The organism is Fructilactobacillus sp. X2R1C3, assembly GCF_059901425.1.
Genome location: NZ_JBWXUW010000002.1, coordinates 1 through 57,671, shown reverse-complemented (window position 1 = coordinate 57,671; position 57,671 = coordinate 1). Strand labels below are relative to the sequence as shown.

Sequence of the window (57,671 nt, the reverse complement as noted above, 5' to 3'; positions counted from 1 at the left end):
ATGTAAAAACCAAAAAATTCTTTTTAATTATTTATCGACGGATAAGAATGACTCAAACGGTAGATTATTAACATCATTTTGATTAACATCAACTTTTTCTAAAGAAACATGTTTCATGTCCAATAACTTTTTAGCATACTCACTGTTATGATAATTCCTTAAATATTTGATTTTAACGATCCCGGCCTGAAGTAACATCTTTGTACACTGCAAACAAGGTACATCAGTGACGTATAACTCAGCATTATCAGTTGACTCACCAAACTTAGCACATTGTAAAATGGCATTCATCTCGGCGTGGATTGTTCTTTGACAATGACCATCTACTAAATAACACCCTTCGTCAATACAATGGACATCTCCTGATACCGAACCGTTATATCCACAAGCAATTACTCGCTTATTTCGCACCAATACCGCACCGACAGATCGTCGATTGCACGTACTTCTGGACGCAACTAACATTGCTTGCAACATAAAATATTGGTCCCACGGAATCCTTTTCTTTTTCATAAATGTCATCACCTTCACTAGAATAGATAAATCTAGTATACCAATATTTATCTATCACAGTTGCTTCAAACAGTAATCGAACTTTTCAAATTTGCAACGGTTTTGTCACCAAATCCAGGAACGTTTTTCAAGTCCTCAGGCTTTTTAAACGGTCCACTTTGTTTCCGATAAGCAATTATTTTATCAGCTTTCTTATCACCAATCCCATTTAGCTGTTGAAGTTTAGCTTTATCTGCTTCATTAATATTAATCTTTCCGCTATCAGAGCCTTTATCACCTCCAGCCGGATGTCCTGATGAATCACTAGCAACTTGATTAGTCTTAGGTAATCCATTAATTTCTCCACGAATTGGAACATAAACAACCTGTTGATCAGACAATCTTTGCGCTAAATTAATGTGCTTGGCATCCGCTGAACGATTAAAACCACCTGCTAATTCAACTGCATCAGAAACACGCATGTTTTTACCAACCTGATAAACTCCTGGTTTATTAACTGCTCCTTTTACATCAACATATACTTGTTGATGGTTGTCATCCCCATTACCTGATGAATTCTCCGCGGTTGATTTAGTAACGTTTCTTCTGCGATTTGCTTTGGCTGCTGTTTGCAAATTGGTATGTGGCGCCTGCCCGTTACTATTTTGAGATGCAAAAACACAATATCCCAGTAACCCCACTACAGTAATTATCAATCCTCCAATAATTCTGTATTTGTATTCCTCAATAAATTCGTATAACTTATCCATCTTTCTCTCCTTTCACATTTAAATACGAAAAAAAACACAGCTTTTAGCTGTGTTTTTGATTTAAATAATTTAAAGCGTCATCAAAAGATGTGACCGGAACAATTTTCATTTTAGGGGCATACTTTTTGGCAGTTGCTTTAGCCACTTGGTAATTAGTCTTATGACCCTGCTCCATTCTCAAAATTGGCTCAGTCGGTTTAACGTATGGACAAAAGAAAACCTGTGCGCCACTCTTATTAGCAGCAATTATTTTCTTATCCACTCCACCAATTTCACCCACTTGACCATTGGCGGCAATCGTCCCAGTTCCTGCAATTCGTTTGTAATCATAATTCGTATGTTTTAATTCACTATATACTTGCAGGGCAAACATCAGGCCGCCAGAGGGTCCGCCAATTTTGCCCGGGTTAATATTAGCCTTAGGATCAGTTTTAACACTCATATCGTCAATCATTCCGATCCCAATTCCATAAAATCCCTTGACCAGCTGTTTCTTTGTGCCAATCGCCTGTTTATCTTTTCCATTCCGTTTAAAAGTAATTTTAAGTCGCGCATGCTTGGGTAAGCTCTGAATGTACTTTACATATTCTGGGCCCTTATATAATTTTTTCCCATTTATTGATTCAACCAAGTCACCAGGCTTCAATTTATTAGCGAAATCAGATTGTGGATAAACGTTTAATACATACACACCATGATAACTTTGCTTAACTTTACCATGAGCTTTGTGATAGCCAACATAAATTGCATTATTGATAGCCGTCTTCATATAAATATCTTGTACGTTATCATACTCTTGATTACTTTGATTTCCCATCACATCTGACGTTTTCTCAATTGAAACATGGGGATTCACTTTTGAATACAAGTAAGTGATCGGTCTTGCCTGCGACATTGAAACTGCAGTGATCATAAACTTATTCTTCTTATTTGGTTTGATTCCTTGAATTTTAACCATTGGTTGAATATTAACGGCCTCACCGGGCGCTTCAATCAAAGCATTAAGCGGCCAAAAAAGGAACCACAATATAAAAATAATGATCCCTAGGAAAATCAAAAAATATCGGTTATGTTTAATCCATTTCCAGACTTTCTTCACTGGTTTCTCTTCTCCTTTAGTGCCTCACGCACAACGTCAGGAACAAATTTTGATACATCCCCACCAAAATGATTAATCTCTTTAACCATTGAAGAAGAAATCAACTCATAATCATGGTTAGCAAACAACAACACGGTCTCAATTTGTGAATCCAACATTTGGTTTAAACTAGCAATTTCCTGTTCGTTTTCAAAATCTTTAGTATCCCGAATCCCCCGGATCAGGATATTGGCATGTTCTGCTTTCAAGAAATCAACCGTCAAATTAGAATAGACCTTAACCGTAACGTTTGAATAGCCGGCCACACACGATTCAACCATTTCTTTTCGTTCATTAGGAGTAAACAACCCCACTTTACTCGAATTGTCGCCAATGGCAACGACAACTTCGTCAAATAGTTGTGTTGCCCGCTTAATAATATTCAAATGTCCATTGGTAATAGGGTCAAAGCTACCCGGATAAATGGCTTTTCTCATAATTTTTCCCTTTATTTTAAAATTTGATAGATTGAGATTACCGTTAAACCATAATCTTTTTGTTTAATGAGGCGATAATTTTTAACATCATCAGGCATATCAGTTTGATTGTCAGTCTCACAGATTACCATCCCACTATGATTTAATAAACCACTATCGCTAATCTCTTCTAGTTGTTTAACCATCTGTTGTTTCTTATATGGTGGATCTAAAAAAATATAGTCAAAGAAATGACCTTCTTTTTTCAATTTAACCAGCGCTGATTCGGCATTCATCTTCCACACAGAAAAATCAGCAGCATTCGGATCAATTGCAACGTTCTGTTTAATAGTTTTATACGCAGCATACTGTTTATCAACTAAAACAGCATGATCCATTCCCCTAGAAATGGCCTCAAGGGAGACGGCTCCTGATCCGGCATACAAATCCAGAAAACTACCGCCGTCAAAGTATGGTCCAATCATGTTAAATAACGCTTCTCGTACTTTGTCAGTTGTTGGGCGTGTCTGATTTCCAGGGACTGGTTTAATTTTACGTCCCCCAAATTTGCCTGAAATTATTCTCATTTTTGTTTCCTACTCTTCAACGTTATTTTCAGCATTAATCTCACCAAAAGCAAGTGCCAAGTCAACGGTTGGAGAGACCCCAACCTTTTTAACAAACCTAAGCTTACTAATTTCTTGGATAGTCGTATCTAAATCAGAACTATCAACAAAAATAATAACATAGTGCATCTTTTTCGATACAAATCGAATATCACCAAATCTCTTTAGGTTTTTAATTTGACGAATCGAGTACGTCGAAACAATCAATTCCGTTCGGTCAGTTAATTTGGCCATGATTTCACCTTACTTCACTTTTTTATTACTACGTTCTCTTTTTTCTACTCTACTGATATAAAGGACCAGTCCAAGACAAATGGAAAGTGCCGTTATACTCGAACCTCCGTAACTGATAAATGGAAGTGCAACCCCAGTTAAAGGAATCATACCAACGGCACCACCAGCATTAAATAAGGTCTGAATAAAAATGTAAGCAGCGGTTCCATAACAAATCGTACTATAAAAAGTATCATTAGTTCGACTGCCAACTGCGATGATTCTTAAAACGAGATACAACAAGAGTCCCAAAACGACTAAAATACCGACAACCCCAAGTTCCTCGCCAATAACTGCAATTATAAAATCAGTATTTGGCTCTGACAAGTAACCCATCTTTTGAATGCCGTTACCAATCCCAACACCAAATAATCCTCCGTTACTAATTGCATAATAAGAATTAACCAATTGATGCCCAGTAGTCTGAATGTACTTAAAGGGGTCAGAAAAACTAATTAATCTTTGAATTTGATAAGCGTGAATGTTACTTAAAATTCCATCAAAAGGCTTAATCCAGATCCTAAAACCTAAAATAAAGATTCCAATTGCAACAATCCAAATTCTTGAAGCTTTAAAGTTACTTCCAGCTGCCAGAATCATCATTAAAATAATGAATAAGTTAATTGCAAAACCACCAGTATCAGGTTGGAGGAAAATTAAAACGAGCATGATGATTGGAAGTACACTCGGCTTAGCAACAGTTCTAAACTCTTTAAATAATCCAACGTTCTCAAAGGATGGTCTTTCATGTGCTAAAACATTTGCGTAATACAAGATGAATAACGGCTTACAAAATTCAGCCGGTTGAATACTAACTGGTCCAATTCTGATCCATCCGGCTGCCCCATTCGTACTAGTACCAAAAAATTTCAAAAACACTAAAACAACGGCCATAAAAACCATTGCTAACACATAAAATTTTAAGTTCCCTTCAAGCGCCTTGCTCCTTAACCTTGAAAAAAACAACAGAACAATAAAGCCAACAAACACAAATATTGATTGCAGAATCAGATAACGAAACGCAATATTAGTATGAGCGCTTAACCCTTCACTAGATGAAAAGACCATGACGATCCCAATCAAACTCAGTAATAGGTACGGCACCATAATGTACCAGTCTAGTTGTTTTAAGTATTTAATCATATTAATCTCCAACTGAATATGTAAAATTCATGAATTAATACCTTTCATTATACTAGTATCACCAAATAAAAAAAGACTATTTAACAATGGTTAAATAGTCTTAATTATTTTAATTAATTGTGACGGCGCTTCTTAGCTGCCTTTTCACGTTCATTAGTATTTAAAATTCTCTTTCTTAATCTGATATGATCTGGAGTAACCTCACAAAGTTCATCCTCATTTAAGAATTCAAGTGATTCTTCAAGGGTCATATGAACTGGTTCTTTAACCTTCGCAATATCTTCGGATCCGGCTGCACGAACGTTGGTTTGATTACGACCACGAGTAATATTAACTGAAATATCATTATCTCGTGCGTTTTCACCAACAATCATACCCTCATAAACATCGGTACCAGGATCAGTGAAGATCTTACCACGGTCTTGAACGGCCATGATGGCGTAAGTAGTCACCTTGCCTGAATTAATTGAAACTAAGGTTCCATTACGACGACCAGGATTCCAATTTTTGATGGCTGGAAGATATTGACTGAATGAATGGTTCATGATTCCGTATCCACGAGTCAATGATAAAAATTGAGTGCTGTACCCAATCAAACCACGTGATGGAACTAAGAAAGTCATCCGAACCTGACCATTTCCAACGTTTTCCATGTTTTTCATTTCACCCTTACGTTGTGACAAGGTATCAATGATTGAACCAGAATATCCTTCTGGGGTATCAATCTGAACGGATTCAAATGGTTCACACTTAACTCCGTCAACATCCTTGTAGATAACTTCAGGACGAGAAACTTGAAGTTCGTAACCTTCACGACGCAAAGTTTCAATCAAGATTGAAAGGTGAAGTTCACCACGTCCAGAAACAACCCATGCACCTGGATCATCAGTGTCTTCAACTCGAAGAGAAACATCAGTATGAAGTTCCTTCTTCAAACGATCACCAAGTTGACGAGCAGTGAGATACTTACCGTCTTGACCAACAAATGGTGAAGTATTGGTTCCAAAGGTCATTCGAAGGGTTGGTTCGTCAATTCTCAAAACAGGAAGTGGTTCCTGCTTATCAGGACTAACAACGGTTTCACCAACGTTAATGTCTTCCATTCCAGAGACAGCAATTAAATCTCCGGCCTTAGCCTCATTGATCTCAACTTTTTGAAGACCAATGAATCCCATCAATTTAGTAACACGGAACTTCTGAGTGCTCCCATCAAGTTTCATGAGAACAACATTATCCCCAACTTTGATCTTACCTCTGAAGACACGGCCAATACCAATTCGACCAACGAAATCGTTATAATCAAGCATTGCAACTTGGAATTGTAACGGATCGTCTGAATTATCGATTGGTGATGGGATGTTTTTGATAATGGTATCAAAAACCGGCTTCATAGTGTGTTCTTGCTTTGAAACGTCAGGATCATAACTTGAAGTTCCGTTCATAGCAGATGCGTAAACAACGGGGAATTCCAGTTGCTCTTCGTCAGCACCTAATTCAATGAATAAATCAAGGACTTCATCGACAACTGCTTCAGGTCTTGCACCAGGCTTGTCAACTTTGTTGATTACAACAATTGGAGTCAAATGTTGTTCCAAAGCTTTCTTTAAAACAAAACGGGTCTGTGGCATTGTTCCTTCAGCTGCATCAACAACCAACAGGACACCATCAACCATTCGCATGATACGCTCAACTTCTCCACCAAAGTCAGCATGTCCTGGGGTATCCAGAATGTTAATTTGCTTGTCGCCATACTTAACGGCAGTATTTTTTGACAGAATGGTAATTCCACGCTCACGTTCAATCGCGTTAGAATCTAACGCACGATCTTGAATCTCAGTGTGATCATTCAAAGTGTCAGATTGCTTTAATAATTCATTAACCAAGGTCGTCTTACCGTGATCGACATGGGCAATGATGGCAATGTTTCTAATATCGTCTCTTGTTTTCAAAAATGTTTCCTCCTCAAAAAAGCAATTCAAAAATTTGCAATTTGATAAGTTAATAACCCAACTTCGATAAAAAAGCTGTGAGTCCATCACAGCTTTTGATTAACGCTTCGTCGAAATTTTCAGAATATCTTTTTGCGCCTTTTTTGTCGCTAACAAAACTGTGTTTGATGATAGCATATTTATGGGCTTGCCGTCAATAGTAGAAACGGTCATCCCAAGCGTTTCAGCAAGAACACGACCAGCAGCAATATCCCAAGGCCTTAAATGCGAAATATAACCGATTGTCTCCCCACAAAGAGCAGCAACGATTTCGATCCCAGCACTACCGTAAATTCGGTAACCAGAACTAGCCTCTGCAATTTCTTGCATATGATAAACATCCCTAATAACAAGTGGACCACTCATTCCAATTAACCCATCTTCAAGAGAACCGTTAACTGGAGGATTCATTGTCTCAGAATTAACATAGATGCCAATATCAGGACCACCATGATATAACTTGTCATTTATAACATCATAAATGAACCCAAGGGTTGGTACGCCATCGACATAATAGGCAATCATCATTGCGAAGTGATTACGTTGCTTTACAAAATTCATTGTTCCATCGATTGGATCTACAATCCAAACCCGTCCGTTTAAATTGTCAATTTTGTCCCCTAAGCCTTCTTCGCCAAGAACTTTACTGTCAGGTTTAAGTGCTTTTAGCTGTTTTACAAAAAACTTTTCGTTGTCTTTATCAATATTTGTAACTAAATCTTTCCTTCCAGTTTTTTCATCTACGTCTAAATGACCATTTAATCTTTCCATGACAAACGCACGTGCGGTTTTTAAGATTTGGCAAACATCTTGATCAATTTTATTTAAATCATCTACTGTTGTGATGGAAATCATTCCTTTCGCTTAATGGTCCTTAAATCCGGGTTTTCTTTTGCTAATTTAACAACATGGTACACGTCTAAGCCAGACTGCTTTTCAAAATCTCTTTGTAAGTTATTTTGTTCGACTCTTGCCGGATTAATCTCGCAGAAGCGTCGATAACTATCCATTAATTTCTTTCGACTAACTCCATTATTATATGCCATTTCAATATTTTCAAAGAAATGACAAACGTCAATTAATTCTTTTCGACTCCAATCATCGAAAATGGGATAAGAATAACTATCATTAGTTTTTTGAGGCATTTTTTCCTCCATTAATCACGGCTGCAATAATACCGTCGGCCCACTCAACATCTGAATTTAACTTTTTTTGTTCATCTTCTGAAAGCTGAAGTCGAATCGATTGAGCTGCTCCATTTCGATTAATCAGTTTTGGGCTAACGTCTAGCTTTAATTCATCTTTTTCTTTATCAACATTTACAACTGAACAAATTAACGATTGACCCTCATACATTGAAACAAGTAATCGAACAATAGCCTTACTTTGGATCATTTCATTAATAACGACCCCCTGATCATCGATCACTTCCTGAACTTGAGTAATGATATCACTACTATAGTTGTTACTATCATCAGCCAGGTATGAAAGCAAGGTTGCAGGACCAATGTAAACCCTACTCCAGGCGACTAAATTATTAGTATTTAATCCTAAGACATTGACATTAATATCATCAGCACTAACGTCAAAATTCCTCTGGAGTTCATTCTTTAGCAACATTTCTTGGGGAAGAGTTCCAACGCCAATGATATTTTGATTATCAAGTCCAGAAAAACTTGCTGCAAAATACGTGAATACTTCATCATGGGGAGCATCAATCACTATTTTACCGCGAAATCCATTTGAGACACAGTCATTGATTAAATTCCTTAGTTTATCAATTTCTGGTCTCATATCTTCTGCAATCTGAGTAGCATCCGTCAACTTGGGATTATAGAAATCAACGTTTGGCAAATACAATAACGCATCGAAATTATTTAATTCTGGCTTACTTGCAATCTGGATTGACAAGTTATGACACATCTTACTAGAAAAGACGGTTGATCGAACTTGCTCACTGTCATCTACTTGGATAGTAACGGGAAAGTCTAAAACAATTAAAGCGTTCAAAAGTGATAAGATCCTGGTTATGCTTCCTTTAATTAAAATTTTTGGTTGCATTCTAATTCCTCCATTCTTTGTTTTTAAAGAATTTATTAATTTTTTGCTTGTTAATAAAATACCATTTCAAATTTCTTTTTGCACATAAGAATAAATTAAAATGCCGAAATACCATGAAATTAACTGGTTTTGAGATTTATGATAAAATAAATTGGTAGAAGTTGACATGAATTAGGAGGTAAACCGTTATGTACTTAATGAAAGACATAACTCGAGAGGGAAATCCTGTGTTACGGGAACAAAGTCAACCCGTTAAATTTCCACTTAGCGATGAAGATCGTAAATTAGGCGAAAAAATGATGAATTACTTGGAAGTTAGTCAGGATCCTGAACAATGTAAAAAATACCATTTGCGAGCCGGAGTTGGTTTGGCCGCTCCACAAGTTGGACAATCTAAATCAATGGCTGCTGTTTTAACACCACCAGAAGGTGAAGACCAAAAATCACCGTTCAAGGCAATTATGATAAATCCAGTTATTATCTCAAACTCCGTTCAACGTGGTGCATTAACTGAAGGTGAAGGATGCTTATCGGTTGATCGTGATGTCCCTGGTTTTGTTCCGAGAGCAGACCGTGTTACGATTAAATATCAAGATTTGAGCGGTAAAGTTCATCAAGTCAGGTTAAAACACTATCCAGCCATCATTGCTCAACATGAAATTGATCATCTTCACGGAACTTTGTTTTACGATCATATCGACAAAGATGATCCATTTTCCAAAACCGAAGATGAAGTGTTTTTTGATTAATAATGTTTTTTTGTGGGAGACGTTACTGCGTCTCCCTTTCTTTTTCATTTAACTTATCCAAATCACTTAAATATTCATGAGTTGCAGGATTAATGACATTTGCTACATCAAAAACCATTACACTTTTGTTCAGCCAACAGTCAGTCACAATCAACGTTTTTTTATGATTGGAATCAACAAAACCATCTGACATGGAGTATTCGGATAGTTTTTGATTGAAAAGGTCCCGTAAAAGATCCGCATCATCATAGCCCTCTTTTACAACGCAACGATATTCAAAAACCATCACTCCTCTTCCCCAGAAGTCAGACAGGACTTGTGACCCAACGTAACTTTGTACAATTTCACGTTTATCTTCAACCTCAAAGTATTTGACCACTTTATAAATCTCGCCATCAACGCTATGCTTCATTTTTAACTGATACCTTTTGGTCGGTAGAGTGACAAAAAAATAGTGCAAACAGTTATAAATTAAAAAAGCAACGACAATTGCAACGACCCATTCTAAAAATATTTTCACTGTTCTTCTCCCATTATTGATTATTAGGCAAATTTATAGGTCAATTCTAACATGAAACATGTTTGTCGATTCACATGATTCTATACTTATTTACCATAATATGCTAGAATATGGTTAATTGTTGCGTTCCTGCAACCTAATGTACGAAAAATAACATTAAATCAACAAAAAAGGAGTAATTATATTGATTTACAAGGTTTTATATCAAGATGAAAATAATTCTAACCCTAAACGTGAAGCAACTAAAACGATTTACTTAGAAGCTAAAACCGTTGCGGACGTTAGAACTAAACTTGAACAACACACAAAGCACAACATTGAATTCATTGAACCGCTCGAAGGGAAGCACCTTGAATTTGAAAAAAATGATCCCGGTTTTAAAATTACGGAGTTTAACTAGTTATGAAGAAATTAAACATCAAAAATAACGAAACTGCTATTTATGGTGTTGGTGGACTCGGAGAAATTGGTAAGAATACTTATGGTGTACAATTCCAGGATGAAATCATCTTAATTGATGCTGGAATTAAGTTCCCAGAAGATGATCAATTGGGAATTGACTATGTCATCCCAGATTATCAGTACTTAATTGATAATAAGGACAAAATTAAGGCACTTGTAATCACCCACGGTCATGAAGATCATATCGGTGGTGTGCCCTTTCTTTTAAAGGTTCTCAACGTTCCAATTTACGCTGGCCCGCTAGCATTAGCATTAATCAAAAACAAATTGGAAGAACACGGCTTGTTAAAACAGGCTGAACTTCACGAGATTAACGATAAGTCAGTTTTGAAATTCAAAAAGACGAGTGTTTCTTTTTTTAGAACCACTCATTCGATACCAGATACAATGGGAGTTGCTGTTCATACTCCCGACGGTGTCATCGTGGAAACGGGAGATTATAAGTTCGATCTCACGCCTGTCACTAATCAGCCGCCTGATTTACAAGCCATGGCCAAACTGGGTGAGGAAGGTGTACTCTGTTTGATGGCTGACAGTACCAATGCCGAAAAGCCAGTCTGGACTAAGTCAGAAAAATGGGTTGGAAAATCCGTTCGTCATATTTTTGATGAAGTCAAGGGTCGTATTATCTTTGCCACCTTTGCTTCCAACCTCTCAAGAATTAAAACTGCTATTGATACGGCACTAGCTCATGATCGTAAAATTGCTGTATTTGGTAGAAGTATGGAAGCAGCCATTGTCAATGGTAGAAAGCTTGGTTACCTAGACGTTCCTGACAGCGCCTTCGTTGATGCTCAAGAGTTAAAGCACTTACCGGCAGATAAGGTTATGATCCTGTGTACCGGCTCTCAAGGTGAACCAATGGCTGCTTTGGCTCGAATTGCTAACGGAACTCACCGGCAAATTTCGATCCAACCTGGTGATACCGTTGTCTTTTCAAGTAACCCAATCCCTGGTAACACATTAAGTGTTAACCGGGTCATTAATGAGCTTGAAGAAGACGGTGCTAAAGTCATTCACGGTAAGATTAATAACATTCATACCTCTGGACACGGTGGCCAAGAAGAAGAAAAACTAATGCTTCGTTTAATGAAGCCAAAGTTCTTTGTCCCGATCCATGGTGAGTACCGAATGTTAAAAATCCATACTAAACTCGCACAAGAATGTGGAGTCCCGGCTGATCACTGTTTTATTTTAAAAAATGGTGAGGTGCTTGCTTTAACAAAAGATAGTGCTCGTGTTGCTGGATACTTCAACGCTGGTGATGTTTACATCGATGGCAATGGGGTTGGAAATATTGGTGATAAAGTCCTAAGGGATCGTCAGCTTCTTTCTGAAGAAGGTTTAGTAGTGGTTGTTGCTACAATCAACTTAAAGAACCAAGAAATCCAATCTGGTCCTGACCTTCTCTCACGTGGATTCGTTTATATGCGCGAATCAGGTGAATTACTTGACGAAGGACGCAAGTTAGTCTTTAGAACCATCCGTCGTGCTATGAAGAATAAAAATGCAGACGAAAAATCAATTAGTAAGGCAATTGTCAATGATTTATCAAACTTCTTATATGAAAAAACACAAAGAAGTCCCCTAATCTTGCCAATGCTAATCATGAACAATTAACAAAAAGGATGCTTACAATAAGCATCCTTTTTTCAATTATTTATACTTAACGATTTTATCAATTTCATCTAATTCATCTTGAGTAAAGTCAAGGTTATCTAATGCCTTCAGGTTATCATCTAAATGATCAACTTTTGAAGCACCAGTAACCACACTGGCAACCGTTGGATCGTGTAATAGCCATGCTAATGACATTTGGGCAAGTGTTTGATTACGATTCTGTGCAATCTTATTTAGTTTATTTAGCTTATTAACAGCACTTTCATCACCATTAGCCAAAATAAATTTGTTGGTCTTATGCAATTTGATGTCACTTGGAATCCCCTTTAAGTACTTACTGGTTAAAAGACCCTCTGCTAAAGGACCGTAAGCAATAAAACCATCATGATTATCTGCTAACGTTTTAAGGGTTCCATCATCTTCAGGCTCTCGATTAAGCATATTATATGAACTCTGGTTAACTACAAATGGAGTCTTCAGTTCCTTAAATAATTTAATCATTTCTGCAGTCTGATGGCCATCATAATTAGAAATTCCAATGTAAAGTGCTTTACCTGCACGAACTAATCCATCAAGGGCTTCAGCAGTCTCTTCTAATCGAGTATTAGGATCAAATCGATGGGTATAATAAATATCCACATAATCAAGTCCCATTCTTTGAAGACTTTGATCTAGCGCAGTAACGAGTGTTTTCTTTGAAGAATAGTTACCATAAACACCTGGCCACATATGAAATCCAGCTTTAGTGGTGATAATTAATTCATCACGGTAAGGCTTTAAATCGCGTCGATAAACTTGGCCAAACATTCTTTCAGCAGCACCTGAACCGGGACCATAGTTATTAGCTAAATCAAAGCTAAAGATTCCCTTGTTGAAAGCATGGAGCATTACCCTTTCACTATCTTTAAAGTTGGCATCGTCACCGAAGCTATGCCACATTCCAAATGATAATGCGGGTAATTGCAGTCCCGTTGTTCCAGCACGTCTTACTTTCATATTATCGTAACGATCATCATTTGCTCTAAATACCATTAGAATCCCTCCAAATTTATATTACTTAAACAATTTACTTGTTGATTGTTCGTTCTCAATTAATTTTAAGGCATCACCAATCAGCTTGCCAACTGAAACGATCACCATTTTGTCAATTCTCTTATTCTGTGGAACGACAATGGAATCAGAAACAATCACCTGTTTAATGGCTGGATCGGAAAGATTTTGCTTTGCTTCTTCAGTAAGAACAGGATGAGTGGCAACTACGTAAACCGCTTTTGCTCCTGCATTCATAATCGCTTGCGCAGTGATTTTCATCTTCTCACCCGTCACAATCATATCATCAACAACAATTGCATTTTTACCCTTTATATCACCAATAATCGTACTAGGAACCTGACTCAGATCCTCAGGATTTCGATTATCAACAATTGCAATCGGAAGGTTCAAGTAGCCAGCCATTCCTCGTGCCTTTGCGACACTATTATAATCAGGTGAAACCACAACGGCGTCATTACTAATATCGTGTTCTTTTAGGTAATTACCCATTAACTCAAGTGACCGCAAGTGATCCACTGGAATATCAAAGAATCCCTGAATTTGTGCCGCATGTAAATCAAGAGTAATGACTCGATCTACCGCACTAGATTCAAGAAAGGTAGCAATTAATTTTGCAGTAATTGGTTCTCTGGAACGCGCTTTTCGGTCAGATCTTGAATATCCATAGTACGGGATTACCACGTTAATAGTATGGGGACTGGTTCTTCGAACTGCATCAATCATAATCATCAATTCCATCAAATTATCATTAACAGGATCAGAAAGCGATTGAACGATGTACACATCATCTCCACGAATACTCTCATCAATTGAAATTTGAATTTCACCATCACTAAAATGATTGATGGTTGCTTTACCAAGGTCCATTCCACTATATTCAGAAATCTTTTCTGCTAACGGACGATTCGAATTCAACGCAAATATCTTTGCCGACTTTTTTTCTTTTTTTGTTTTCACCATCAAGTTTCCCCTCATAACCAACTAATTACTACCTACATTATAATCGAATTTAATTCATTTATCATTATTAAAATTTTGGGGGGTAATTCCCTGCATCCCAATCATGGGATCAATTGTATTTTCAATAATCTGATCCTCCGATAAAATAAAATCTGAGGGAGTTTTCTTTTTAAAAGTCGGTCTACCCTTTTTTGAATTGCCAATTACCTTTGGAGTATACTCTTCGTCAATCACGTACTGTAACCGTTGCTTCAAAGTCGTTTTCCGATTAACCGATTCATTTTCAATACATTCTTCAAATGAATTTGGATCTCCAATCATGATCAACATTTTCGAAGCTCTAGTAACTGCAGTATACAATAAGTTCCTTTTAAGCATCCTCTTATATTGAGGAACAATCGGTAAGATGACCATTTCGAACTCACTACCCTGAGCTTTATGAATCGAGGTACAGTATGCAAGTGTTAACTGATTCCAGTCATTTCGAGTATAGGTAACCTCATTTTGATCAAACGCAATGACCAGTTTATCTAGATAATGCTTATTATCGCTATTAACTTCAATTCCAACGATTTTACCAATATCACCGTTAAAAATGTTATTCTCAGGGACATTTACAAGTTGAAGAACCTTATCGCCAATTCGATAAGTGGTTCCCCTAAAGTCAACTTCTTTCTGAGAGTCGGCCGTTTTAGGATTCATAATGTTTTGAATCTCAACGTTTAAACGATCAATCCCTGCAGTTCCTCGATACATTGGAGCTAGTACTTGTACATCCGTAGAACTAAATCCCTTCGTTTTGGCCTTATTAACAATCTGCTTAATTACCGAATCAACTTGTTGGGTATTACAATTAATAAAGCTACGATCCCTTTGATTTTTTAAAAGTGTTTTGGGCATCTCACCATTCTTGATATCATGGGCTAATTCTACAATGGTCGATCCGTCATTTTGACGATGAATTTGGTTTAATTCCACGCTTGGAATTGTATGAGAACGGAGTAAATCATAAAAAACCTGACCGGGACCAACCGAAGGTAACTGATCCTTATCACCAACAAAGATCACCTTCATACCATTTGGAACCGCCTGGCTTAAAATTTTAAACAAGTCTGTATCCACCATCGACATTTCATCAACGATTAACAAACCACCCTCCAAATCATTGGCAGCTTCTTCATCGCCATGACCAGTAAGACCTAGCAAGCGATGAATTGTACTGGCAGGAATTTTAGTTGATTCACTCATTTTTTTGGCAGCTCGCCCAGTAGGAGCTGCTAATAATACCGGATATGCTTGTTCTTTATAGTCATTAATATCTAAAGATAAATCATTAGCTTTAGCAAACGTTCTAACAATTCCGTTGATAATAGTCGTTTTCCCAGTTCCAGGACCACCCGTGAGCAAAAATGCAGGGTTTATCATTGCTTCGTTAATGGCTTTTTTCTGAGAATCGTCATACTCAATTCCGACCTCACTCTCAACTTTACCAATTATCTTAGAAAAATCATTAGTTTGATCCTCCACCTTTTTGCCACTCTGCTCAATTCGCTTGATGTTTTCAGCAATGCGTATCTCGTCATCGTACAGATTTTTTAAATAAATTTTATCTTCATCGACGACAATTTTTTGGTCTTTAGCTAAATCATACAATTCTTCACCTAGCTTCTTGTCGTCAATACTCTGCGTTCGATCGGTTTCAAGAATTCGAGTGCTTTCTTGCATTAATTCTCTAGTATCAGAATACGTATTACCACTTTTAATGGACAAAGAATCAAGAGCTGTCAGTAATCCGGCACGTAACCGTCCCTTATCGTTGTAATCTACTCCAACCTTATTTGCAATTCGATCAGCACGCTTAAAGCTAATTCCGGAAATATCTTCAACGAGTTGATAAGGATTATTCTTAATGACCTCTAAAGCCTGTTCTTTATACTTTTTAAAGATGGCGGAAGCTAAGCTACTACCGAAGCCATAACTATTCAGCCCAACGATGGTTTGTTCAACCCCATTATTTTCGTGGATTGCTTTTGTAATTACGTCCTTTTGCTTCTTGGTTAATCCAACCGAATTTAAAACCGCTGGGTTTTCTAAAACCTTCTCAATTAAATTCGTTCCCAATTTGTTAACAACTTTTTCGGCAGTCTTCGGTCCGATACCAGTAAATTCATCGCCTGATAAATAATTAACCAAACCCTTTTTGGAAGTTTGACCAACCCGCTCGTAGTTTTCAGCTTGAAATTGCTTTCCATATTTGGGATGGTCAACCAACTTCCCAATAAAACGATAGGTGACATCATCACTAATATCCGCAAAGTTACCAGTGATAACAATTTCATCTTCATGCCAGTCTATATTAGTTTCATTAACCTTTACCAGCAAAACTTTGTAGAAACTATCTGAACTTTCAAAAAAAGTTGTCTGAACTTGTCCCTTCACAAATGGCTGCTCACTTTGAGATGAATTATTCAATTTTTCGTTCGTTTGAAATAAATCCATGGATTCAGACAATTATTTTCTCCTATTTTTTGGAATCATTTGGTTTCGAGTCATCAGAGTGCTCTTCTTTTTGTTTATTTAATTGAACTACTTTTTCAATGTCTTTTATCTGACTTTGTTTAGCATCAAAATTTTTCTTATCGTATTTCTCGGCTTTTTTGAAATAATCATCAAATGGTTCGCCAATCACCATGGCAATTAATCCCCGATCGAAATTGGCTTTTCCGTCATCAGGATTACTTTTTAAGACTCGATCATAAAAATCAGCTGCTTGATCAAAATCACCTAGCGCCATTAAACATTTCCCCATCATCCGATTAATTTCGGGATCTTGCTTGGCTAATTCTTGAGCCGTAAGTAAAAACACTAGGGCTCGCTTGTAATCCTTTTTACCCATATAACTCTGCGCTAACATAATATAAGCATCTTTTTTTAACTCCGGATCGCTCACCTGCTGAAACTGTTGAATGGCTTTTTCATATTCACCTGCAGAATAATATACGTTACCTAAACCATATAGCAGCGTACTTTTGGCTTTTTTATTTGAATCACCAAATAAACCCAATGCTTTCATTAACAACTCTTCAGCCTGTGTATAACTTTTAAGCTCAACTAAAAATACACTTAAATCATAGTAAGTTCGGTAGTCCTTGGGGTGATCGTCAATATCTTTTACTAACTTATGAAGTGTTTCCTCAGCTTGCTTTTGACGGGGATCTTCCGTTGGTTTATTTTCTCGTCCATTATCTGTCATAGCCTTACTCCTATTACACTAAATCTGATTTTTCAATTTTCCTATCTAAATAACTGGTGTCATTCCAATCCACCAATCGATACGTTTTGCCATGATTACTAGTTTCAATAACGGTAGTACTTGTATTAGCCAATCCACCACGTTTACGTAAATCTTTCAGAGGAATTCCTAATAACGAATTAATCAGAGCATTCAGAGCTGCTCCATGACTAACAATTAAGATATTATCGTTATTACTATAATTTTTTGTAATTTCACCAATTTTACTTTGCATTCGCTTGATTAACTCAGGAAAATCTTCCCCACCAATCGCTTCAGGACGATATTGATCTGGATGATTGCGAAAGGCATCAAATTCTGCTGGGAATTTCTTTTGCACATCAGTAAATTTCATTCCTTCCATCTTACCAAGATGAAACTCTTCCAAACGACTGTCCAGTGAAATGGAGACCGGAAATTTTAACCACTTTTGAATATGAAAGGCGGTAATTCGTGCTCTTTTAATGGGGCTTGCATAAATATGTGCAAATTGAACGCCAGAAAGAAATTTACCCGCTTGATCCATTTCATGGTAACTTTCGTCAAGAAGCGGTGAGTCACCTCCGGCACCTTGATACCTACTTTCAAGATTCCATTCGGTCTTCCCATGTCTCACAAAATAAAGTTTCATTTAAACCCCTCTCACCCACATTGATATAGCTTTATTATGCCAGTTTAGAATTAAATTATCAAAAAAGTCCGACTCAAAATGAGTCGAACTTTGTTTAAATATTATACGTATTGTAGTTCATGATCATTTTTAAACGCGGCATCAATCGTAGCGGTTCCTAAACATTCTTGACCGTCATAGAAAACCACTGCCTGTCCGGGAGTGATTGACCGAACTGGTTCATCAAAAGTTACCTTAACGTGATTATTGTCGTCATCAATATGAACGGTAACCCCCGTATCCTTTTGACGATACCTAAACTTAGCCGTACAGTGAAAATCATTTCCTCGCGTATTGGAATCAATCCAAGAAAGACCAGAAGCAGTCAGATAATCAGCATACAAGTGTTCATTATCATACCCTTTTCCTACGTACAGAATATTCTTGGAAAGATCCTTACCAACCACAAACCATGGTCGATTATCGTAACCATCTCCGCCAATACCAAGGCCCTTTCTTTGACCAATTGTATAGTACATCAAGCCATTATGATGTCCCTTTACTTCACCATCAAAAGTCATCATTTTACCCGGCTTGGCCGGAAGGTATTTGCTAAGAAAATTATTAAAGTTGTTAGGACCAATGAAACAAACTCCCATTGAATCCTTTTTATCAGCTACCCACAAATTAGCTTCTTTAGCAATTTTTCTAACCTCAGGTTTAGTCATCCCACCAACTGGAAACATTACTCGATCCAGTTGATCTGCTGAAAGTTGACTTAAAAAGTAAGTTTGATCTTTATTAAGATCTGTGGAACGTAATAAGTGGTTGTGTCCCTCTTTATCACGTTTCAACTGAGCATAATGCCCCATTGCAATATAATCGGCACCAAGATCCATTGCATACTCGAGAAAAGCTTTGTACTTAATCTCAGTATTACAAATTACATCAGGATTAGGAGTACGTCCGCGTTTGTATTCCTCTAAGAAATACTTGAAGACCCGATCCCAATACTCATGTTCAAAGTTAACAGAATAATATGGGATGCCGATTTCGTTAGCAACATGAGCAACATCCTTGTAGTCTTCAGTAGCGGTACAAACACCATCAGCATCGGTGTCATCCCAGTTCTTCATGAAGACTCCAACCACATCGTATCCCTGTTGTTTTAAGAGGTAGGCGGCAACTGAAGAGTCAACTCCACCACTCATACCAACAACAACACGTGTTTTACTGTTATCTTGCATAACATCACCATCATTCTTTAGATTCTGAAAATCTACGATTTGAAGGTCGCAATTCCAGTATTTACTATCATACTCTACTAACTAACATTCTTGCAACTTTTCACTCTTCTACACTTTTTGAAATACTTTTCTTAAAATCATATTCTGCATAATGAAATTAAACTGATCACGTTCTTCTTGATGATTATCATTAGAAAAGATATCCACATCATTCATTTCATTACCATCAACGACTGCCATCTTAAATTCACTCATATCAGAATTGATTGTAATCTTAAGCTTGATCGCCCTTTTATTAAACGGGGATTCTGGGTCAATGGATTTCTTATAGGAAAAATTGCCACTTTTAGTGGTGTTAAAACCAAGGTCAAGTAAAGTGTATTGTTTGATTTCTGGGTTCAACTCATATTTGTCAGTTCCACCCTTTAACTGGACTACCTTTGAAAATGCCATTACTTCTTGTTTCCCTTCTTCAAGCGATTAACAATCGCCGTAATCTCAGTAACTAATTTTTGAATGTCTTCATCAGTGGTATATGCCCCAAAACTAACTCGAATGGATTCTGAAAGTCTAGGACTATCTTTTCCAAACATTGCAGTTAAGACATGAGAAGGTTCCAAACTACCAGCGGTACATGCTGATCCACCCGACACGGCAATCCCCGCTAAATCTAAATTAGTCTGCATAACATAAGTAGAAATTCCCTTGATCCAAATGTTTAAGACGTGTGGCAGAGTATTATCACTCATCGATCCGTTTACATCGATGTCAATTCCGTTATTAGTTAATCCATCAACCACTTCACGCTTAAATCGTCTAAAATCTTCTCTTCGTTGCTTTTTCTTTTCACTAGGAAGGTTTCTAACAGCCGTAGCAAATCCTGATATTTGGGGAATATTTTCGGTTCCGGCACGTCGTTTGTCTTCCTGATCGCCACCCATAATATAACTGGTAAAATTAATTCCATTTCGTCGATACAAAAAACCAATCATTTTGGGACCATTTAACTTATGAGCCGATGTGGATAGTAAATCAATGTGGTCTCTTTTGACATCAATATCAAGTAGACCATAAGCTTGCACAGCATCAGTATGAAACCAAGCCTGATGATCTTTAAGTAGTTCCCCAATTTCATGAATCGGATTCTTACTCCCAACTTCATTATTTCCCATCATGATTGAAACCAGAATCGTGTCATCATCAAGCGCATTCTTAAGATCAGTTAAAGAAATATTACCTTGCTTGTCAACTGGCAAATAAGTAACTCTAAATCCATGATCTTCTAAATATTTCATGGGTTTTAAAATTGCTTCATGTTCAATTGCAGTTGTAATAATGTGATTACCAAGACTCTTTCGAGCTTCAGCCGTTCTAATCACAGCCGTGTTATCACTTTCAGTCCCACCACTTGTAAATACAATTTCGTTATCATCCGCATTAATACTTTTAGCAATCACATGTCGACTATCTTCCAAGATTTCTTTTGACTGTCTTCCAAGTTGATACAAAGTAGAAGCGTTTCCAAAGTTATTTTTAAACTTATCGTACATGTCATCCAACACTTCACTGGAGACTGGTGTGGTTGCGGCGTTATCTAAATAGATCTCACCCAATTAAATCATCCCTCTAAGCTTCTTTAGTATTCTTAAATAAATTTAATAGCATCTGTGCCGAACGTTTTCCGGCGTCAACAACAAACTCATCAAAACTCTGATTAGCGTTTTCATCACCAACATCTGACATCGCTCTAATAACGACGTACGGAATATTAAACTGGTGGGCAACTTGTCCTACTGCGGCGCCTTCCATCTCGGCCGATAAGGCATCTGGAAAGTTTTTCAGAATTTCATCGATCATTTTTTGTCCAGCAATAAATTGATCTCCAGTAACAATCAACCCCTTTTTAGGGTTAATACCGGTATCTTTTGAAGCATCAGTAATTTTATTAATCCAAGTGTCAGAAGCGTCAAATCGAGCTGGTTGACCAGGTAATTGGCCGTATTCATATCCTGCAGCAGTAGCATCAACGTCATGATAAGCAGTTTGAGTAGAGATTACTAAGTCACCAACACTCAGTCCTTCTCCAATGCCAGCTGCTGATCCAGAATGAATGATTACATCAACATCAAAATTCTCAAGTAAAAGGGCTGCTGTAATTCCTGCTTCAACTTTACCAATCCCAGATTTTACTAGGACAACTTTTTGACCATCGATGGTCCCTTCATAAAACTTAATGCCATTAATATCCTTTTCTCTTTCATTTTTTAATGCTGATTGCAAAGATTTAATTTCTTCATCCATTGCACAAATAATTCCAAATGTTTTCATTTCCCAAATTCTCCTAAATTATCCAACGAACCTCATAATTGCTAGCACGAGCACAATTAATAACAATAATAATAATATAACGACATTCAATCTTCTTCCAAGTCGTTTACGTTTGTACTCCGAAGCATCTTGTCTTTCTCGTTCATATGTGTCCGGTTGATCGGTATAATAATTCCCTGAAGATTCAGCTGATTGACCTTTATTAGCACGATGAAACAACCGGTCAAACCAGCTTCGCTTTTTCAAGCGAGCATGCCGAGTCTCTTGATTTTCTGATTCATTATCATAACGAGTACGAGGATCTCTTCTACCACTTTCACCATACATGCGCTGATACTCAGATCTAGTCATTTCAGACTGATCATTTTTCTTATCATTAACTACCATATATTGACCGCCTATTTCTGCATCAGTTCCCAGTATTGGATTGCCATAATTGTCTTAGCATCAATGATTTTACCGCTCTTTATCATTTGTTTGGCTTCATCTAACGTATACTCATTAATTTCTAAAAATTCACCAGGATCTCTAGGTAATTTAGTCTTCACTGGAGTTAATCCTTCCACTAAGTACAAATACATATACTCATCGGAAATCCCAACCGACGGATAAAACGAATAAAGCTCTTTAATTTCCTTAGCATTATATCGAACTTCTTCATTTAATTCCCTTTTAACTGCATGAATCGGTGAATCATTGTCGCGATCATCCAATTTACCTGCAGGGATTTCAATCATCACTTGTTTTGCTGGGGCACGCCATTGTTTCTCTAAAATCATTTTATTGTCTGAGGTGATTGCAAGCATTGCTACTGATTTACAGTGGTGAATAATCTCTCTGGAGGCCAGCCGTCCATTTGGAAGCTTAACTTGCTGTTCTTCCACTTGAGCAATTGGTCCATTATAAACCGGTTTGCTACTAATTACTTTTTCTTCAAAATCCATAATAATCACCTTCCAAAAATAGTTTAACCATAATATAAACCCAATGCAATTGCTTCAATCTTGATGTAAAACCACCTTAGCAGCCTGAAAGCCATGTTGTCCCATGGCTTTCACAAAATCAACTTGATCACCGGGCTTAATTTGCTTTGGATTTCCAGAAATAATTCCAGTAATATGCATGAAAACATCATCAGAATTAGGAACCTGAATGTACCCAAATCCCTTATCCCTTTCGTAACTTTTAATCGTACCTTTCATTTCGTTTTACCCCTTTGTTAATAAAAAATCGGGATCAAATCCCGATTCCATTACTTTTCTTCAAATCCGTCTGTTGCTGTTTCTGGAAACTCTTCTTTAACAATCTTAGCACAACGACCACAGAACTCTGGGTAAGCTGGGTCAGAACCAACATCCTGCTTAATGAGACGACAACGAACACAGGTCTCACCCTTGGCATGCTCTACTTTAATTGCTAAATTATCATCAAATCGATCTGCATCTGGGTCAACTTCATCAATTGATTTAACATCTAATTGAGAAACCATCAAGATTTGGGCAATATCAACACCTAAATCGTTAAACAGCTTCCTAGTTGCATCATCAACATACAAAGTCAATTTAGCTTCAGACGGTTTACCAATGACTTTACTATCTCGAGCCAGTTCCATGGCTTTCAACACGTTCTTTCTCAACTTCATAAATTGATCCCACTGATGCCTAATTTCATCTTCATTGTCAAAGTGCTTAACTTCTGGCATTTCAGCCAACTGAACAAACTCTTCTGGTTCATTTAAGAAATTCCAAATTTCTTCGGTCGTGTGGGGAATGATTGGAGTCATTAATTTAGTTAAAGCAACTAAGACCTCGTACAAAACCGTTTGCATCGAACGACGTCTGTGACCATTCTTAGGATCAATGTACAAAATATCTTTTGCAAAATCCAAGTAGAAAGCCGACAAGTCACTAGTAATAAATGAAAGTAATTCCTTATTAATACTCATGAAATCGTACTTGTTGTAGTCATCTTTAACGTTTTGAATTAATTGATTCAAGCGAAGCATCATGTACTGGTCAGCAGGGTTCATGTCTTCATACTTAACCGAATCTGATTCAGAATCAAAATCACTTGTATTAGCTAACATATACCGAATTGTATTCCTGATCTTTTTATAACTATCAGAGACTACCTTAAAGTTACCCATTGATACCCGCACGTCAGCTGAAGTATCAACAGTGGTAACCCACAAACGAACAATATCAGCTCCCATTTGCTTGATAACATCACTTGGAGCGATCGTATTTCCAAGTGATTTACTCATTTTGTGACCTTTCTTATCCAGAGTAAATCCTTGTGATAAAACATTTTTGTAAGGTGCAATGTCAGCATACGCAACACTTGTAATCAAACTAGAGTTAAACCAACCACGGTACTGATCGGATCCTTCAACAACGAGATCAGATGGATACGTCAATTCAGGTCGTTCTGCCAAAACGCCCTGATGAGAAGTACCCGAATCAAACCAAACATCCATAATGTCATTTTCTTTGGTAAACTTACCATTTGGTGAATGTTCACTAATAAATCCTTCTGGTAAAAGATCCTTGGCCTCCCTTTCAAACCAAATATCGGAGCCATATTTACCAAACAAACTAGCAACGTGTTCAATCGTCTCATCAGTAATGATTGGTTCTCCATCTTCACCATAGAAAATTGGTAGTGGAACTCCCCAAACTCGCTGTCTGGAAATGACCCAGTCACCACGATCACGAATCATGTTATAGAGTCGCTTTTGTCCCCAATCAGGGTTAAATCCAACCGTATCGATGGCATCCAAGATTTCTTTTCTAATCTTATCAACTGAGGCAAACCACTGCGGGGTAGCACGATAAATTACCGGCTTTTTGGTTCGCCAGTCAAAGGGATAACTATGTTTATAAGGCATGTAATAAATTAACTGTCCCTGTTTTTTTAACTTATCCAAGGCAATTTGGTTAGCATCTTCATAAAAGACACCTTCAAAATCAGGACCGGCTTCTTTAGTGAGATATCCCTTAGCATTCACGGGTGCAAACACATCCAAACCGTACTGCATCCCAATGTTATAGTCATCTTCACCAAATCCAGGAGCAGTGTGAACTAACCCAGTTCCGGAGTCATTAGTAACAAAATCGCCGTTCATTACAACCAATTGACGATTTTTGTCAAACGGATGTTGGGCTTTAATGTTGTTTAAATCCTTCCCTTTGACCGTCTTTAAGGTTTTAATATTTTCCCATCCGAACATTTCTGCGTCTTTATCAAGTAAATCAGTTCCGATAACATATTTTTTCGGGTCATCATCGTGTTGAATAATCGAATAGTTAAAATCAGGTTCAACGGTAATCCCCTCAGAACCAGGAATCGTCCAGGGCGTCGTAGTCCAGACAACCATATAAGTATCGTCATCTAAAATTCCATTTCCATCAATCACTTTTTCAGCAAAAAATGCCGACGGAGAAGTCACATCATGATACTCAACTTCTGCTTCCGCTAGTGCCGATTCCGATGACCAAGACCAAATTACCGGCTTAAGTCCTTTATAAATCAAGCCCCGATCAGCCATTTTACCAAAAACACGTACTTCAGCCGCTTCATATTCGGGCATTAAAGTAAGGTATGGATTATCCCAGTCCGCTGAAACACCTAAACGTTTGAATTCATCACGTTGTCGGTCAACTTGTTTTAAGGCATAATCGTGACAAAGTTTACGAAAATCATTCGTAGACATCTCTTTGCGATTATAGCCTTCCTTTTTAAGTTGTTGTTCAATTGGTAGTCCATGAGTATCCCATCCCGGAACATAAGGAGCCCGGTATCCATTCATGGATTTAAATCGAACAATAATGTCTTTGGTGATTTTATTCATGGCATGTCCCATATGGATATCACCGTTAGCATACGGAGGTCCATCGTGCAATACAAACGATGGTTTACCTTCATTCAGTTTTTGCCGTTGTTGATAAAGTTGATTATCTTCCCACACTTTTTCTCGTTCAACCTCTTTAACGGGAAGATTTCCTCTCATTTTAAACTTAGTTTTACCTAAGTTTAACGTATCCTTAATTCTCATAGTATCCTCCTCAAAATAAAAAGACCTCGCCCTCATAGGGACGAAGTCTTCGTGGTACCACCCAAATTCAAAATTAACAACCGTTAATTTTCTCATTGCATAATAGACTATCAATGAAGTGATCTTTTGCTAATAATTACTTTTTTAGGCTCACACCAACCCTAATTCGCTGAAAAGACCATTAGCAACTTTCTATCTTCAATCTATCATTATTTATGTAGCTTATCATTGGGATAAATTTCAACCGTCGGATCCGTGTATGGTCCTGAAACCGACTCCACAACAAATTGATCACCCTTTGATGAATCATTACTAGACGAGTTTACACTCCCAATAGCCTGCTTGTCAAGATTCTTCACGGCTTCTTGAATCTCATCATAATTGCTAAAATTACTTGAATCGAGTAATTTATTCCAATCTTCACTCTGGGCAAAGTCTAACTGACTTTTAAGCATTCCAATCATCTTTTGACGAAAATCCTTCACACTATTTCTGAAATCATCAGTTGCAATTGAAAGACTCTGGGCCTGCTTTGAGGTATTACCCATGATTTCATTCGATTGAGCGGTAGCTTCAGTTAAAATAGAGTTGGCTTGCTCTTGAGCTTTTTGTTTAATTTCATCTGCATCACTCTCAGCATCCTTTTTAACCTTATCAGCCGCTTCTTGAGCAACTAAAATCGATTGGTTCAAAGAATTTTTTAGGTCATCATAGTAAGTGAGGTCTTTTTTAGTTTTCTTTAATGATCTTTTAAGCTCCTCATTCTCATCTTGCAGAATTTGGTAATCTTTAGTGAGTTGATCTAAAAAGTCATTGACTTCATCAATGCTGTATCCCCTCATTTTTAGTGAAAACTTTTTATCATGAATATCTTGAGCCGTTAGCGTCATAATATCCCTCCTCATTTATTTTTTATTACGTTTAACTCAGCTTTTAATTTTCCCTTTTTCGAGTGGCCATTGTATCCCACTACTTTTATTCTACCGTATCCTCTGACAGAAATCATATCAGAAACTTTAATTTCATAATTTGATTTAGTAAACTCAAACCAATTTAAGCGAACTTTTTCATGCTCGATCAGACTCTTAGCCATACTTCTAGAAATATGAAAACCAATCGAAATAACTACATCTAAGCGAAATGATGGTAAAGTAACAAAATTTACCATCCAATCGTCTTCTCCTTTAACGATTTGACTAAAATTAATCTGTTCTAAATTAACCTTTACTTTTCCGATTCGGTCAACTGACCTCATCAAGTATTTAGCCATTTCATTTTCACAAATAAATTGCCAACGTTCTCCGTCGGTCAAAATATCGCCGAGAACCTTGCGTTCAATTCCACTTCCCATCAAACTTCCAAGAACTTGATTGTGATGGATAGACGCAAACTTTTCCGGATATTGAATCTCAATTAGTGATAATTTATAATCATCAAACTTTGGCACAAAATAGTCTGGATAAATCAGACCTCGTTTCATCTCAGCATTTTGATATCCACCAAACGTCGACAGCTTCAAACTAGGATAACGATTTACCAAGGTCTGAAGTAAATAGCACTCCCTTGAGTTGAGAAAACTAGTAAGAATTGGACGATACTCAGAATTTGCACTATCAATCCAATCGCTGGCAGTTTGAAGGAACGGTAATTCGGATTTTCTAAAATGCTGTTCAATATTTTTTTCAACACTCATTTTATCCGACCAAACTTATCAAGATATTTCCAATGTAAGTTACTCCAAACTGTAAAAGTTGAAGAACGATTAAAGCCAATATTGGACCAAAACCTAGCATCCCAATGTGAGCAAAGTTAAAGTACTCTAAAAAGGGATTCACGATCCGACCTAAAAACTGACCAAATCGAGATTGCGAAGCACCTGGAAACCACGTCAGTAAAGCATCGATTACGATTGCCAACATATAAATCTGAATTGCATAATTAATAATCTGTGCAATCCAAGTAATTACCATTTCCAATTAAATCATCCTAACCGACTATTGAACTTTTCGTCCATTGCCCCATCAATATCAAAATTGTTAGGAGCACAGAGAAAAATTTTCTCATCAATTCGTCTTATTTTTCCATCAATAGCGTAAATGGTCCCATTTAAAAAATCAACAATTCTTTTGACGGATTCATTACTAACCCCGTCCATTTTAACAATCACAGCATTCCCACCAATTAATTTGCTGGCAATACTCTTTGCGTCAGCATAAATTCGGGGTTCCATAACAGCAATTTTACTATTAGAAATATCACTTTTACTCATTGATATGACCTTACGCGGATTATTTTTTACAGATCGAGCGCTATCAACATTATTTTGGTTTGAGTCATCGTCTTCATAAGTCTCGTTATTATCATCGATCCCAAAAAAACGCTTAAAATTATATGACATTACTAGCTCCTCTCCGAACACTATTGCTTATTATTTCGGTTCCGATATCTGAAGAATGGAGGGACATCATCATTGTCGTTTCCACTATCATTATTATTTGAATCAGCATTATTTCCAGCTTCAAATGGTTCAAAGTCTTGCTTTTCCACGTTCGAAAATTTGTCATTATCTGATGAATCAGCATTTCTAACTTCGTTTTGGTTATCACTAATGTCCCAGTTGTGAAGCGGATCATCATTACCAGAATCAGCTGAATTATCTTTGGTAGCATTATCAGTCTTAGGACTAGCAAAGGTACTTGAACGATTCTTCCTAGTTAAGGCTGGACTAGCAGAACGGTCTGGATCCCCAGTCTGAATTCCAGTAGCAACTACTGAAACTTTAACTTCATCCCCCATGTTTTCATCGATCGAAGTTCCAAAGAAGATGTTAACATCATTTGACGTTGCATCAGACACGATATTAGCTGCATCTTGTGCCTCAGCAAGTGATAACTCTGGTCCAGCAGTTACATTCAGCAAAACTTGTTGAGCTCCGTCGATTGAAACTTCCAATAATGGTGAATTAATGGCCTTTTTAGTTGCTTCTTCAGTTCGGTTTTCACCGGTTGCTGCACCTACTCCCATAAGAGCGGATCCTTGATTCTGCATTACACTTGTTACATCAGCAAAATCCAGATTAACAACCCCGGGACTAGTAATTAAATCAGTGATTCCTTGAACACCCTGACGTAAGACATCATCGGCATCCTTAAAGGCTTCCATCATTGGAGTCTTTTTATCCACCATATCTAGTAAACGATTATTCGAAACCACTACTAAAGTATCAACGTTTTGCTTAAGGGCTTCAATTCCTTCAGTAGCGTTATGATCACGTTTTGGTCCTTCAAAAACGAAGGGACGAGTCACAACTCCAACTGTCAATGCACCAGCATCTTTAGCAATTTTGGCAACAATCGGAGCTGCACCAGTTCCAGTTCCTCCGCCCATTCCTGACGTAACAAACACCATGTCAGCATCGTGTAAGGCATCAGTAATGGCTTCTTCACTTTCTTCAGCTGCTTTTGATCCAACTTCTGGGTTTGAACCGGCTCCTAATCCTTTGGTAAGCTTAGGTCCAAGATTAATCTTAGTTTCTGCCTTAGAACTTCCTAAAGCTTGTAAGTCAGTGTTGGCAGCTATAAATTCAACTCCTTTAACGCCCTCTTCGATCATTCGATTAACGGCGTTTCCACCACCGCCACCAACTCCAATGACCTTAATTGTTGCACCATTATTTTTATTTGCATCCATTGAATAGTCCATATTTTATCAATACCCCCGCGTTACTCGAAAAAGTGGTGTACAATGCCACTTAATTTTTCGCCTAAATTCTTATCACTCTTTGGTTTCTTTTCACGTTTTTGTTTTGCAGTTTTATTCTGACGTTTTTGCTTAAAGGGAATGGATCCAGATACGCTTGGTTTAGATTGAGGTTCAACTTCTCTGGCATTTCCGTTGTCATTATAGGCGAATTCACCATGGTCAAATGCTGAACGTACTAACCGTTCAATTTGACTTAAATTACCACCATAATTAACTAATGATAATGCTAACGATAGTGAGGGATGTCTTAAACCAATTTGGTCGGGAATATAAACCCTGACATTAACACCAAAGGTATTAGCGGCTAATTCAGCAATCCCTGGCATAGAAGATACTCCACCGGTTAGCACAATCCCACCAGGAAGACTTAATGCCTCAACTCCATCAAGATCATCTTTGAGTCTACCAAAGATTTGATCGATTCGTGCTTCGATAATTTCAGCTAATAATTTCTCACTTACATTAACTGGTTGTCCTTGGCCAACAACTTCGACTGGAAACTCATTATCTTCACTAGCTTGATCAACATCAGCATATCCATATCCACGCTTCAACTTTTCAGCGTTAGCGGCAGAAGTGTTTAATACTGAAGAAATATCTTTAGTTATGTATTGTCCACCCTCAAGATCAACATTGGCGTACTTGAGTTCAAAGTCATGAATAACCGCAACCGTTGATTGTCCTCCACCTAGGTCAATCAATATTGTTCCAAACTCTTGCTCTGATTCACTTAAAATATATTTTCCTTCAGCCTGGGGATCGACAACCAATGCCTCAATATTCAAGCCAGCATTAGTAACGGCTTTTTTAATATTATGAATAATAGTCTTTGGCCCACTAATCATTCGGCCATTCATTTTCAGACGATTTCCAACCATGCCCCGTGGATCTTGGATACCGTCAAACCCGTCCACCATGAATTCATCTGGAGTTAGATCGATCACTTCACGTTCAGGTGGAAGGTTGGTGTCAATAGCAGACTCAGAAACGTCAACAACATCATCGTTTGTGATTTCCTCAGACTGGTCGGGGAGTTCAATCATCCCAGAACATTTATCAATTTTAATCTGATCAGCTGGGATGCCCACAATTACATTGCTAATTTTGACACTTGCCTTTTCTTCAGCCTGACTAACGGCCCGCTCAATAGCATTTGAAGCCTTATCAATATCAACAATAACTCCACGACTAACACCAGTTGATTTTTCATTACCAACTCCGATTACATTCATTTGACCGTTAGCTTTTTCAGCCACAATCACTTTAATCGAAGTAGTTCCAATATCTAAACCAATGTACAAATTTGAATCGTTCATTATCTGGAACCTCCATATAAGGTCTATTGAAACAGATTATCCAATATACCATAATCTCACTTAATTTTAACACACATGATGAACGTTAATAAAGAGCTCTCATTTCCCCAAAGGATAGGAGTATGCTCCCACTTCCATGTTAACTACGCTCTTTTGTTTCAGGCCCTTCGCAATTGCAGGATAGTAAGCCATCTTATCTGCCATAGTACTTATTTTGACGTAAATCTCATTTCCATCTTTCATCAAAATTTGAATCCGCTCCGGATTGCTTTTAGTATTAGCATTTTTTAACTCTTTAATCTGATTCCTAATTGATGGACTAATCTTTTTGTATTGCTTTAACACATTTCTAATTTCATTTCCTGGCTTAAATCCAGAAACAGTGCAGATATTGTTAGGATCATCAATTTTAACTGCTTCGCTGGAAACATGACCTGACGGATAGACTGGATAATACTTTCCGGCTTTAAAAATGTACTCCGGATTCGAATATCCATCTACCTTTACCAATAATTGATTATGCTTTTTAAAAGAAAAATCAACGTGCTTAACCTGCGCATTATGATCTAACACGTACTTTTGGGCCTTAGCTTTGTTTCTCTTTACCATTAGCAACGAATCTCCAACTCGAAATGGTATCTGATCTTTAATATTCTCGCCCTTTAACTGATGATTGGTTTGAATGTTGATCGATGAAACCCGACTGTATGGCAATACCAAATAGAGCGAAACTAAAGCTACTACTATAAACAATAATAAGATTGGCAAAAATCCTCTAATTAATTGTTTGCGTTGTTGCTTTCTAATCCCAGGAATTTTGTGTCCAACTCGATATCGACTATTCTTCCTTTGTTTTCTCTCCTGGTACTTTTCCAACCGACCTGATGAATTGGAATCATTATCGCTAGTTTTCATTAAGATCACCCGTTAAGCTTTTTTATGATGCTTCTCAATTGCCTGCTCACAAACGCCTAAAAGTTTGTCAGCGGCATCACGAACTCCCATATCATATGAGTTAGTAGCCATTTGCTTTCTTAATTCAGTGTTATGCATTAAAGAGTCGACTTTTGTCACTAAAGACTGCCCATTCAAATCTTTTTCAGTCAAAATCATCGCGGCATTATTTTTTACGAGACTCATCGCATTCTTCGTTTGATGATCCGCCGTCACATAGGGACTTGGAATTAAAATGGCCGGAATCCCAATGGCAGTTATTTCTGCAATACTAGTGGCACCAGCACGTCCAACAATTAAATCAACTTTAGGCAGAACCGCTGGCATATTTGAAATATAAGGTAAAACGGCGATATTGTCGTTAATTTTAATGTTTTTTAAATCATTTTTAACACCTTGATATCGCTTCTGGCCGGTAACAAAAACAACTTGGTATTTTCGTCGGTCAAATTCAGGGATTGCTTCTACCGTTGATGAATTAATTTTTAGTGCTCCCTGGCTTCCACCAAATATCAACACCGTTGGAACATCATCTTTTAAACCAAACTCACTCCATTTAAAATCGCTTTTCATATTAGCAACCTGCTGTGCCCGTGGATTGCCAGTGAAAACCACTTTATTTTCGGGAAACTGTTTTCGAGCATCGTCAAAAGCAATGGCAATTTCATCTACATAACGACTCAAAAAGCGATTAGTGAGACCAACAACACTATTTTGTTCATGAATAACGGTTGGAATTCCTAACTTAGCTGCAGCATATACTACGGCTCCACAAACATACCCACCGGTTCCAACCACAACATCTGGTTTAAAATTTTTAATGATTTTTTTTGACTCTTGGACACTTTTTAAAAACAACCAGATCGTTTTAAAGTTATACAGACTAAACAACTTCCGTTTGAATCCTTGAATTTTTAAGGCATCAAATTTAATTCCCTTTTCCGGAACAATTTTACCTTCCAATCCGCGATCGGACCCAACGTACAAAACCTCTGAATGAGGCTTTTGAGCTTTTAACGCGTCAATTAGGGCAAGCGCCGGATAGATATGTCCACCAGTTCCTCCCCCGGATACAATCATTCTCATTATTTAGTCTCCTTTTTACCAGTTAACTTCTCTACGTCTTTGATGAATTCATCCCCACGATCACGATAAGTCGCAAATTGATCCCAACTTGCGTTAGCCGGTGACAGCAATATGATATCCCCTGGTTTACTCATCTTAACCGCCTCTGGTACGGCTTCATCAAGGTCTTTAACTTTTTTAATTTGTGGAACACCGGCTTTTTTGGCAGCATCTTCTAACAAGTCAGCGGTTTCACCAAATAAAACAATTCCCGCTAAATTAGATTTAAAATCAGGAACCAGTTTATCAAAAGTATAGCCACGATCTAGCCCACCTGCTAACAAAACGATCGGTTCATCAAATCCTCTTAGAGCCATTTGGGTGGCCTCAATGTCGGTTGCCTTAGAATCATTGTAGAACTCACGATCGTCAGCAGTTAAAACGTATTGAACACGATGTCTAACTCCACCAAAATTCTTTAATACTGAAACAATCGCTTCAGTAGAGATTTTATACAGTTTAGCTACCGCAATCGCGGCTAAGGCATTTTGAACGTTTTGTTCACCCGGAACCCGAATATCTTTTTTGTGCATGATAAATTCATCTTTAAAGTAAATATCGCCATTAGAAACATAGGCTCCATTTTTGTACTTATCAGTGAGTGAAAATGGAACGATTTGAGCTTTACTACGCTTGCTTAATTCTCGCCATTCAGCACTATCAAAATTCATGACAAGAAAATCATCTTTGGTTTGATTTTTAGTAATCTGCATCTTAGCATTTACGTAATTTTCACGTGTTTTGTGGTAATCCAAATGGTTGGAAAAAATATTAGTAATTACAGCAATATGCGGATGAAGTTTAGGAGTCCCCAGTAACATAAAACTCGAAATTTCTAATACTAAGACATCATTCTTATTAACTTCTTGAGCTACCTTGGTGGCAGGAATTCCAATATTTCCACCATCTAGGGCCGTTCCATCTTTTTTGCCCGCTTGCAACATTTTAGTAATCATGGTGGTAGTGGTGGTTTTTCCGTTACTACCCGTGACCCCAACAATCGGAGCATCTGAGATTTCTGCTGCAAGTTCTAATTCCACAATGATCGGAATGTTTTTGTCTTGAGCGGCTTTAACCAAATCATTATCGTATGGAATGCCAGGATTTTTGACCATCAGATCAATTCCATCTAATAGGGAAAGAGGTGATTTACCTGCTACTACTCTTACACCATCTGCTTTTAATTCATCATATTCTTTAATTTGATCAGCTGGTTTTGCATCGGTTAAAGTGACATTTGCGCCCAGCTTAACCAACAGTTTAGCAGCATTAGTTCCACTCATGCCAGCCCCAAAAACTAAAATATTTTTATCTTTATAATTGTCCACGTTTTTCATAATTAAAATTAAGCTCCCTAAAAATTAAATCATTGTAATAACGCCAGTGATCGCAGTAAACAAACCTACTAGCCAAAAGACAATATCAATCTTCCATTCACTCCAGCCCATCAACTCAAAGGTATGATGAATGGGAGTCATCTTAAAAATTCTTTTTCCAGTTAACTTAAATGATGTGACTTGTAAGATGACACTGGCAGTTTCAACAACAAATACTAATCCAACCCATAATAACGAAAGTTCATGGTGAAGCAAAATTGAAACGGCAGCTAAAGCACCACCCAGTGCTAGAGAACCCATGTCACCCATAAAGATCTTGGCAGGCTTGTGATTAAAAAGCAGAAATGCGATAAGCGCACCTGCAACCGCCATACAAAAAATTTCAACTTCAAATTGGTGTTGAAAATGAGCAACAATGGCATAAGCTCCAAAAGCTATAATTGATAATCCACTTACCAATCCATCCAATCCATCCGTGAGGTTAACGGCGTTAGAAAAGCCCGCCAGCCAAAAAATGATAAACAAAACATAGAAATACCCTAATGGAATCTCGCCGAGGTTAAAAAAGCGAATTGACATTGGAAATCCATCAGCATAGTAAACCCAAGCAAACACCAGTGCTCCAATGACTTGAAGCAAGAACTTTTGCCAAGCTTTAAATCCTTCATTTTGCCGCTTAAAAAGTTTAATTGAGTCATCCCACATCCCAATTAGTCCATAAAACACAAGAACAAAGATTAGGATGAGTAACGTTGACTTCAATTGGCTAACTACTAATCCATAGATCAAGCACGTAATGACAATTGCAATTATGAAACCTAATCCTCCCATTGTAGGCGTTCCACTCTTACTTTCATGCCAGCTGGGACCTTCCTCCCTGATCATCTGACCTTCATGCTTTGATCTAAAATAACTTATTAATACTGGCGTTAGTCCCAGTGTAATAATAAATCCTCCAATTAGTGGAATTAACCAATCCATCACTTTTCATCCTCTCAAAATTTATTTTAATTTAACTGTCAACGTAGCTTTGGGGGTAATTCTTTGACCTACATTGATACTCTGACTTTCTACTTTTCCCTTACCGCTAGTACTTAATTTGATACCCAATTGATCACTAAGCGTTTGAACGTCTTTTTCGCTCCAACCTTTAAGACTAGGCATCTTTAATACTCCACTAGTGATCAAAATAACGTGATTATCTCCTGAACCAGCACCAATCGCCGTTGGACTTTGCTTAGTAACCGTGTCACCATCACCAATCACAATTGGCTCCAAATGACTTTTACTAAGTTGGTCTTTAGCCACATCAGTTTTTTGACTAACGACATCTGGAACTTGCGCATCATCAGCTGTATTTTGGGTCAATGCCCGCTGCATAACTGGATTGAAGATTTGCGCCATCAATTGAGTAGCGGTCTTTCCACCATTTAAAGTGGGTTGTTTCATACTTACGTACATAATGTATCTTGGGTTTGAAGAGGGTACCATTCCAGCAACCGAATACAGGTAACTATCGTCACCATTCTCATAACCGCCAGATCCATTACTTACCTGAGCAGTACCGGTCTTTGCGGCTACTCGATATCCGGGAATCTTGTAATCTTGACCGATTCCATATGGTTTATAAACAACATCTTCCATATGCTTTCGGACGGCTTTAGCAGTTGAAGGTTTAATGGGATGTCCCAACGTTTCTTCCTTATAACTCTTAATCACCTTATTATGATCATTGGTTATATCATCAACAAACCTTGGCTTGATCATTTTTCCGTTATTAGCAACTGATGTCATGGCTTGCACCATCTGCAAAGCAGTTACTTGAATACCCTGACCAAAGGCAGTATTAGCCTGTTCAATTGGTAACTTAAATTGCATATTTCCCGAATCATCATCACCAAAAACTGAATTAGTATTCTTCAGAAACTGGAATCGATTAATGTAATCTTTCCAGGTCTTTGGTCCCATTTGTTGTTCCAAATGTGCCATGGCAACGTTACTAGACAAAGCAAATCCCTTATTATAAGTGATCATTCCCCATCCTGTTGGTAGCCAATCGGGCACAATCTTACCATCAATATCATATTTACCTGATAGATAACGCTCATTTCCATGGAAATTACCACTATCAATTGAAGCGGCTAGCGTAAAAATCTTCATAGTTGAACCTGGCTCAAAAGCATCTTGGGTTAATGTATTTCGCCAAATTCCGCCTAATCCCTTGCCAGTTGTAGCATTGAAAGTTGGTCGTTGAGCGGCGGCTAAAACTTTCCCGGTCTTAGCATCAATCAACATGGCATTCATACTCTTTGGATGAACCTGTGACTGTACCTCACTCATCTGGTTTTCAAGTAGAAATTCTAGTCGCGAATCAATTGTGGTATGAACACTATTTCCGTTAACCACTGGTCGTTCTTTTTTATTATCATCAGGTACTTCGTAACCATAATTATCATGTCTTACTTCTTCATACCCATTTTTCCCACTCAGAACTTTATTAAATGACTTTTCAAGACCCATTTGTCCCACTAAGTTTGTTTCCTTAGTTTTGTTATTGGTAACTGGAGAGGCCAACCCAACAATGTGAGATGCAAAGACCCCATTTGGATATAATCGACTCTGTTGTTGAACAAATTTAATGCCGGGCAAATGATGAGAAACAATTTTTTGTTTATCAACTAAAGAAATGTTTTTTCCTGGATTTCCAAATTCAACCTGAAAAGCTTGTTTCTTTGGTTTAAGAGTCTTAAGCGCTTCTTTGTAACTAATTGGCAAGTTTTCAGAAAGGACCCTAGCGGTTTTTTCAGGATTAGTTACATAATCTGGTTTATTATCTCTAGTCTTTTGCGACTTGTTTAAAATAGCATAAATCGAGTAAGTACTGGTATCCTCAGCCAACGCTTGATTATTGTTATCATAGATGGTTCCACGTTTAGACTTAATCACGTTAGTTTGGGCATACAAACTCTTTGTTTGCTGTGCCAAATTAACGTGATTCGCACTTTTGAAAATTGCTTTTTTAAAAAAAAAGCCGAAAATCAACAGGAAAACTACAATTACTAAAATCCGAAAATACATCCCAAATTTTTTTCGATTAGCAATCGCATTTTTCCGATTTTTTATCTGCTCTTGTTTTTTATTCATTTTGTGACGTTCCTTATTTGATCATTTGAAAGTTTTAAACCCGATCCCTTAGCAACCTTATCTAAACGTGAACTACTTTGAAGTTCATCAATTTGTTGCCTAAGTCCGGTATTGGTATTATGTATTCTTGTTGATCGACTCTCAGTATCTTGCAACGTTTGTTGAGCACCTGAAAGTGAAATTCTTGTCCAAACCAATGCGACTGACATTAAGAATATCGTCGCACATCCAACTACTAAAATTGTAATTTCCAGCTTAGGACTGAACTTATGTTCTCTTTTCGGAGTAGTAACTCGTTTTGAATTGATCTGATTTCTTCGATATGTTTCATACGCGTTTCCATTTGAATATTCTTTTTTTGCTAGACCATTTTGTGCCAAAGTTCCCACCTCCTATTTAATTTTCTCAATGATTCTGAGTTTGGCACTGTGCGATCGATGATTTTGACTAAGTTCATCAGCACTGGGTAAAATTGGTTTTCTTTGGACCATTTTAAATTTTGGTTGCATTGAATCCGGTATGACTGGTAAATCATGGGGTAAATCTTGAATGGTGGTTTTTTCTTTAAAAATCCCCTTTACCAAACGATCTTCAAGCGATTGAAACGTGATTACACTAATCCGACCATGAACATTTAACATGTCTAACGCCTGCTCAAGTGAATCTTCTAAAGCGCCTAGCTCATCATTAACGGCAATTCGTACGGCTTGAAAAACGCGTTTAGCTGGGTTACCACCATGTCTTCGTGCTGGAGCTGGAATGGCATCCTTAATGATTTCAGCTAACTGACTTGTAGTATCAATCGGATGATCAGACCTAATTTTTTCAATACTACGAGCAATTTGCTTAGAAAATTTTTCCTCACCATACCGATAAAAAATTTTCACTAACTTTTCATACGACCAGTGATTAATAACTTCCCAAGCATCTAGATCATTTCTTTGATCCATCCGCATATCAAGACGGGCATCCTTTTGATAACTAAAGCCTCGCTCGGCATCATCCAATTGTGGTGAAGAAACTCCTAAATCATAAACAACCCCATCAATTCCAGCGACATCATAACGTTTCAAATCACGTTTAAGATTTCTAAAATTATCATGAATAAAAGTAATTTCATTATCTTTTAAGAACTTTTCTAAATGTGATTGATTATAATCGATGGCAACTTGATCTTGATCAAAAGCGTATAAATGACCATTTTTTAGTTCCGACAAGATCTTAGAACTATGGCCTCCGCCTCCAAGAGTACAATCAACATAGATCCCATTGGCCTTAACATCCAGACCACGAATAGCCTCATTTAATAAAACCGTTTGATGTTTAAACGTAGACATTAAAATTCACCTCAAGTTAGACATCAAGTAAATTTTCAGCAATATCACTGAACTCACTTGCAGCCTCATCCGTATAGTTATCCCACTTAGAAGCATCCCAAATTTCAAACCTAGTCGATACTCCAGCCAAAACACAGTTTTTAGTCAGGTTGGCATACTTACAAAGCGCGGTCGGAATATTGACTCGACCTTGCTTATCAATATCACATTCAGTGGCCGCAGAAAAGAAAAAACGTGAAAACATTCGCGCATCTTTCTTGTTAAACGGTAGTTCATTAATCTTATCTTGAACTTTTTGCCACTCACTCTCGGTATAACCAAAAAGACAGCCATCCAAACCACGGGTAATGACAAACTTATCTCCTAATAAATCTCTAAATTTAGCGGGAATGATGAGACGTCCCTTGGCATCGATATTATGTCGATATTCGCCCATGAACATAATTCATCATTCCCTTCTCCCCTAAATATAAATTTAGTTTACCACAATAAACCACTTCCTACCACTTTGCCTCCATAAAAATCCACAAAAAATAAAAGCACTCCGGAAAATAAATCCCAGGAATGCTTTTATATCAATGTATTATAATAATTTTTATAATCAAAGAAAATATAAAGATAATTATCCAATAAATGTCACTTATTCGCCAAAAATTAACTAAAAATTGTTTTGGCAACAACTGTCCTTCATCGATCACTCGATAAAACAAAAAGATAATCCCAATTATCATCCAAGCCAAAACGAATAATGGTAAAAACGAAAACCCATGACTTGTCATAGTAATAACGTGAACTAACCAAATCCCAATGATTGGAAATGAATCAAGAACACTCAACCGTTGAAACATCCGATTTTTAGTAATGCGCTTAAACAAAATAATAATAAAACCAATAATAATGAAAAGGAGTAAAGGCTTAATTAATGACTCCACTAATAGATGTAGATTAGATATATAATTGACCATTTTTAACCTCGTAAATTAGGTATAATAAGTGATTTGCAATATTTTTAGTTCAAAGTTAGAATTATGACAGTATGAATACTGAAAGTGGTGGATACTTTGAATAAATGGAAAGATAAAACAACGTTTCAAAAGATCTTAATGATCTTTGTTTGGTTAATGATTATTGCAACCATTTTATCAGTGGTTGCTGGATCAGCAGCTGCTTTCTTTGGTGGCATGTAAATTAATAATATCGTTTTAGGGCATTCTGAAGCAAATTCAGAGTGTCTTTTTATTTTTCATCATCATAAGGCTTCTTATACACGTCTCTAGGTTTACTTCCGTGTTGTGGTCCGATATACCCACGTTGTTCCATATCATCAACAATCCGAGCCGCCCGGTTATAACCAATTCGAAACTGACGTTGAATCATCGACGTACTGGCTTTTTGTTCTTTTACAACAAATTTCAGAGCATCATCAAATAAATCATCCTCATCATCGTCTTTTTCTTCTTCTTTAATTTCAGCATCAGTAACCATCATTGAGTCATCATATTCGGGTTCAGCTTGTTTCTTGACAAAATCAATCACGTTTTCAACATCACTATCAGAAATAAAGGAACCTTGGACACGCGCTGGAATATTTTGGTCGATCGGGAGATACAACATATCACCCCTCCCAAGCAATTTTTCAGCTCCATTCGTATCTAAAATTGTTCTTGAATCAACTCCACTTGATACCGCAAAAGCGATTCTTGATGGGACATTAGCCTTAATCAATCCGGTAATAACATCAACTGACGGACGTTGAGTTGCCAAAATCATATGAACCCCAGCTGCTCTTCCCATCTGAGCCAATCTAATGATGGCACTCTCCACTTCATTTGAGACCGTCATCATTAAATCAGCTAGTTCATCAACAACCACTACAATGTATGGGAGAGTTGGAAGAGCCGTCCCTTCAGTCCGATTCTTTTCTTGAATATACTTATTATATCCACTAATTTTACGTTGACCTGTCTGGGCAAACATCTCATAACGATGTTCCATTTCGTCAACCACTTTATGAAGAGCGCGAGCGGCCTTCTTAGGATCTGAAACCACTGGGCTTAAAAGATGAGGAATACCATTATAAACACCCAACTCAACTTTCTTAGGATCAATTAACATAAACTTGACTTGGTCGGGAGTCGCTTTTAAAAGGATACTTGTGAGAATCGAATTAATTGCAACCGACTTACCACTTCCAGTTGATCCCGCAATTAACAAATGAGGCATCTTGGTAATATCGCAAGAAACAACATCACCGTTAACGTTTTTACCTAAAGGAACATTCAAAATACCATGGTTATTGCCGGTCTGATTTTCAAATACATCCCGAAATGAAACGGTCGAAATTGATTTATTAGGAACTTCGATCCCAATTAAAGATTTGCCTGGAATTGGTGCTTCAATCCTGATGTCTTTTGCTGCTAATGCAAGTGCAATATCATCACTCAAATTGACAATTTTAGAAACTTTTACACCAATTGCTGGATGCAACTCATATTCAGTAACCGATGGTCCTAAGCTTACATTCTTTACCTCAGCATCAACCCCGAAACTCTTTAAAGTTTTTTGTAAAATTTTCGTATTTTTATCGATCGCATTATATTCTGCGGTCTGATCTTGCTCTGGCACTTTAGTAAGGAGATTAGTTGAAGGAAGTTGATAGTGGTTACCAGAGGAATTATTTTCAAAAGTTGGTAAACTCATTTTGGAATTATTATCAGAATGATTCCGTTTAGGCTTCCTACTTGCAACCGTTATGTGAGGCGTATTCTCATTTTGTTTAACACCAACACGTTCCGTTGGCTTATTGACTGGAGCAGTTGGTGACTTAACGGATGCTTGAGACTTCGAACTGTTCTCCTCATTTTCTTTTTGGTTTTCTAAATGATCTTGAAACTGATTTGTCTTTGCTGATTGCTGCTTTTGTAATTTTCGCTTATTTCGTCGCTCTTGATTATTCAGGTGTGCCCGATTAAATGACGCGATAATTGCAGTGATCCACTTAGCTGACCAAGTTAAAAGGCCCTTGATCCACTTAATAACTGGTAGTTTAAAGAAGATAATCGCTCCAACAACCATTAAACTGTACGCAAGGATCAAAGTTCCAACTAACGAGATAAGGGTATCGAAAAAAGATAATAACGTGGCGCCAATCATCCCACCCCCAACGTTACTAGTAGAGACACCGTTAGTAATATCAGAAAGTAACGCATTGAAAGTGGTAGACACAAAGTTAACATGAGAATTTAAAGAATTCGAAAAGATAATGGATAAGTTTAAAATCCAACCTATGAATGCTATCAAAAAACCAAAAATATAATGGTAATCGATTCGAGGAATCTTAATTCCTAAAAGTAACAAGCTGCCGAAAACACCTAGAAAAATTGCCAAAACCTGGTAGGCGTTCCCAACCACTAACCGAAATACATTAGCAAACAAAGTCCCCGCCATTCCTAAGCTGAAAAATCCTAAAACAGCGATCAACAGAAAAATCAAACCAATAATATTTAATTTCTTTTCACCGTAAAAGCTTTTTAATTTGGTCCAGACAGAATTTCTTTTTTTCCTTGGACGACGTTTTCTCGTTGTCTTACGCTTTGTAGTTTTACGTTTTGTTTTTCGTTGAGCCAACTAAGGCACCCCTTCGCATTATTTTAATTTATCGTGCTCATACGTATGAGTCACTTCAAGTCCAGCAAATTTCTGTTGCCTTAAAGCCTCATATATTACAATCGCACAAGTGTTCGATAAATTCAATGCTCGAATATGAGAATCATCTTGTGGAATTCTAATCGCTTGTTTTGAATATTGCCGTTCAAAGTTTTCAGGCAATCCCGTCGTTTCTTTGCCGAACAAAAAATAATAATCCTCGTTATTATCACTATAATCAGGATCTGTATACACCTTTTTCCCAAACTTTGAAACCAAAAACAGCCTTTGCTTGTCTGGAATGGTTTTTAAAAATTCGGGAAGATTTTCGTGATAATTGATCTTAACCTTATCCCAGTAATCTAATCCAGCTCTCTTTAAGTGTTTATCATCAACCGAAAAACCCAATGGTTTAATTAAATCAAGAACGGTATCAGTCCCCGCACATGTTCTTGCAATATTACCAGTATTAGCTGGCATTAATGGTTCAAATAATGCAATATGATTAGTCATTTACATCCTCCAATAATTCGTTCAATAACTTTCTTTTTCAATTATATCACGCGTCTAATTCCATTTAAGCGCAAAATCGATGTCAATTCAGATCTATAATAGTTATAATTATTGCAGGAGGTAGTTTATATGACAATCGTTGAACCACTTGTATCAAAATTTAGAGAGGTATCTGCTGAACTTGAAACCTCTCAATTAAAAATTGCAATTAACCAGGAGATGATGACCCCTAGTCGTGGATTTATCGCAGAAGCATGTAAATATGCCCACGAAAAAAAGCGAAGTCTCGACGTCTTAATTTCATCAAATAATAATACTAGTACCTTTAATGATTCTGAGATAAAAATCATGGAAGATGATCTTTTCCAATGCCAAGAGTTAGGTGTTGATGGTGTCATTATTGGTGCTTTAAATGACCAAAATAAAGTCGACTTAGAAGCCATGGAAATTTTAATGGCGGCAGCAGGCGGCATGCAACTATATTTTTCACCTGTATTTGATCAAATAATTGAAAAAAATTGGACTGATACTCTGAACTGGATTGATAACAATAACTTTGCTGGAGTAGTTGCATCAACCAGAATAGAAAGTTTATCTGCAAAAATAAAAAATTATCAGAATCTTCAGTTAATTCCACTTGTAGAGTCCAAAGATGAATTGGATAAAGTCCAAAAGATTGCTGATCCCAATATTATAATTAACAAAAAATAGCTTCAGCTATAAAAATAATCCCGTAACGCTAGTTTTTAGCGTTACGGGATTATTTGTTTTTCTACAATCAATGAACTTTTTTAATGCTCAAAATGACGTGGTCCTCTGAACTTGTGCCATAGAAACGCACCAACTCCAGCAACTACCACCACAATGATTCCACCAACTACCCAAGGAGTAACTTTATTCCCATCTTTTTTCTCGTGCTTAGCATCATTTTTGTCATGATCCTTTTTTGCCTTTTTATCTTTCTGATTCTTCTTATCAGATTGATTCTTTTTATCCTTGGCATTCTTATCAGCATTGGTTTTTTTGGAATTACCATTGGCCTTTGATTGATCTTTGGCTTTGTCATTTTGATTTTTTTCATTCGTCTGATTATTACCAGTAGCATTTTTCTGGTTGCCAGTAGCTGAACTATCACTAGTCCCGTTATTATTTTTATTCTTACCATTAGTCTGACTACCATTATTACCATTGGAACTCACACCAGCATTAGCACGGTTAGGTTGTTTATTACTTGCCGTATTACTACCAGTTGATGAATAAATAATCGTCATTTCCATAATATCCGTAGAACTATCACTACCACCAAATGTCATTTGGGGGCCATTACTATTATTTTGTCCATTTTGAATACTAGAATACTTGTATCCAGGAATGTTAGGAATCGACGCAATATAGGTGCTACCAGTTGCTCCCATGGCGGTGGTTGCAGGACGAATTACTTGACCATTTTGATCAACGTAGTGAACTACAATCTCCCCTTGACCACTATTACCCTGTGCAAATTGAGTAGTTTGTGCATTAACATGTCCCACATTGGGAACAAACACTCCCATGGTGACCACTGCAAAACTAATTAAAATTAGTGAGGTTACTTTCTTTAAGTTCATAATCCATACTCCATTTCATTTATTTGAAAATGTTTAAGGGTGTTCCTAAAAATTATTTTCACCTAATTAATTTTAGTTCAAGTCGGCAACGTAGCGATATGCACCTGAAGCTGCTCGGTATCTTAACCAAGTGTATCCATTAGCAATTACTTTGCCATCATAAACAACGCTTTCTCCAGCATCGTATTGACCTACAATTTGTGAACTGGTATTTGGTGAAGTTCTAATGTTAGTAGCATGTCTGAAGGTAAATCGTCCAGAAGTTGGAGTAACATCTGATTGGTTATTACCAGAAGCAGAACCATTTCCTAATTCAGCAACATAACGGTATGCACCTGATCCACCACGATATCTTAACCATGTGTATCCATTAGCAATCACTTTACCATCATACACAACTCGTTCACCGGCATTATATTGGCCTACAACCTGTGAATTAGTATTTGGTGAAGTTCTAATATTAGTAGTTTGACCAAAAGTATAGGTACCTGAAGTTTCAGTGACATTTGGTTGGTTATTTGGAGTTGAAGTGTTGTTATCTAGTTTAGCAACGTAACGGTAGGCACCTGAAGCTGCCTTATACCTTAACCATGTGTATCCATCGGCATTAACAGTACCGTCATAAACAACTCGCTCACCGGCATCGTACTGTCCCACAACTTGTGAACTGGTACTTGGAGCAGTTCTAATGTTGGTAGTTTGATTAAAGGTATACATCCCTGATTCTTGCTTAACGTTTGCATCTGGGTTAGGTGCGGGAGTAGAAGTATTGCTTAATTTAGCAACGTAACGATAGGCACCTGATCCACCACGATATCTTAACCATGTGTATCCATCGGCTTGGACAGTCCCGTCATAAACAACTCGTTCACCGGCATCGTATTGACCTACAATCTGAGAACTTGTACTTGGAGCAGTTCTAATGTTGGTAGTTTGACCAAAAGTATAGGTTCCAGAAGCTGGTGTGACATTTGACTCTGGATTTGAGGCTGGTACATCGCTTATCTTAGCGACATACAAATCATCACCAGAATATGACTTGTATCTTAACCATGTATATCCATCAGCATCAACCGTACCATTGTAAATCACACTCTCTCCAGCTTTATACTGTCCTACAACCGGCGCACTTAGACTTGGTGAAGTTCTAATATTGGTCATTTGACTGAAGGTATAAGTACCAGAAGCTGGTTTAACATCTGGAGCTGGTAACGGGTTTCCTTCATCTTGAAAGGCGATTTGATCGATGCTAGTTAAATTATAGTTACGGACACAGTTAATAAGTGTCTGAGCATAACTAGGATCAGTCGCATATCCATCATTTTGTAAAGCATAGGCTACACTCACGTAATCTCGTACACCAAGTAAGTTGCTGTAACGTGGGTTGTCTCTTAAGAAAGCACCATGGTCTTCAATGCTTGCAGCCCAACTTGGGTATAATCTAAAGGCTGCTTGAACAGTAACCCATTGACCATTAATGTATTCTTGAGTTGGAAAGTAGATTGATTGACCGTTATAAGAACCTTTGATTCCAAATAAATTGTTGCCTTTAACGGCTAATCCAGATCTCCCCCAACCACTTTCAATGATGGCCTGAGCGATTGAAATTGATGGTAAAACACCATATTTCTTCCATCCAGCAATTGCACCAGGAGTCACCTTATTGATAAAGTCCTGAGTATAACTAGCAAAATTAGTGTTATTTGAAACATTAAAATTAGTATATTGTGATGGGCGTTGCACGTTTTGATTTACGTTATTTTCAACGCTTGAATCATAATAACCGGGACCAATCTGCTTATCTGGAGTAGCAACGTCAGCCTTTAAGTTCACGTTTTGATTTTGATCTGCACTCTGTTGATGATCATTATTATTTTCAGAAACTTTGTTCTCATTTTCAGCATTATCCGTTGCCTTGAGAGCAACTTCAGAATTCTGTGCTGATTGTTGACTAGCATCAGCTTTAGGAGTTTTTGTTACCTGCTGTTGATCACTAGTCTCTGAAACTTTTGGTGATTGCTGCTGTTCATTAGAATCATTCTGATTCTTGACATTATTAGTCTCAGTCGATTTTGAAACAGCCTTACTATCACTTAATGAGTTAGTTTGAACTGCTTGATCAGTCTTAGTTGGTTGTTGATTATCAGTAGTAACTTCATTTCCGTTCTGAGATTGTTTAGAATCATTTGATTGTAATGTTGGTGTATGTACATTTGTTTCAGAAGAATTCTTAACTTCTGTATTTGTCTCACCATTTACTGATTCTGCTTGTTGTGGCTGTGTGGCAGTCTTATCAGTATTTTCCGCTTGGGTTGAGTCACTATTGTTTTGGGTTTGATTAGTGTTTGCAACTGTTGGTTGTTCTTGAACAATGTCCTTCTTTGGTTGAGCATTTGAAGCCTGTTCACTTTCAGAAACTGGGACAGTACTTACCTTATCAGCATTTACTGAACTATTTAAGTTAAACGTGAACAATGCTGCACTGGCAAAGACAGTACCCATTGCTACTTTCATCCAGCCCTTTTTGGTTTTCACCAATTTGTTACGGCGTTTAGTCTCTCCGGTACTAAGAGCCATTTGGTTGTGCTTCTTAATGAGCTTCTTCATCAATTATCTCTCCTTTTCAAAACTGTAACATCATAATTAAGTATAACATCTAACGATCAAAAATTAATAAAAATATAAACAATATTAATAGTAATTATTCTAATGTGAAAACATCTAAATGTCTACCCCATTGACTTAATTTATTAACTTTTAATCATCCTTAGCCGTCACAGAACAAAAATTCTAGGGCAAGCTTGTCCTAGAATTTTTGTTTTATCTAACTAACAACTCACAATAATCAATGAAGCAAACACTAATCCAATAATCTTTTAAAACCCATGGGAATTTTAGATTCTACTTTAATATCTCTTTTTTCAAACGGATCAAAAAATGTCGTTTGATAGCAATGCAACTTTTGTCGTGTATCGCTTTGACCGTGTGGATTGTATAACCAATCTCCTACTAGTGGATAGCCAATTTTTGCAAAATGAACTCGAATTTGATGTGTTCGCCCCGTATGCAGCCTAATCTTAACCAACGACATCCCATTATTAACTTTCAATGTCCAAAATTCAGTTCGACAGTACTTCCCATCGTCTCTCACTTCTCGTTCAATAAATGAACCGGGTTTCCTCCCAATCGGGAGAACAATTTGTCCGTGCTTGATGTTAAGTTCACCTGAAACTACGGCAACGTAGTCCTTTTTAATCTTACGATCTTTTAATTGCTTATCGAGAACTGAATGAGCCAAATGATTTTTAGCAAAAATCACAGGACCGCTCGTATCACGATCAAGCCGATTGACGATATGAACTTTCTTACTGGGATAGTCATTTCTAACATAAAACCCTAAAACACGATTTAAAATCGTGTCATTAGGGTAAATATGTGAAGGAACAGACGCAAAACCAGCTGGTTTATCAATCACCAAAAAATTATCGTTTTCAAATAAAATCTTAATTGGCAAATGGGAAACCTGCAAAAAATCATTTTGTTCTTCGGGTGGCAAAATGACCCTAACTCGATCGCCACGTGACAATTCAAAACTGGTATAGACATCCTTGCCATTCACCATCAAATGACCGCCATGATAACGAATACTTTTAAGTAGCGATCTGGTAACTCCATTTTTCATCACAAACGTTCTGACTTTCATGGGTTTATATTCATCATAAATCCAATCAAAACTAATCATCGTCAAGAGTTTCTCCAATGAATGAATTACTTACCCGCTGCCAAAAATGAGTGTGACGGTATTTGGCAAAATAAATTCGACGCTTAGAAATTTTAAACTTAATTGATTTAATTGGACGATCCTTAATTAACAGCTGATCATAAGTTAAAACGTTATGAAGCGATACCTCTGGGACAATCGTGATTGACTCAGTTGGCGGAATAATGATCGGTGAACCAATCGTCCGAAAGACCCGGTTATTAATCGACGCCATCTCAGCAACTTGAATAGAATTAAATTTAGGAGAAATAATTGCTCCCCCAACCGACTTATTGTACGCCGTTGACCCAGTGGGAGTCGAAATACATAAACCATCACCACGGAAATTTTCAAAAAGTTCACCTTTAATGAAAACTTTAGCCACCATTGTTCCAAACAACTTTTTAAAGGTAGCCTCATTTAGCGCAATCATATAATCTGGTTGGCCACCATCGGCATAATCAACTTCGATGTCCAACAGTGGATAGCTCACGCTTTGGCCATTATCATGCTTCAAACTTTCAACCAACTGGGTCACTTCAGTATCACGCCAGTCAGTATAAAATCCCAAATGACCCGTGTGAATTCCAACAAACCTAATCTTGTCAGTCAAATCATCGTAATGATGAAAAGCAGAAAGTAACGTACCGTCTCCACCAACGGAAATCACAATTTCAGGATTAAGTTCATCAATTTCTAAATCTTTTGCATTTTCAATTTCTTTTGATAATTCCGATGCAATTCGACTCGAGGTCTCACCATCGTTACTATAAATTGCAATTTTCATTTTTGGTCCCTCGATTCGTGTTTATCGTTTTGGTCCTTAAGATCGCGATCTAACTCTTGTTTAATCTCTAACATCTCTTCATCCAACTTATAAGCGGTTTCGGATGCTCCCTGTAACCTCTTATGAACCTCAGGAGGAAAAACATCAGGATGCTTATAATTTAAAGAATGTTCAATGGTAGCCCAAAAGTTCATTGCTAAAGTCCGAATTTGAATTTCAGCCAGGATATCTCTTTGTCCCCCAACTAACTGCAAGGGATAACTAAATACAATGTGGTATGAACGGTAGCCACTGGCTTTTTCATTATTAACGTAATCCCGTTCTTCTAAAATATTAATGTCATTTCGTTTTCTAAGAATATCTACTACCGTGTAAATATCATCAAGAAATTCACACATAATACGCAACCCACAAATATCTTCCATGTCTTCAGACAAACGTGATTCCTCAATGTGACGTCGCTGCATTTTTTCCTTGATACTATCAATTGGTTTAATCCTACTAGTAACAAACTCAATGGGTGAGCGTTCGCCGCGTTCTAAGTACTCTGAGCGAATCCCACGTAATTTTAATTTTAATTCATTTGAAGCTTCTTGATATGGAAATAAAAAGTCATCCCAATTCTCCACCATAAAACAACAATCTCCAGTCTGTCATATTGTTCCAGAAACATAATACCACACTTGATTATCATCCCAGTATAATAAGAGTATTAAAACAAATTTATTGAATTTTTATAAAAAAATGATAATCTAGTAAGTGCGTCGTTATAGAAGAGAAAGATAACAAACTAGGAAAGGAAAAAGTTATGATTGAACTATATTTATTTGTAGACCCAACTTGCAGTGATTGTGCTGAGTCTGAACGAACCATTGATCGTTTGGCAAAACAATTACCCTGTAAGACATCATTTCGAATCATTCCGATCATGAACCTTAGCGTTATATCTGGTAATAAGGAAGCTCACTCACAACTTCTTCCATATAAACTAATCCTTGATTATAAAGCAGCCTTATTTCAAGGAGCCAAAAAGGGTCGAACCTTTTTGTTTGCACTACAGCAAGACATTTTAAAAAGAAACATGACTTACTGTGATAGCTTAGTTTACGACGTTGCCAAAAAAGCTAAGTTAGACTTGGAAATGTTTAAAGAAGACCGTCGATCAAAATTAACTGAGAGCACTTTTCAATCTGATCAACAAATGATTTCAGAAATGAATATTTCAAATCATGGTAATTTAGTAATATTCGACTGTGATTCTTCAGACAACGGTTTACTAATTGATAAAGTTGATTACCAGGAATTATTTGATATTTGTAACCACATAATTCAAAAGGAATCACGAGAGCTTGATGGTAAAATTAAACAAACAAATAATCTTCGAGTTCTCTAGAATAAAAAAGGGTTTCACACTTTTAAAAGTGTGAAACCCTTTTTTAATATTAAAGCCAACCAAACTGACTCTTTTCAGTATCGAGTTGACCGATTTCTTTCATTTCATCAGGCGTTAATTCAAAATTGAAAATATCTAAATTACTTTTAATCCGGTCTGGCTTGGTGGATCGTGGTAAAACAATAATTCCGTTTTGAATCAAGAAGCGAAGTCCAACCTGACCGATCGTCTTATCGTGATCTTGTGCGATCTTCTTTAGTGTTTCGTTGGTAAAGAAGCCGTTACGACCTCGTGCAAATGGTGACCAAGCTTCCAGTCGTAAATCATCTTTTTTAGCAACCGGCAAAAAGTCCTTTTGTTGCCTAAATACATTAGTCTCAACTTGATCGACAACTGGTTTAATGGTAGCACTCTTCAAAATGGTACTGAGATCATCACCATAAAAGTTAGACAAGCCGATGCTCTTTAATTTACCAGCCTTAACGGCATCTTCCATTGCTCTATAAGTTTCAGTTAAATCACCTGCAGGCCAATGATACAACATTAAATCAATATAGTCAGTTTGTAGTTTTTCCAGTGCTTCGTCAATCATGCTAGTTGCTTCATCGTAAGATTCTGGACTTTCAATCTTAGTAGTGAGAAAAATATCATCCCGGTTAACATCACTGTTCTTGATTGCATTTCCAACTTCACGTTCGTTGCCGTAATCACGCGCAGTATCAATCCCAGGATAACCATCCTTTAACGCTTGATCAACACTCTTTTCCGTCTCTTTAGCTGGAATTTCATATGTTCCAAAAAAGATCTGTGGGATTTTAATCCCATTATTTAAAGTAAATGTTTCATCTTTAGCTGTCATGCAAACACCCCTCCTCAATTAATTACAAGTACAGCATATTCCTCTCACATAATATTTCAAACATTGTGCTCACAGTAGCTTTAAAGCATTTTTTCCAGTTCATCTAAGCGTCTTTCAAACTTATCAAAGGCTTGATTTAAATAATCCGGTTTAGTCATATCAACTCCAGCTGCTTTCATAATAGTAATAGGATCCTTACTACTTCCTGATTTTAAATAGTTCAGATACGAATCAATCTTTTTAGGATCTCCACTCATAACTCGATCCGCTAATGCGGAAGCAGCCGCAAAACCAGTTGCGTACTGATAAACGTAGAAATCATAGTAAAAGTGGGGAATCCTGGACCATTCAAGTCGAATCTCAGGATCAGAAACAACGTCTTTTCCATAGTACTCTTGGTTCAAACTAAAGTAGTATTTGTTCATAAAGTCCGCAGTTAACGACTTTCCTTCTTGTTCTGATTGATGGATAAACTCTTCAAATTCAGCAAACTGGGTTTGCCGAAAAATTGTTCCCTTTACTCCATCTAAATAGGAATTAAGGATGTATTTGCGAACCTCTGGATCTGAATTATTCTTGAGTAAATAATCCGTCAGGATGTTTTCATTAGTCGTTGATGCAATTTCAGCTACAAAAATTGAATAATCCCCGTACTGATACGGCTGATTATGAGAAGCATAGTAACTGTGCATACTATGCCCCGTCTCATGAACCAAAATGTATAAATTATCAAGATTATCTTGCCAATTAAGCAAAACGAATGGGTTCGTATCATACATCCCAGATGAGTATGCTCCCGTTCGTTTTCCCTTATTTTCAACTACATCAATCCAACGATTATTAAATTCTTCTTTAACGTGTTTAACGTAATCCGGACCGTAAACACTTAGTGCCTTTAAAGCTTCCTCCTTCGCTTGACCAAAGGAATACTTGAGACTTGGTTTTCCACTTAATGGCACATACATATCATACATGTGTAATTCAGAAACATTTAAAGCTTTTTTTCTGAGCGCAACGTACCGATGAAATAACGGTAAGTGATCATGAACACTTTTTACTAAGGTTGTATAGACAGTTTCAGGAATCTCATTTTCACTCATTGCCATTTGTCGAGCTGAATCATATTTTCTCGTCTGTGCTTCAAAGTTATGAACAGATACTTCTGCTGACAAAGTTGAAGCAAGTGTGTTTTGAAATTGGTCAAAGGTTGAGTAAAAGGATTTGAAAGCATTCTCTCTCACTTTTCGATCTTGTGACTCCAAAAGTAAACTATAAATACCGTTAGAAAGTCGTACTTTTTTACCCGACCCATCATCCACCTGAGGAAATTTAAGGTCAGAACTATCTAAGATTCCAAACGTCTTTTCGGGTGCCTCAAAAATTGTTGAAGCCCTAGCCATCAACTTTTCTTGGTCCTCAGGTAAGACATGATCCTGATTAACTAAAATCTTATCAAAAAATCTTCGATATTCTTCTAACTTTGGATTTTCCCTAATAAACTGTTCGATGCTTTTAGACCCTAAGGAAATGATTTCGGGTTCTAACCAAGACTGTGCCTGACCAACTTTGCTTCCTAATTTATTAACCCGGTCCATGTCACTTTGAAGGTCATTATTAGTAGTATCAACATCACTAGCTGACTGAGCATAAACATATAATTTTTCATATTTTCGATTCAAGTCCAATACTTGCCTAATTACAGTTAAAAGCGACTCACTATTTAAGCCAAGTTGCCCTTTTAATTGACTAACCTTTCCAACTAAATCATTAACTTCACTATATGCTCGTTCGAACTCCGCATGATCCTTATACACAGTAGTCAAATCCCAAGTTAATTCTTTTGGAACCTCGTTTCGATTTGGCAAATCATTTATCTTTGACATTTTACAATCTCCATTTCATGAACGTTTCTTAATCATGCTTATCTTAGCATAAACATCTCTATACCACGTAAATTCTTCAACTCGTTCAATCTTTCCATCATCAATCACCAACAGCTTATTATGAATCAAACAAGCCACAAACCTTTGAATATAAACCTTCCTTACATTTTCAACATTGGTTAGAAAAACAAATTGATCATTTGGATCAGCAAAATGGCTTTCTTGATATACTTTATCCATAAATTGAAAAATACTTTTACCAACCCACTTTTTTAGTTCACAGATGAAAATTATTTCCCAAGTCAACCACTGATGACCGAAAACTGGAGGCAACATACGATAATGATGACAAATAAGTGGACATCCAGTCACCGTCCTGCCATTTAGGTAGCAGTATTCCTGTAAAGCCATCATCCACTGATCACGATAGCAAACTTTCTTCTCAATTTGTTTACATACTTTGATTAAATTGGGCTGCCTTAATTTATCAGATTGCTTTTTGTTAAAAAATTTAAACATTGAATACCAGCATTTAAATGACTTCTCTCGGTAACGATAGACCCCATCAACTTGATGAATTTGGTAGCGGATAAAATATCGTGATCTAAAAGAATTCATATAAACAAGATAATACCCCGTGTTTCTATTATATCTAATGAATTGAAGTACCGAAGGACTTGAAACCTTCTTTTTATAATATTTCATTCCCAAGATCCAAGAAGATTCCAAGCCAATTGAATGGTAGCCAGCAACCCGCTTACTCAATTGTTTAAAGCTAATAGGGCTGCATTGATACTCAATTGCCATATTACTCAAAAGAATATCCGCTCGTTGTTTTAAAGCTGGTAAATATACCTCTACACCAGCATCACATGGTAACGAGTTTAATATGATGTCTTTGCCAAGTGTATGCGCATAAGATTCACCGGCTCCCGTTTTACACTTTGAATTTGCTTGATGAGCAAAGTGTGGAATTTTATTAATACCCTTTTTCAAAACCACCAATTCACCACAATCACAGCAATAATATTTATGATTCCTCTTGGCATCTCGTGCCATAATTAGCTTTCCATTTTCTAAAGCCATTAACATAAAAAAGACCCTTCGCAATATACGAAAAAAGATTCGCTAAATGCGAATCTTTTTACTTAAAATAATATGCAATTGTTTCAAGTGCATCACCAACCGTAATTTGCTTACCATGCTTCTTTAATTTGTCTTCAGTCAGTGGCGCAATCTTTCCATACTCATAAACAATTCCCATTTCATCATTAATCATATGATTAAGGTCATCAAGATTAGAATTACCCTCACTATCGTACTGACCATTTAAATAGTATCTAAACATAATAATATACGAATTTTGATATTGATACAAATCAGTTTTTAATTCTACTGAATGGCGGGGAGTAACTTCTTTCCATTTATTGGCAAGACCAATTAAATCATCAAATGAATTAAACTTGATTGGAATCAGTCGTTTACCAGCTTTTTTATCAAAAATATCATACATCTTACGAATATCGTTAACATTTTTGCTAGTTCGTTGCCGCCTATTTTCATTTAATGGAGGTAACATCCCACCATTATCACCAATTTGATTTGAAATATTCTTATCTTTACTAATAAATAACTCTAATCCATCTTGGCTAGGAAGAATTTGAAACAAAACCGTATCTGTATCCGTAAAGTCTTTTTCAACGTCAGCTTCATCAAGAATGCTATAGAAAAATTGTTCACATTTTTCTCGATTCCCTAAAAGATCAAGCATCCCAATTCCATGCTTTTTTAAATCTTCTTTGTTAATCAATACACGGATTGTATCTTTGTTAACACGATGGAATTTCATAAAACGAATCGCCTCCTAAATCCTAATTGCCTTTCTTATTTTAGGCAATTCAACATTAACATTTTTACCAGCGGCTTGTTGTGCTTGCTGTAACAATTTTACGTGACTACCACTTTGAGGGAGATGACTTATTAACAGGTTCTTACTATCTGACAATCGAGCTAAGTGACCCGACTGTTTAGAAGTCATATGCCACAATTCACCATCCACGTCCTCAAAGAAATTCGTATCTGATATTAACATATCAGAGTTCTGAACAAAATTAATCAGACCATCAAAATAACGTGTATCAGCTGTGTAACTCAATACTTTTCCAGATGATCGCTCAACAATCTTCATTGCAAAGGCTGGCACAGGATGGATTGTCTTTAAAAATGTAACTGTAAATGGTCCCACTTCAAGTTCACTATCGGCACTAAAGGGTTCTTTTTCAGTCGAATTGGGCCAATCTAACTGGTTGTAATGAATCTGATCAGCTGTGTTTCCGTAAATTGGCAGAATATCGGTATCATAACGTTTATCATGTAACTGCCAATAATACTGTAACACTCCAACATCAGCGATGTGATCTGCATGATAATGTGACAAGATAACTGCATTTAATTTTAGTGGGTCTAAGACCTTCTCTAATGAGAGCATTATTCCACTCCCACAGTCAATTAACAAATTAAAGTCACCGCTAGTAACTAAATATCCACTAGTACCAATTCCATCATAAGGATATCCACCATAATCACCTAAAACCGTAAGTTTCATTTTTATTCCCCATTTCTAAAAATTAGGACATTTTCCTTTTAACTCATTAGGATTTATTCTAAACTAATTATGAAGTAATTTACATCAAAAGGAAGTTAATAATATGATAAGACAAATTTCTGTAACATTTGGCACGAAGAATGTGTTAGTACACATCATGAAAAGTAATCCCGAAAGAGATTTAGCACTATTCTCCACCAATAATAATGATTCAGGCCTCCAGCTCCTGGATTACAGTGGAAAGGAATCAATTTTTAAAAGTCCCATCACTTATGACGTCCTTTCACACGTTGGCGAAGATAACTGGAGTTATTTCATTAATTATGTGGAACTTTCACCATCTAATGACCAACGTAAAGTTTTAGACGCAAACATGAACACCTTCATGAGTAGTCCTGAATTACCAAGTGGGATGTTTTCTGGGTATTATATGTCAGATTCAAAGGATCATACTAAGCGTATTATTCTTACCTTATGGCGTGGAGCTTATGCCTACAATGATTGGGCTAATCGTCCTGAAAGTATTGTTTCTAAATTCAAAAACGATCCTAACATTGATTACCGCTCAGCTAGTTATCAACGAGTTGCACCGACAAATAATTAATAGATATAAAAAAAGAGATGAATTATTCATCTCTTTTTTTATATGATAATGATACGGTTCGTACGAGACTCGAACTCGTGATCTCCTGCGTGACAGGCAGGCGTCCTGAACCAACTAGACCAACGAACCAAAATTGCGGGAGCTGGATTTGAACCAACGACCTCCGGGTTATGAGCCCGACGAGCTACCAGACTGCTCTATCCCGCGATAATTATATAGTAAAAATAATGATGACCCGTACGGGATTCGAACCCATGTTACTGCCGTGAAAGGGCAGTGTCTTAAACCACTTGACCAACGGGTCATAATAAACGGAGAAGGAGAGATTCGAACTCTCGCGCCGCTTGCGCGACCTACACCCTTAGCAGGGGCGCCTCTTCAGCCACTTGAGTACTTCTCCAATGGGTCTAGGTGGACTCGAACCATCGACCTCACGCTTATCAGGCGTGCGCTCTAAACCGACTGAGCTATAGACCCAAATAAAACAAATAAAAGCGGGTGACGAGAATCGGACTCGCGACAGTAGCTTGGAAGGCTACGGTTTTACCACTAAACTACACCCGCATAAAAATATTTAATTAAGTGGCGCGGGACAGAATCGAACTGCCGACACACGGAGCTTCAATCCGTTGCTCTACCAACTGAGCTACCGAGCCATTTAAGCGGTTCGTACGAGACTCGAACTCGTGATCTCCTGCGTGACAGGCAGGCGTCCTGAACCAACTAGACCAACGAACCAAAATTGCGGGAGCTGGATTTGAACCAACGACCTCCGGGTTATGAGCCCGACGAGCTACCAGACTGCTCTATCCCGCGATAATATAAAGGAGGATGAGAGATTCGAACTCTCGCGCGATTTGACTCGCCTGACGGTTTTCAAGACCGTTCCCTTCAGCCAGACTTGGGTAATCCTCCAAAAACAACAAAGTAATTGTAACATATAAGTCAATAAACCTCAACGCCCACCAAACAGCGTTCGGATGGACCTTGTAGGACTCGAACCTACGACCGGACGGTTATGAGCCGTCTGCTCTAACCAACTGAGCTAAAGGTCCAAGACCTAATCGCGGCAGAGGGGATCGAACCCCCGACCTCCCGGGTATGAACCGGACGCTCTAGCCAGCTGAGCTACACCGCGATTTAAGATACATAAAAGTATCTAATCGGGAAGACAGGATTCGAACCTGCGACCCCCTGGTCCCAAACCAGGTGCTCTACCAAGCTGAGCTACTTCCCGA

The 57,671-nt window shown here is 37.3% G+C and carries 59 protein-coding genes and 13 tRNA genes; 7 read left to right on the top strand and 65 right to left on the bottom strand.

Going from position 1 to position 57,671, the window contains the following annotated elements:
* Positions 1-27: 27 nt before the first annotated feature.
* The 11 genes from AC6UDD_RS02390 to AC6UDD_RS02340 form a co-directional block, all read right to left on the bottom strand.
* Positions 28-513, bottom strand: coding sequence for a ComE operon protein 2 (locus tag AC6UDD_RS02390; protein WP_500718310.1), 486 nt, complete (start codon positions 511-513; stop codon positions 28-30).
* Between the two features lie 65 nt (positions 514-578).
* Positions 579-1,262: a helix-hairpin-helix domain-containing protein gene (locus AC6UDD_RS02385; protein ID WP_500718304.1), complete on the bottom strand. Its 684-nt coding sequence runs from the start codon at positions 1,260-1,262 to the stop codon at positions 579-581.
* 43 nt (positions 1,263-1,305) lie between these two features.
* The gene (locus tag AC6UDD_RS02380; RefSeq protein WP_500718299.1) at positions 1,306-2,361 is read right to left on the bottom strand and encodes a SepM family pheromone-processing serine protease; all 1,056 of its coding nucleotides are present in this window, start codon (positions 2,359-2,361) and stop codon (positions 1,306-1,308) included.
* The gene (gene coaD / locus AC6UDD_RS02375) at positions 2,358-2,837 is read right to left on the bottom strand and encodes a pantetheine-phosphate adenylyltransferase (protein ID WP_500718293.1); all 480 of its coding nucleotides are present in this window, start codon (positions 2,835-2,837) and stop codon (positions 2,358-2,360) included. Before coaD ends, AC6UDD_RS02380 begins: the two co-directional genes overlap by 4 nt.
* 11 nt (positions 2,838-2,848) lie before the next feature.
* Positions 2,849-3,403: a 16S rRNA (guanine(966)-N(2))-methyltransferase RsmD gene (gene rsmD / locus AC6UDD_RS02370; RefSeq protein WP_500718288.1), complete on the bottom strand. Its 555-nt coding sequence runs from the start codon at positions 3,401-3,403 to the stop codon at positions 2,849-2,851.
* A 9-nt stretch (positions 3,404-3,412) separates the two neighbouring features.
* Complete coding sequence (locus AC6UDD_RS02365) at positions 3,413-3,676, bottom strand: YlbG family protein (RefSeq protein ID WP_500696605.1); 264 nt, start codon at positions 3,674-3,676, stop codon at positions 3,413-3,415.
* Positions 3,677-3,685: 9 nt separating this feature from the next.
* Positions 3,686-4,858, bottom strand: a complete 1,173-nt coding sequence (locus tag AC6UDD_RS02360; protein ID WP_500718282.1) for an FtsW/RodA/SpoVE family cell cycle protein — start codon at positions 4,856-4,858, stop codon at positions 3,686-3,688.
* Positions 4,859-4,971: 113 nt separating this feature from the next.
* Entirely contained in the window at positions 4,972-6,807 is a 1,836-nt protein-coding gene (gene typA, locus AC6UDD_RS02355) for a translational GTPase TypA (protein WP_500718278.1), read from the bottom strand.
* A gap of 99 nt (positions 6,808-6,906) precedes the next feature.
* Positions 6,907-7,698 (bottom strand): inositol monophosphatase family protein, encoded by a 792-nt coding sequence (locus AC6UDD_RS02350; protein ID WP_500718899.1) that lies wholly within the window; start codon positions 7,696-7,698, stop codon positions 6,907-6,909.
* Entirely contained in the window at positions 7,698-7,991 is a 294-nt protein-coding gene (locus AC6UDD_RS02345) for a UPF0223 family protein (RefSeq protein WP_500718275.1), read from the bottom strand. The genes AC6UDD_RS02350 and AC6UDD_RS02345 overlap by 1 nt, the downstream gene beginning before the upstream one ends.
* Positions 7,975-8,907 carry a Rossmann-fold NAD(P)-binding domain-containing protein gene (locus AC6UDD_RS02340; protein ID WP_500718271.1) on the bottom strand — a complete coding sequence of 311 codons (933 nt, stop codon included), beginning with the start codon at positions 8,905-8,907 and terminating at the stop codon, positions 7,975-7,977. Before AC6UDD_RS02340 ends, AC6UDD_RS02345 begins: the two co-directional genes overlap by 17 nt.
* A gap of 188 nt (positions 8,908-9,095) precedes the next feature.
* Between AC6UDD_RS02340 and def the strand changes: the two genes are divergently transcribed.
* A complete protein-coding gene (gene def / locus AC6UDD_RS02335; RefSeq protein WP_500693908.1) occupies positions 9,096-9,656 on the top strand; it encodes a peptide deformylase in 561 nt (186 codons plus the stop codon).
* Between the two features lie 22 nt (positions 9,657-9,678).
* On the opposite strand, the gene AC6UDD_RS02330 is transcribed toward def, so the two are convergent.
* Positions 9,679-10,176, bottom strand: a complete 498-nt coding sequence (locus AC6UDD_RS02330; RefSeq protein ID WP_500718268.1) for a hypothetical protein — start codon at positions 10,174-10,176, stop codon at positions 9,679-9,681.
* 184 nt (positions 10,177-10,360) lie between these two features.
* On the opposite strand from AC6UDD_RS02330, the gene AC6UDD_RS02325 reads away from it, so the two are divergent.
* Both AC6UDD_RS02325 and rnjA read left to right on the top strand, forming a co-directional pair.
* On the top strand, positions 10,361-10,576 hold the full coding sequence (locus AC6UDD_RS02325) for a DNA-directed RNA polymerase subunit epsilon (RefSeq protein ID WP_500718264.1): 216 nt from the start codon (positions 10,361-10,363) through the stop codon (positions 10,574-10,576).
* 2 nt (positions 10,577-10,578) lie between these two features.
* Positions 10,579-12,258, top strand: coding sequence for a ribonuclease J1 (gene rnjA / locus AC6UDD_RS02320; protein WP_500693911.1), 1,680 nt, complete (start codon positions 10,579-10,581; stop codon positions 12,256-12,258).
* Positions 12,259-12,294: 36 nt separating this feature from the next.
* On the opposite strand, the gene AC6UDD_RS02315 is transcribed toward rnjA, so the two are convergent.
* From AC6UDD_RS02315 to AC6UDD_RS02180, 28 genes are all read right to left on the bottom strand, one after another.
* A complete protein-coding gene (locus AC6UDD_RS02315) occupies positions 12,295-13,290 on the bottom strand; it encodes an aldo/keto reductase (protein WP_500718261.1) in 996 nt (331 codons plus the stop codon).
* 21 nt (positions 13,291-13,311) lie between these two features.
* The gene (locus tag AC6UDD_RS02310; protein WP_500718258.1) at positions 13,312-14,271 is read right to left on the bottom strand and encodes a ribose-phosphate diphosphokinase; all 960 of its coding nucleotides are present in this window, start codon (positions 14,269-14,271) and stop codon (positions 13,312-13,314) included.
* 54 nt (positions 14,272-14,325) lie between these two features.
* Positions 14,326-16,782 (bottom strand): SF1B family DNA helicase RecD2, encoded by a 2,457-nt coding sequence (gene recD2 / locus AC6UDD_RS02305; protein WP_500718256.1) that lies wholly within the window; start codon positions 16,780-16,782, stop codon positions 14,326-14,328.
* Positions 16,783-16,792: 10 nt separating this feature from the next.
* Positions 16,793-17,524: a tetratricopeptide repeat protein gene (locus AC6UDD_RS02300; RefSeq protein WP_500718252.1), complete on the bottom strand. Its 732-nt coding sequence runs from the start codon at positions 17,522-17,524 to the stop codon at positions 16,793-16,795.
* A 13-nt stretch (positions 17,525-17,537) separates the two neighbouring features.
* Positions 17,538-18,194: a histidine phosphatase family protein gene (locus tag AC6UDD_RS02295; protein ID WP_500718249.1), complete on the bottom strand. Its 657-nt coding sequence runs from the start codon at positions 18,192-18,194 to the stop codon at positions 17,538-17,540.
* A gap of 101 nt (positions 18,195-18,295) precedes the next feature.
* Positions 18,296-19,420 carry a tRNA 2-thiouridine(34) synthase MnmA gene (mnmA, locus tag AC6UDD_RS02290; protein WP_500718245.1) on the bottom strand — a complete coding sequence of 375 codons (1,125 nt, stop codon included), beginning with the start codon at positions 19,418-19,420 and terminating at the stop codon, positions 18,296-18,298.
* A gap of 108 nt (positions 19,421-19,528) precedes the next feature.
* A complete protein-coding gene (locus AC6UDD_RS02285) occupies positions 19,529-19,873 on the bottom strand; it encodes a DUF1831 domain-containing protein (protein ID WP_500693918.1) in 345 nt (114 codons plus the stop codon).
* On the bottom strand, positions 19,873-21,033 hold the full coding sequence (locus AC6UDD_RS02280; RefSeq protein ID WP_500718241.1) for a cysteine desulfurase family protein: 1,161 nt from the start codon (positions 21,031-21,033) through the stop codon (positions 19,873-19,875). Before AC6UDD_RS02280 ends, AC6UDD_RS02285 begins: the two co-directional genes overlap by 1 nt.
* Positions 21,034-21,046: 13 nt before the next feature.
* Positions 21,047-21,748: a 5'-methylthioadenosine/adenosylhomocysteine nucleosidase gene (locus tag AC6UDD_RS02275; RefSeq protein WP_500718238.1), complete on the bottom strand. Its 702-nt coding sequence runs from the start codon at positions 21,746-21,748 to the stop codon at positions 21,047-21,049.
* A gap of 18 nt (positions 21,749-21,766) precedes the next feature.
* A complete protein-coding gene (locus AC6UDD_RS02270) occupies positions 21,767-22,135 on the bottom strand; it encodes a hypothetical protein (protein ID WP_500718235.1) in 369 nt (122 codons plus the stop codon).
* Between the two features lie 11 nt (positions 22,136-22,146).
* Positions 22,147-22,692 carry an NUDIX hydrolase gene (locus AC6UDD_RS02265; RefSeq protein ID WP_500718232.1) on the bottom strand — a complete coding sequence of 182 codons (546 nt, stop codon included), beginning with the start codon at positions 22,690-22,692 and terminating at the stop codon, positions 22,147-22,149.
* Between the two features lie 54 nt (positions 22,693-22,746).
* The gene (locus AC6UDD_RS02260) at positions 22,747-22,950 is read right to left on the bottom strand and encodes a cold-shock protein (protein WP_500696594.1); all 204 of its coding nucleotides are present in this window, start codon (positions 22,948-22,950) and stop codon (positions 22,747-22,749) included.
* A 50-nt stretch (positions 22,951-23,000) separates the two neighbouring features.
* The gene (ileS, locus tag AC6UDD_RS02255; protein WP_500718230.1) at positions 23,001-25,802 is read right to left on the bottom strand and encodes an isoleucine--tRNA ligase; all 2,802 of its coding nucleotides are present in this window, start codon (positions 25,800-25,802) and stop codon (positions 23,001-23,003) included.
* Between the two features lie 209 nt (positions 25,803-26,011).
* Positions 26,012-26,692: a DivIVA domain-containing protein gene (locus tag AC6UDD_RS02250; protein WP_500718227.1), complete on the bottom strand. Its 681-nt coding sequence runs from the start codon at positions 26,690-26,692 to the stop codon at positions 26,012-26,014.
* Between the two features lie 11 nt (positions 26,693-26,703).
* A complete protein-coding gene (locus AC6UDD_RS02245; RefSeq protein WP_500718223.1) occupies positions 26,704-27,495 on the bottom strand; it encodes a YlmH family RNA-binding protein in 792 nt (263 codons plus the stop codon).
* A 1-nt stretch (position 27,496) separates the two neighbouring features.
* Positions 27,497-27,772 (bottom strand): YggT family protein, encoded by a 276-nt coding sequence (locus AC6UDD_RS02240; protein ID WP_500718897.1) that lies wholly within the window; start codon positions 27,770-27,772, stop codon positions 27,497-27,499.
* 11 nt (positions 27,773-27,783) lie between these two features.
* Positions 27,784-28,200 (bottom strand): cell division protein SepF, encoded by a 417-nt coding sequence (locus AC6UDD_RS02235; RefSeq protein ID WP_500718220.1) that lies wholly within the window; start codon positions 28,198-28,200, stop codon positions 27,784-27,786.
* 20 nt (positions 28,201-28,220) lie between these two features.
* Positions 28,221-29,504: a cell division protein FtsZ gene (gene ftsZ, locus AC6UDD_RS02230; RefSeq protein WP_500718214.1), complete on the bottom strand. Its 1,284-nt coding sequence runs from the start codon at positions 29,502-29,504 to the stop codon at positions 28,221-28,223.
* A gap of 20 nt (positions 29,505-29,524) precedes the next feature.
* A complete protein-coding gene (ftsA, locus tag AC6UDD_RS02225) occupies positions 29,525-30,880 on the bottom strand; it encodes a cell division protein FtsA (protein WP_500718208.1) in 1,356 nt (451 codons plus the stop codon).
* Positions 30,881-30,979: 99 nt separating this feature from the next.
* Positions 30,980-31,795: a cell division protein FtsQ/DivIB gene (locus AC6UDD_RS02220; RefSeq protein WP_500718204.1), complete on the bottom strand. Its 816-nt coding sequence runs from the start codon at positions 31,793-31,795 to the stop codon at positions 30,980-30,982.
* 12 nt (positions 31,796-31,807) lie between these two features.
* Positions 31,808-32,920, bottom strand: a complete 1,113-nt coding sequence (gene murG / locus AC6UDD_RS02215) for an undecaprenyldiphospho-muramoylpentapeptide beta-N-acetylglucosaminyltransferase (RefSeq protein ID WP_500718199.1) — start codon at positions 32,918-32,920, stop codon at positions 31,808-31,810.
* On the bottom strand, positions 32,920-34,296 hold the full coding sequence (gene murD, locus AC6UDD_RS02210) for a UDP-N-acetylmuramoyl-L-alanine--D-glutamate ligase (protein ID WP_500718196.1): 1,377 nt from the start codon (positions 34,294-34,296) through the stop codon (positions 32,920-32,922). Before murD ends, murG begins: the two co-directional genes overlap by 1 nt.
* 24 nt (positions 34,297-34,320) lie before the next feature.
* Entirely contained in the window at positions 34,321-35,277 is a 957-nt protein-coding gene (gene mraY, locus AC6UDD_RS02205) for a phospho-N-acetylmuramoyl-pentapeptide-transferase (protein ID WP_500718194.1), read from the bottom strand.
* Positions 35,278-35,298: 21 nt separating this feature from the next.
* Positions 35,299-37,440: a penicillin-binding transpeptidase domain-containing protein gene (locus AC6UDD_RS02200; protein WP_500718189.1), complete on the bottom strand. Its 2,142-nt coding sequence runs from the start codon at positions 37,438-37,440 to the stop codon at positions 35,299-35,301.
* On the bottom strand, positions 37,437-37,820 hold the full coding sequence (ftsL, locus tag AC6UDD_RS02195) for a cell division protein FtsL (RefSeq protein WP_500718185.1): 384 nt from the start codon (positions 37,818-37,820) through the stop codon (positions 37,437-37,439). Before ftsL ends, AC6UDD_RS02200 begins: the two co-directional genes overlap by 4 nt.
* A gap of 12 nt (positions 37,821-37,832) precedes the next feature.
* Positions 37,833-38,777 (bottom strand): 16S rRNA (cytosine(1402)-N(4))-methyltransferase RsmH, encoded by a 945-nt coding sequence (rsmH, locus tag AC6UDD_RS02190; protein WP_500718182.1) that lies wholly within the window; start codon positions 38,775-38,777, stop codon positions 37,833-37,835.
* Positions 38,778-38,793: 16 nt separating this feature from the next.
* Positions 38,794-39,219 (bottom strand): division/cell wall cluster transcriptional repressor MraZ, encoded by a 426-nt coding sequence (gene mraZ, locus AC6UDD_RS02185; RefSeq protein ID WP_500709044.1) that lies wholly within the window; start codon positions 39,217-39,219, stop codon positions 38,794-38,796.
* A gap of 133 nt (positions 39,220-39,352) precedes the next feature.
* Positions 39,353-39,742, bottom strand: a complete 390-nt coding sequence (locus tag AC6UDD_RS02180) for a DUF3397 family protein (protein ID WP_500718178.1) — start codon at positions 39,740-39,742, stop codon at positions 39,353-39,355.
* Positions 39,743-39,838: 96 nt separating this feature from the next.
* On the opposite strand from AC6UDD_RS02180, the gene AC6UDD_RS02175 reads away from it, so the two are divergent.
* Positions 39,839-39,964, top strand: a complete 126-nt coding sequence (locus AC6UDD_RS02175) for a DUF4044 domain-containing protein (RefSeq protein ID WP_500693939.1) — start codon at positions 39,839-39,841, stop codon at positions 39,962-39,964.
* 49 nt (positions 39,965-40,013) lie between these two features.
* Here AC6UDD_RS02175 and AC6UDD_RS02170 read toward each other — a convergent pair whose 3' ends face one another.
* Both AC6UDD_RS02170 and AC6UDD_RS02165 read right to left on the bottom strand, forming a co-directional pair.
* A complete protein-coding gene (locus tag AC6UDD_RS02170; protein WP_500718177.1) occupies positions 40,014-42,404 on the bottom strand; it encodes an FtsK/SpoIIIE family DNA translocase in 2,391 nt (796 codons plus the stop codon).
* A gap of 18 nt (positions 42,405-42,422) precedes the next feature.
* Positions 42,423-42,935 (bottom strand): tRNA (cytidine(34)-2'-O)-methyltransferase, encoded by a 513-nt coding sequence (locus AC6UDD_RS02165; RefSeq protein WP_500718174.1) that lies wholly within the window; start codon positions 42,933-42,935, stop codon positions 42,423-42,425.
* Between the two features lie 129 nt (positions 42,936-43,064).
* Here AC6UDD_RS02165 and AC6UDD_RS02160 point away from each other — a divergent pair, with 129 nt between their 5' ends.
* On the top strand, positions 43,065-43,646 hold the full coding sequence (locus AC6UDD_RS02160) for a copper homeostasis protein CutC (protein WP_500718170.1): 582 nt from the start codon (positions 43,065-43,067) through the stop codon (positions 43,644-43,646).
* 80 nt (positions 43,647-43,726) lie between these two features.
* On the opposite strand, the gene AC6UDD_RS02155 is transcribed toward AC6UDD_RS02160, so the two are convergent.
* The 5 genes from AC6UDD_RS02155 to AC6UDD_RS02135 all read right to left on the bottom strand — a co-directional run bounded on the left by AC6UDD_RS02155 (position 43,727) and on the right by AC6UDD_RS02135 (position 49,721).
* Positions 43,727-44,542, bottom strand: coding sequence for a MucBP domain-containing protein (locus AC6UDD_RS02155; RefSeq protein ID WP_500718165.1), 816 nt, complete (start codon positions 44,540-44,542; stop codon positions 43,727-43,729).
* A gap of 72 nt (positions 44,543-44,614) precedes the next feature.
* Positions 44,615-47,149 (bottom strand): SH3 domain-containing protein, encoded by a 2,535-nt coding sequence (locus AC6UDD_RS02150; protein WP_500718162.1) that lies wholly within the window; start codon positions 47,147-47,149, stop codon positions 44,615-44,617.
* Between the two features lie 253 nt (positions 47,150-47,402).
* On the bottom strand, positions 47,403-48,284 hold the full coding sequence (locus tag AC6UDD_RS02145) for an RluA family pseudouridine synthase (protein WP_500718158.1): 882 nt from the start codon (positions 48,282-48,284) through the stop codon (positions 47,403-47,405).
* Complete coding sequence (locus AC6UDD_RS02140; RefSeq protein ID WP_500693946.1) at positions 48,277-49,089, bottom strand: NAD kinase; 813 nt, start codon at positions 49,087-49,089, stop codon at positions 48,277-48,279. The genes AC6UDD_RS02145 and AC6UDD_RS02140 overlap by 8 nt, the downstream gene beginning before the upstream one ends.
* Positions 49,086-49,721 (bottom strand): GTP pyrophosphokinase, encoded by a 636-nt coding sequence (locus tag AC6UDD_RS02135; protein ID WP_500718153.1) that lies wholly within the window; start codon positions 49,719-49,721, stop codon positions 49,086-49,088. The genes AC6UDD_RS02140 and AC6UDD_RS02135 overlap by 4 nt, the downstream gene beginning before the upstream one ends.
* A 176-nt stretch (positions 49,722-49,897) precedes the next feature.
* Between AC6UDD_RS02135 and AC6UDD_RS02130 the strand changes: the two genes are divergently transcribed.
* Positions 49,898-50,482, top strand: coding sequence for a DsbA family protein (locus tag AC6UDD_RS02130; RefSeq protein ID WP_500718149.1), 585 nt, complete (start codon positions 49,898-49,900; stop codon positions 50,480-50,482).
* A gap of 49 nt (positions 50,483-50,531) precedes the next feature.
* Here AC6UDD_RS02130 and AC6UDD_RS02125 read toward each other — a convergent pair whose 3' ends face one another.
* From AC6UDD_RS02125 to AC6UDD_RS02105, 5 genes are all read right to left on the bottom strand, one after another.
* Positions 50,532-51,341 (bottom strand): aldo/keto reductase, encoded by an 810-nt coding sequence (locus AC6UDD_RS02125; protein ID WP_500718146.1) that lies wholly within the window; start codon positions 51,339-51,341, stop codon positions 50,532-50,534.
* An 80-nt stretch (positions 51,342-51,421) separates the two neighbouring features.
* A complete protein-coding gene (pepF, locus tag AC6UDD_RS02120; protein ID WP_500718142.1) occupies positions 51,422-53,224 on the bottom strand; it encodes an oligoendopeptidase F in 1,803 nt (600 codons plus the stop codon).
* Positions 53,225-53,239: 15 nt separating this feature from the next.
* The gene (locus AC6UDD_RS02115; protein WP_500718138.1) at positions 53,240-54,310 is read right to left on the bottom strand and encodes a competence protein CoiA; all 1,071 of its coding nucleotides are present in this window, start codon (positions 54,308-54,310) and stop codon (positions 53,240-53,242) included.
* 58 nt (positions 54,311-54,368) lie between these two features.
* Entirely contained in the window at positions 54,369-55,073 is a 705-nt protein-coding gene (locus AC6UDD_RS02110; RefSeq protein ID WP_500718133.1) for an adaptor protein MecA, read from the bottom strand.
* A 15-nt stretch (positions 55,074-55,088) separates the two neighbouring features.
* Complete coding sequence (locus tag AC6UDD_RS02105; protein WP_500718130.1) at positions 55,089-55,829, bottom strand: MBL fold metallo-hydrolase; 741 nt, start codon at positions 55,827-55,829, stop codon at positions 55,089-55,091.
* Between the two features lie 103 nt (positions 55,830-55,932).
* Between AC6UDD_RS02105 and AC6UDD_RS02100 the strand changes: the two genes are divergently transcribed.
* Positions 55,933-56,433: a hypothetical protein gene (locus tag AC6UDD_RS02100; RefSeq protein WP_500718128.1), complete on the top strand. Its 501-nt coding sequence runs from the start codon at positions 55,933-55,935 to the stop codon at positions 56,431-56,433.
* Positions 56,434-56,487: 54 nt separating this feature from the next.
* Here the strand turns inward: AC6UDD_RS02100 and AC6UDD_RS02095 are convergent.
* From AC6UDD_RS02095 to AC6UDD_RS02035, 13 genes are all read right to left on the bottom strand, one after another.
* Positions 56,488-56,562 (bottom strand) — tRNA-Asp (locus AC6UDD_RS02095).
* Between the two features lie 4 nt (positions 56,563-56,566).
* Positions 56,567-56,640 (bottom strand) — tRNA-Met (locus AC6UDD_RS02090).
* Between the two features lie 24 nt (positions 56,641-56,664).
* Positions 56,665-56,737: transfer RNA gene (locus AC6UDD_RS02085), tRNA-Glu, on the bottom strand.
* Positions 56,738-56,745: 8 nt separating this feature from the next.
* Positions 56,746-56,833, bottom strand: a tRNA-Ser gene (locus tag AC6UDD_RS02080).
* Positions 56,834-56,835: 2 nt separating this feature from the next.
* Positions 56,836-56,910, bottom strand: a tRNA-Ile gene (locus AC6UDD_RS02075).
* 16 nt (positions 56,911-56,926) lie between these two features.
* Positions 56,927-56,997, bottom strand: a tRNA-Gly gene (locus AC6UDD_RS02070).
* A gap of 19 nt (positions 56,998-57,016) precedes the next feature.
* Positions 57,017-57,089: transfer RNA gene (locus AC6UDD_RS02065), tRNA-Phe, on the bottom strand.
* 7 nt (positions 57,090-57,096) lie between these two features.
* Positions 57,097-57,171 (bottom strand) — tRNA-Asp (locus tag AC6UDD_RS02060).
* Positions 57,172-57,175: 4 nt separating this feature from the next.
* Positions 57,176-57,249, bottom strand: a tRNA-Met gene (locus AC6UDD_RS02055).
* 9 nt (positions 57,250-57,258) lie between these two features.
* Positions 57,259-57,348, bottom strand: a tRNA-Ser gene (locus tag AC6UDD_RS02050).
* Between the two features lie 66 nt (positions 57,349-57,414).
* Positions 57,415-57,488 (bottom strand) — tRNA-Ile (locus AC6UDD_RS02045).
* A 9-nt stretch (positions 57,489-57,497) separates the two neighbouring features.
* A tRNA-Met gene (locus AC6UDD_RS02040) sits at positions 57,498-57,571 on the bottom strand.
* Between the two features lie 25 nt (positions 57,572-57,596).
* A tRNA-Pro gene (locus tag AC6UDD_RS02035) sits at positions 57,597-57,670 on the bottom strand.
* Between the last annotated feature and the right edge of the window lies 1 nt (position 57,671).

Coding starts and splice junctions, on each gene's coding strand:
- AC6UDD_RS02310 (WP_500718258.1), bottom strand. CDS start 14,271: ATGGTGAAAACAAAAAAAGAAAAAAAGTCGGCAAAGATATTTGCGTTG.
- AC6UDD_RS02200 (WP_500718189.1), bottom strand. CDS start 37,440: ATGAATAAAAAACAAGAGCAGATAAAAAATCGGAAAAATGCGATTGCT.
- AC6UDD_RS02365 (WP_500696605.1), bottom strand. CDS start 3,676: ATGGCCAAATTAACTGACCGAACGGAATTGATTGTTTCGACGTACTCG.
- AC6UDD_RS02220 (WP_500718204.1), bottom strand. CDS start 31,795: ATGAAAACTAGCGATAATGATTCCAATTCATCAGGTCGGTTGGAAAAG.
- ftsZ (WP_500718214.1), bottom strand. CDS start 29,504: ATGGACTATTCAATGGATGCAAATAAAAATAATGGTGCAACAATTAAG.
- AC6UDD_RS02110 (WP_500718133.1), bottom strand. CDS start 55,073: ATGAAATTCCATCGTGTTAACAAAGATACAATCCGTGTATTGATTAAC.
- AC6UDD_RS02385 (WP_500718304.1), bottom strand. CDS start 1,262: ATGGATAAGTTATACGAATTTATTGAGGAATACAAATACAGAATTATT.
- AC6UDD_RS02270 (WP_500718235.1), bottom strand. CDS start 22,135: ATGGTAGTTAATGATAAGAAAAATGATCAGTCTGAAATGACTAGATCT.
- AC6UDD_RS02165 (WP_500718174.1), bottom strand. CDS start 42,935: ATGACTAATCATATTGCATTATTTGAACCATTAATGCCAGCTAATACT.
- AC6UDD_RS02105 (WP_500718130.1), bottom strand. CDS start 55,829: ATGAAACTTACGGTTTTAGGTGATTATGGTGGATATCCTTATGATGGA.
- rnjA (WP_500693911.1), top strand. CDS start 10,579: ATGAAGAAATTAAACATCAAAAATAACGAAACTGCTATTTATGGTGTT.
- def (WP_500693908.1), top strand. CDS start 9,096: ATGTACTTAATGAAAGACATAACTCGAGAGGGAAATCCTGTGTTACGG.
- AC6UDD_RS02295 (WP_500718249.1), bottom strand. CDS start 18,194: ATGAAACTTTATTTTGTGAGACATGGGAAGACCGAATGGAATCTTGAA.
- AC6UDD_RS02300 (WP_500718252.1), bottom strand. CDS start 17,524: ATGACAGATAATGGACGAGAAAATAAACCAACGGAAGATCCCCGTCAA.
- AC6UDD_RS02390 (WP_500718310.1), bottom strand. CDS start 513: ATGAAAAAGAAAAGGATTCCGTGGGACCAATATTTTATGTTGCAAGCA.
- AC6UDD_RS02260 (WP_500696594.1), bottom strand. CDS start 22,950: ATGAAAGGTACGATTAAAAGTTACGAAAGGGATAAGGGATTTGGGTAC.
- mnmA (WP_500718245.1), bottom strand. CDS start 19,420: ATGCAAGATAACAGTAAAACACGTGTTGTTGTTGGTATGAGTGGTGGA.
- AC6UDD_RS02135 (WP_500718153.1), bottom strand. CDS start 49,721: ATGGTGGAGAATTGGGATGACTTTTTATTTCCATATCAAGAAGCTTCA.
- AC6UDD_RS02275 (WP_500718238.1), bottom strand. CDS start 21,748: ATGAAAACATTTGGAATTATTTGTGCAATGGATGAAGAAATTAAATCT.
- AC6UDD_RS02360 (WP_500718282.1), bottom strand. CDS start 4,858: ATGATTAAATACTTAAAACAACTAGACTGGTACATTATGGTGCCGTAC.
- AC6UDD_RS02245 (WP_500718223.1), bottom strand. CDS start 27,495: ATGAGTGTTGAAAAAAATATTGAACAGCATTTTAGAAAATCCGAATTA.
- AC6UDD_RS02155 (WP_500718165.1), bottom strand. CDS start 44,542: ATGAACTTAAAGAAAGTAACCTCACTAATTTTAATTAGTTTTGCAGTG.
- murD (WP_500718196.1), bottom strand. CDS start 34,296: ATGAAAAACGTGGACAATTATAAAGATAAAAATATTTTAGTTTTTGGG.
- pepF (WP_500718142.1), bottom strand. CDS start 53,224: ATGTCAAAGATAAATGATTTGCCAAATCGAAACGAGGTTCCAAAAGAA.
- AC6UDD_RS02100 (WP_500718128.1), top strand. CDS start 55,933: ATGATAAGACAAATTTCTGTAACATTTGGCACGAAGAATGTGTTAGTA.
- AC6UDD_RS02150 (WP_500718162.1), bottom strand. CDS start 47,149: ATGAAGAAGCTCATTAAGAAGCACAACCAAATGGCTCTTAGTACCGGA.
- rsmD (WP_500718288.1), bottom strand. CDS start 3,403: ATGAGAATAATTTCAGGCAAATTTGGGGGACGTAAAATTAAACCAGTC.
- AC6UDD_RS02140 (WP_500693946.1), bottom strand. CDS start 49,089: ATGAAAATTGCAATTTATAGTAACGATGGTGAGACCTCGAGTCGAATT.
- AC6UDD_RS02285 (WP_500693918.1), bottom strand. CDS start 19,873: ATGGCATTTTCAAAGGTAGTCCAGTTAAAGGGTGGAACTGACAAATAT.
- ftsA (WP_500718208.1), bottom strand. CDS start 30,880: ATGAACGATTCAAATTTGTACATTGGTTTAGATATTGGAACTACTTCG.
- murG (WP_500718199.1), bottom strand. CDS start 32,920: ATGAGAATGATTGTATCCGGGGGAGGAACTGGTGGACATATCTATCCG.
- AC6UDD_RS02265 (WP_500718232.1), bottom strand. CDS start 22,692: ATGGATTTTGAAGAAAAAGTAATTAGTAGCAAACCGGTTTATAATGGA.
- AC6UDD_RS02250 (WP_500718227.1), bottom strand. CDS start 26,692: ATGACGCTAACGGCTCAAGATATTCATGATAAAAAGTTTTCACTAAAA.
- AC6UDD_RS02180 (WP_500718178.1), bottom strand. CDS start 39,742: ATGGTCAATTATATATCTAATCTACATCTATTAGTGGAGTCATTAATT.
- AC6UDD_RS02345 (WP_500718275.1), bottom strand. CDS start 7,991: ATGCCTCAAAAAACTAATGATAGTTATTCTTATCCCATTTTCGATGAT.
- mraY (WP_500718194.1), bottom strand. CDS start 35,277: ATGGATTGGTTAATTCCACTAATTGGAGGATTTATTATTACACTGGGA.
- AC6UDD_RS02115 (WP_500718138.1), bottom strand. CDS start 54,310: ATGGCTTTAGAAAATGGAAAGCTAATTATGGCACGAGATGCCAAGAGG.
- AC6UDD_RS02340 (WP_500718271.1), bottom strand. CDS start 8,907: ATGCAACCAAAAATTTTAATTAAAGGAAGCATAACCAGGATCTTATCA.
- AC6UDD_RS02130 (WP_500718149.1), top strand. CDS start 49,898: ATGATTGAACTATATTTATTTGTAGACCCAACTTGCAGTGATTGTGCT.
- mraZ (WP_500709044.1), bottom strand. CDS start 39,219: ATGTTCATGGGCGAATATCGACATAATATCGATGCCAAGGGACGTCTC.
- coaD (WP_500718293.1), bottom strand. CDS start 2,837: ATGAGAAAAGCCATTTATCCGGGTAGCTTTGACCCTATTACCAATGGA.
- AC6UDD_RS02235 (WP_500718220.1), bottom strand. CDS start 28,200: ATGTCATATAATTTTAAGCGTTTTTTTGGGATCGATGATAATAACGAG.
- AC6UDD_RS02240 (WP_500718897.1), bottom strand. CDS start 27,772: ATGGTAATTACTTGGATTGCACAGATTATTAATTATGCAATTCAGATT.
- AC6UDD_RS02160 (WP_500718170.1), top strand. CDS start 43,065: ATGACAATCGTTGAACCACTTGTATCAAAATTTAGAGAGGTATCTGCT.
- AC6UDD_RS02145 (WP_500718158.1), bottom strand. CDS start 48,284: ATGATTAGTTTTGATTGGATTTATGATGAATATAAACCCATGAAAGTC.
- AC6UDD_RS02315 (WP_500718261.1), bottom strand. CDS start 13,290: ATGGTATTTAGAGCAAATGATGATCGTTACGATAATATGAAAGTAAGA.
- AC6UDD_RS02125 (WP_500718146.1), bottom strand. CDS start 51,341: ATGACAGCTAAAGATGAAACATTTACTTTAAATAATGGGATTAAAATC.
- ileS (WP_500718230.1), bottom strand. CDS start 25,802: ATGAGAATTAAGGATACGTTAAACTTAGGTAAAACTAAGTTTAAAATG.
- rsmH (WP_500718182.1), bottom strand. CDS start 38,777: ATGTCTACGTTTAAACATCAAACGGTTTTATTAAATGAGGCTATTCGT.